The organism is Nonomuraea sp. NPDC059023 (assembly GCF_042740095.1).
Taxonomy (GTDB): Bacteria; Actinomycetota; Actinomycetes; order Streptosporangiales; family Streptosporangiaceae; genus Nonomuraea.
Genome location: NZ_JBHYIO010000007.1, coordinates 218,051 through 273,787, shown reverse-complemented (window position 1 = coordinate 273,787; position 55,737 = coordinate 218,051). Strand labels below are relative to the sequence as shown.

General features: G+C 70.7%; 52 protein-coding genes, 1 tRNA gene and 1 riboswitch (2 of these 54 only partly in view). Of the genes, 25 read left to right on the top strand and 28 right to left on the bottom strand.

Annotation, left to right across the window (positions count from 1 at the left end; genetic code table 11):
- Both ACFWYW_RS15300 and ACFWYW_RS15295 read right to left on the bottom strand, forming a co-directional pair.
- On the bottom strand, nt 1-28 hold part of the coding region annotated (locus ACFWYW_RS15300) for a zinc-binding dehydrogenase (RefSeq protein WP_379640986.1) (this coding region is incomplete at its 3' end). Its footprint begins 693 nt before the window's first position; 28 of 721 annotated nt are visible.
- A 34-nt stretch (nt 29-62) separates the two neighbouring features.
- Complete coding sequence (locus ACFWYW_RS15295) at nt 63-710, bottom strand: TetR/AcrR family transcriptional regulator C-terminal domain-containing protein (RefSeq protein ID WP_379613004.1); 648 nt, start codon at nt 708-710, stop codon at nt 63-65.
- 71 nt (nt 711-781) lie between these two features.
- Here ACFWYW_RS15295 and ACFWYW_RS15290 point away from each other — a divergent pair, with 71 nt between their 5' ends.
- Complete coding sequence (locus ACFWYW_RS15290) at nt 782-1,291, top strand: hypothetical protein (RefSeq protein WP_379613005.1); 510 nt, start codon at nt 782-784, stop codon at nt 1,289-1,291.
- Here ACFWYW_RS15290 and tenA read toward each other — a convergent pair.
- Both tenA and ACFWYW_RS15280 read right to left on the bottom strand, forming a co-directional pair.
- Entirely contained in the window at nt 1,272-1,943 is a 672-nt protein-coding gene (gene tenA, locus ACFWYW_RS15285) for a thiaminase II (RefSeq protein WP_379613006.1), read from the bottom strand. The genes ACFWYW_RS15290 and tenA overlap by 20 nt on opposite strands.
- Nucleotides 1,931-2,025: riboswitch (TPP riboswitch) on the bottom strand. (Overlaps the previous gene by 13 nt.)
- Nucleotides 1,994-3,172 (bottom strand): MFS transporter, encoded by a 1,179-nt coding sequence (locus ACFWYW_RS15280; RefSeq protein WP_379613007.1) that lies wholly within the window; start codon nt 3,170-3,172, stop codon nt 1,994-1,996. Its footprint overlaps the riboswitch before it by 32 nt.
- Before the next feature lie 105 nt (nt 3,173-3,277).
- Between ACFWYW_RS15280 and ACFWYW_RS15275 the strand changes: the two genes are divergently transcribed.
- The 7 genes from ACFWYW_RS15275 (at nt 3,278) to ACFWYW_RS15245 (ending at nt 12,597) form a co-directional block, all read left to right on the top strand.
- A complete protein-coding gene (locus ACFWYW_RS15275) occupies nt 3,278-3,781 on the top strand; it encodes a MarR family winged helix-turn-helix transcriptional regulator (protein WP_379613008.1) in 504 nt (167 codons plus the stop codon).
- 50 nt (nt 3,782-3,831) lie between these two features.
- Nucleotides 3,832-5,727 (top strand): prolyl oligopeptidase family serine peptidase, encoded by a 1,896-nt coding sequence (locus ACFWYW_RS15270; RefSeq protein WP_379613009.1) that lies wholly within the window; start codon nt 3,832-3,834, stop codon nt 5,725-5,727.
- A 72-nt stretch (nt 5,728-5,799) separates the two neighbouring features.
- A complete protein-coding gene (locus ACFWYW_RS15265) occupies nt 5,800-6,291 on the top strand; it encodes a hypothetical protein (RefSeq protein ID WP_379613010.1) in 492 nt (163 codons plus the stop codon).
- Entirely contained in the window at nt 6,291-7,655 is a 1,365-nt protein-coding gene (locus tag ACFWYW_RS15260; protein WP_379613011.1) for a hypothetical protein, read from the top strand. The genes ACFWYW_RS15265 and ACFWYW_RS15260 overlap by 1 nt, the downstream gene beginning before the upstream one ends.
- Nucleotides 7,652-8,878 (top strand): VWA domain-containing protein, encoded by a 1,227-nt coding sequence (locus ACFWYW_RS15255; RefSeq protein ID WP_379613012.1) that lies wholly within the window; start codon nt 7,652-7,654, stop codon nt 8,876-8,878. Before ACFWYW_RS15260 ends, ACFWYW_RS15255 begins: the two co-directional genes overlap by 4 nt.
- Nucleotides 8,879-8,887: 9 nt before the next feature.
- Nucleotides 8,888-9,997: an AAA family ATPase gene (locus ACFWYW_RS15250; RefSeq protein WP_379613013.1), complete on the top strand. Its 1,110-nt coding sequence runs from the start codon at nt 8,888-8,890 to the stop codon at nt 9,995-9,997.
- A complete protein-coding gene (locus ACFWYW_RS15245) occupies nt 9,994-12,597 on the top strand; it encodes a DUF5682 family protein (protein WP_379613014.1) in 2,604 nt (867 codons plus the stop codon). Before ACFWYW_RS15250 ends, ACFWYW_RS15245 begins: the two co-directional genes overlap by 4 nt.
- 44 nt (nt 12,598-12,641) lie before the next feature.
- On the opposite strand, the gene ACFWYW_RS15240 is transcribed toward ACFWYW_RS15245, so the two are convergent.
- The gene (locus ACFWYW_RS15240) at nt 12,642-13,577 is read right to left on the bottom strand and encodes a carbohydrate kinase (RefSeq protein ID WP_379613015.1); all 936 of its coding nucleotides are present in this window, start codon (nt 13,575-13,577) and stop codon (nt 12,642-12,644) included.
- 10 nt (nt 13,578-13,587) lie between these two features.
- Nucleotides 13,588-14,943 carry an MFS transporter gene (locus ACFWYW_RS15235; protein WP_379613016.1) on the bottom strand — a complete coding sequence of 452 codons (1,356 nt, stop codon included), beginning with the start codon at nt 14,941-14,943 and terminating at the stop codon, nt 13,588-13,590.
- Between the two features lie 127 nt (nt 14,944-15,070).
- Here ACFWYW_RS15235 and ACFWYW_RS15230 point away from each other — a divergent pair, with 127 nt between their 5' ends.
- Complete coding sequence (locus tag ACFWYW_RS15230) at nt 15,071-15,757, top strand: hypothetical protein (protein WP_379613017.1); 687 nt, start codon at nt 15,071-15,073, stop codon at nt 15,755-15,757.
- Nucleotide 15,758: 1 nt separating this feature from the next.
- Here the strand turns inward: ACFWYW_RS15230 and ACFWYW_RS15225 are convergent, their stop codons facing one another.
- Nucleotides 15,759-16,481 (bottom strand): siderophore-interacting protein, encoded by a 723-nt coding sequence (locus ACFWYW_RS15225; protein ID WP_379613018.1) that lies wholly within the window; start codon nt 16,479-16,481, stop codon nt 15,759-15,761.
- Between the two features lie 69 nt (nt 16,482-16,550).
- On the opposite strand from ACFWYW_RS15225, the gene ACFWYW_RS15220 reads away from it, so the two are divergent.
- Nucleotides 16,551-17,246: a TetR/AcrR family transcriptional regulator gene (locus ACFWYW_RS15220; protein WP_379613019.1), complete on the top strand. Its 696-nt coding sequence runs from the start codon at nt 16,551-16,553 to the stop codon at nt 17,244-17,246.
- Here the strand turns inward: ACFWYW_RS15220 and ACFWYW_RS15215 are convergent.
- Nucleotides 17,243-18,256 (bottom strand): ROK family transcriptional regulator, encoded by a 1,014-nt coding sequence (locus tag ACFWYW_RS15215; protein ID WP_379613020.1) that lies wholly within the window; start codon nt 18,254-18,256, stop codon nt 17,243-17,245. The genes ACFWYW_RS15220 and ACFWYW_RS15215 overlap by 4 nt on opposite strands.
- Before the next feature lie 59 nt (nt 18,257-18,315).
- On the opposite strand from ACFWYW_RS15215, the gene ACFWYW_RS15210 reads away from it, so the two are divergent.
- Nucleotides 18,316-19,464 (top strand): MFS transporter, encoded by a 1,149-nt coding sequence (locus tag ACFWYW_RS15210; protein ID WP_379613021.1) that lies wholly within the window; start codon nt 18,316-18,318, stop codon nt 19,462-19,464.
- Here ACFWYW_RS15210 and ACFWYW_RS15205 read toward each other — a convergent pair.
- Nucleotides 19,461-20,765, bottom strand: a complete 1,305-nt coding sequence (locus ACFWYW_RS15205) for an FAD-binding oxidoreductase (protein WP_379613022.1) — start codon at nt 20,763-20,765, stop codon at nt 19,461-19,463. The two genes, ACFWYW_RS15210 and ACFWYW_RS15205, sit on opposite strands and share 4 nt — an antisense overlap.
- Before the next feature lie 57 nt (nt 20,766-20,822).
- On the opposite strand from ACFWYW_RS15205, the gene ACFWYW_RS15200 reads away from it, so the two are divergent.
- Nucleotides 20,823-21,638, top strand: a complete 816-nt coding sequence (locus tag ACFWYW_RS15200; protein WP_379613023.1) for an SAM-dependent methyltransferase — start codon at nt 20,823-20,825, stop codon at nt 21,636-21,638.
- On the opposite strand, the gene ACFWYW_RS15195 is transcribed toward ACFWYW_RS15200, so the two are convergent.
- The 4 genes from ACFWYW_RS15195 to alaS form a co-directional block, all read right to left on the bottom strand.
- Nucleotides 21,627-22,265, bottom strand: a complete 639-nt coding sequence (locus ACFWYW_RS15195) for a YoaK family protein (protein WP_379613024.1) — start codon at nt 22,263-22,265, stop codon at nt 21,627-21,629. The genes ACFWYW_RS15200 and ACFWYW_RS15195 overlap by 12 nt on opposite strands.
- Nucleotides 22,266-22,357: 92 nt before the next feature.
- A complete protein-coding gene (locus ACFWYW_RS15190) occupies nt 22,358-23,845 on the bottom strand; it encodes an MFS transporter (protein WP_379613025.1) in 1,488 nt (495 codons plus the stop codon).
- 80 nt (nt 23,846-23,925) lie between these two features.
- Nucleotides 23,926-24,321 carry a DUF1801 domain-containing protein gene (locus tag ACFWYW_RS15185; protein ID WP_379613026.1) on the bottom strand — a complete coding sequence of 132 codons (396 nt, stop codon included), beginning with the start codon at nt 24,319-24,321 and terminating at the stop codon, nt 23,926-23,928.
- 63 nt (nt 24,322-24,384) lie between these two features.
- A complete protein-coding gene (gene alaS / locus ACFWYW_RS15180; protein WP_379613027.1) occupies nt 24,385-26,940 on the bottom strand; it encodes an alanine--tRNA ligase in 2,556 nt (851 codons plus the stop codon).
- Between the two features lie 140 nt (nt 26,941-27,080).
- On the opposite strand from alaS, the gene ACFWYW_RS15175 reads away from it, so the two are divergent.
- Nucleotides 27,081-27,827, top strand: a complete 747-nt coding sequence (locus ACFWYW_RS15175; RefSeq protein ID WP_379613028.1) for a peptidylprolyl isomerase — start codon at nt 27,081-27,083, stop codon at nt 27,825-27,827.
- A 51-nt stretch (nt 27,828-27,878) separates the two neighbouring features.
- Here ACFWYW_RS15175 and ACFWYW_RS15170 read toward each other — a convergent pair whose 3' ends face one another.
- Complete coding sequence (locus ACFWYW_RS15170; RefSeq protein ID WP_379613029.1) at nt 27,879-28,952, bottom strand: PucR family transcriptional regulator; 1,074 nt, start codon at nt 28,950-28,952, stop codon at nt 27,879-27,881.
- 89 nt (nt 28,953-29,041) lie between these two features.
- Here ACFWYW_RS15170 and ACFWYW_RS15165 point away from each other — a divergent pair, with 89 nt between their 5' ends.
- From ACFWYW_RS15165 to ACFWYW_RS15155, 3 genes are all read left to right on the top strand, one after another.
- Nucleotides 29,042-30,193, top strand: coding sequence for a lactate 2-monooxygenase (locus ACFWYW_RS15165; protein ID WP_379613030.1), 1,152 nt, complete (start codon nt 29,042-29,044; stop codon nt 30,191-30,193).
- Complete coding sequence (locus tag ACFWYW_RS15160; RefSeq protein ID WP_379613031.1) at nt 30,190-30,972, top strand: class II aldolase/adducin family protein; 783 nt, start codon at nt 30,190-30,192, stop codon at nt 30,970-30,972. The genes ACFWYW_RS15165 and ACFWYW_RS15160 overlap by 4 nt, the downstream gene beginning before the upstream one ends.
- Before the next feature lie 383 nt (nt 30,973-31,355).
- Nucleotides 31,356-31,481 carry a hypothetical protein gene (locus ACFWYW_RS15155; protein WP_379613032.1) on the top strand — a complete coding sequence of 42 codons (126 nt, stop codon included), beginning with the start codon at nt 31,356-31,358 and terminating at the stop codon, nt 31,479-31,481.
- Here the strand turns inward: ACFWYW_RS15155 and ACFWYW_RS15150 are convergent.
- Genes ACFWYW_RS15150 through ACFWYW_RS15140 form a run of 3 tightly spaced genes read right to left on the bottom strand, consistent with a single transcriptional unit; the run spans nt 31,476 to nt 34,349 of the window.
- A complete protein-coding gene (locus tag ACFWYW_RS15150; protein ID WP_379613033.1) occupies nt 31,476-31,904 on the bottom strand; it encodes a MarR family winged helix-turn-helix transcriptional regulator in 429 nt (142 codons plus the stop codon). The genes ACFWYW_RS15155 and ACFWYW_RS15150 overlap by 6 nt on opposite strands.
- Complete coding sequence (locus ACFWYW_RS15145) at nt 31,901-33,370, bottom strand: MFS transporter (protein ID WP_379613034.1); 1,470 nt, start codon at nt 33,368-33,370, stop codon at nt 31,901-31,903. Before ACFWYW_RS15145 ends, ACFWYW_RS15150 begins: the two co-directional genes overlap by 4 nt.
- Before the next feature lie 34 nt (nt 33,371-33,404).
- The gene (locus ACFWYW_RS15140) at nt 33,405-34,349 is read right to left on the bottom strand and encodes a hypothetical protein (RefSeq protein WP_379613035.1); all 945 of its coding nucleotides are present in this window, start codon (nt 34,347-34,349) and stop codon (nt 33,405-33,407) included.
- Between the two features lie 136 nt (nt 34,350-34,485).
- Here ACFWYW_RS15140 and ACFWYW_RS15135 point away from each other — a divergent pair, with 136 nt between their 5' ends.
- From ACFWYW_RS15135 to ACFWYW_RS15125, 3 genes are read left to right on the top strand one after another with little or no spacing between them, the layout of a single operon-like run.
- The gene (locus ACFWYW_RS15135) at nt 34,486-35,085 is read left to right on the top strand and encodes a TetR family transcriptional regulator (protein ID WP_379613036.1); all 600 of its coding nucleotides are present in this window, start codon (nt 34,486-34,488) and stop codon (nt 35,083-35,085) included.
- Nucleotides 35,082-35,279 (top strand): ferredoxin, encoded by a 198-nt coding sequence (locus ACFWYW_RS15130; RefSeq protein WP_379613037.1) that lies wholly within the window; start codon nt 35,082-35,084, stop codon nt 35,277-35,279. Before ACFWYW_RS15135 ends, ACFWYW_RS15130 begins: the two co-directional genes overlap by 4 nt.
- 1 nt (nt 35,280) lies before the next feature.
- A complete protein-coding gene (locus tag ACFWYW_RS15125) occupies nt 35,281-36,552 on the top strand; it encodes a cytochrome P450 (RefSeq protein ID WP_379613038.1) in 1,272 nt (423 codons plus the stop codon).
- Here ACFWYW_RS15125 and ACFWYW_RS15120 read toward each other — a convergent pair whose 3' ends face one another.
- Nucleotides 36,553-37,536, bottom strand: coding sequence for a TetR family transcriptional regulator (locus ACFWYW_RS15120; RefSeq protein WP_379613039.1), 984 nt, complete (start codon nt 37,534-37,536; stop codon nt 36,553-36,555).
- A gap of 150 nt (nt 37,537-37,686) precedes the next feature.
- Here ACFWYW_RS15120 and ACFWYW_RS15115 point away from each other — a divergent pair, with 150 nt between their 5' ends.
- Genes ACFWYW_RS15115 through ACFWYW_RS15105 form a run of 3 tightly spaced genes read left to right on the top strand, consistent with a single transcriptional unit; the run spans nt 37,687 to nt 41,485 of the window.
- On the top strand, nt 37,687-38,676 hold the full coding sequence (locus ACFWYW_RS15115; RefSeq protein ID WP_379613040.1) for a Gfo/Idh/MocA family protein: 990 nt from the start codon (nt 37,687-37,689) through the stop codon (nt 38,674-38,676).
- Complete coding sequence (locus ACFWYW_RS15110) at nt 38,673-40,121, top strand: aldehyde dehydrogenase family protein (protein ID WP_379613041.1); 1,449 nt, start codon at nt 38,673-38,675, stop codon at nt 40,119-40,121. The genes ACFWYW_RS15115 and ACFWYW_RS15110 overlap by 4 nt, the downstream gene beginning before the upstream one ends.
- The gene (locus ACFWYW_RS15105; protein ID WP_379613042.1) at nt 40,118-41,485 is read left to right on the top strand and encodes a purine-cytosine permease family protein; all 1,368 of its coding nucleotides are present in this window, start codon (nt 40,118-40,120) and stop codon (nt 41,483-41,485) included. Before ACFWYW_RS15110 ends, ACFWYW_RS15105 begins: the two co-directional genes overlap by 4 nt.
- On the opposite strand, the gene ACFWYW_RS15100 is transcribed toward ACFWYW_RS15105, so the two are convergent.
- Nucleotides 41,482-41,970 (bottom strand): RrF2 family transcriptional regulator, encoded by a 489-nt coding sequence (locus tag ACFWYW_RS15100; RefSeq protein WP_379613043.1) that lies wholly within the window; start codon nt 41,968-41,970, stop codon nt 41,482-41,484. The two genes, ACFWYW_RS15105 and ACFWYW_RS15100, sit on opposite strands and share 4 nt — an antisense overlap.
- Nucleotides 41,971-42,053: 83 nt before the next feature.
- Between ACFWYW_RS15100 and ACFWYW_RS15095 the strand changes: the two genes are divergently transcribed.
- Both ACFWYW_RS15095 and ACFWYW_RS15090 read left to right on the top strand, forming a co-directional pair.
- Complete coding sequence (locus ACFWYW_RS15095) at nt 42,054-43,247, top strand: CynX/NimT family MFS transporter (RefSeq protein WP_379613044.1); 1,194 nt, start codon at nt 42,054-42,056, stop codon at nt 43,245-43,247.
- A gap of 21 nt (nt 43,248-43,268) precedes the next feature.
- A complete protein-coding gene (locus ACFWYW_RS15090) occupies nt 43,269-43,553 on the top strand; it encodes a hypothetical protein (protein ID WP_184959110.1) in 285 nt (94 codons plus the stop codon).
- Between the two features lie 77 nt (nt 43,554-43,630).
- Here the strand turns inward: ACFWYW_RS15090 and ACFWYW_RS15085 are convergent.
- From ACFWYW_RS15085 to dnaA, 9 genes are all read right to left on the bottom strand, one after another.
- Nucleotides 43,631-43,704: transfer RNA gene (locus tag ACFWYW_RS15085), tRNA-Ile, on the bottom strand.
- 136 nt (nt 43,705-43,840) lie between these two features.
- Entirely contained in the window at nt 43,841-44,482 is a 642-nt protein-coding gene (locus tag ACFWYW_RS15080) for a DUF3566 domain-containing protein (RefSeq protein WP_379613045.1), read from the bottom strand.
- A 3-nt stretch (nt 44,483-44,485) separates the two neighbouring features.
- The gene (gene gyrA, locus ACFWYW_RS15075) at nt 44,486-46,987 is read right to left on the bottom strand and encodes a DNA gyrase subunit A (RefSeq protein WP_379613046.1); all 2,502 of its coding nucleotides are present in this window, start codon (nt 46,985-46,987) and stop codon (nt 44,486-44,488) included.
- Between the two features lie 21 nt (nt 46,988-47,008).
- Complete coding sequence (gyrB, locus tag ACFWYW_RS15070) at nt 47,009-48,931, bottom strand: DNA topoisomerase (ATP-hydrolyzing) subunit B (RefSeq protein ID WP_379613250.1); 1,923 nt, start codon at nt 48,929-48,931, stop codon at nt 47,009-47,011.
- 323 nt (nt 48,932-49,254) lie between these two features.
- Entirely contained in the window at nt 49,255-49,755 is a 501-nt protein-coding gene (locus ACFWYW_RS15065; RefSeq protein ID WP_379613047.1) for a DUF721 domain-containing protein, read from the bottom strand.
- A complete protein-coding gene (gene recF / locus ACFWYW_RS15060) occupies nt 49,745-50,977 on the bottom strand; it encodes a DNA replication/repair protein RecF (RefSeq protein ID WP_379613048.1) in 1,233 nt (410 codons plus the stop codon). Before recF ends, ACFWYW_RS15065 begins: the two co-directional genes overlap by 11 nt.
- Nucleotides 50,978-51,039: 62 nt before the next feature.
- Nucleotides 51,040-51,981: a phosphogluconate dehydrogenase (NAD(+)-dependent, decarboxylating) gene (gene gnd / locus ACFWYW_RS15055; RefSeq protein ID WP_379613049.1), complete on the bottom strand. Its 942-nt coding sequence runs from the start codon at nt 51,979-51,981 to the stop codon at nt 51,040-51,042.
- A 33-nt stretch (nt 51,982-52,014) separates the two neighbouring features.
- Nucleotides 52,015-53,154: a DNA polymerase III subunit beta gene (dnaN, locus tag ACFWYW_RS15050; RefSeq protein ID WP_379613050.1), complete on the bottom strand. Its 1,140-nt coding sequence runs from the start codon at nt 53,152-53,154 to the stop codon at nt 52,015-52,017.
- A 522-nt stretch (nt 53,155-53,676) separates the two neighbouring features.
- Complete coding sequence (gene dnaA / locus ACFWYW_RS15045; RefSeq protein ID WP_379613051.1) at nt 53,677-55,215, bottom strand: chromosomal replication initiator protein DnaA; 1,539 nt, start codon at nt 55,213-55,215, stop codon at nt 53,677-53,679.
- A gap of 441 nt (nt 55,216-55,656) precedes the next feature.
- On the opposite strand from dnaA, the gene rpmH reads away from it, so the two are divergent.
- A protein-coding gene (gene rpmH / locus ACFWYW_RS15040; protein ID WP_043614899.1) for a 50S ribosomal protein L34 crosses the window boundary here: on the top strand, nt 55,657-55,737 show its 5' portion. The gene runs 57 nt beyond the window's last position; 81 of the gene's 138 nt are visible here — the first part of the coding sequence; it begins with the start codon at nt 55,657-55,659; its stop codon lies beyond the right edge, outside the window.

Genomic DNA, 55,737 nt, shown 5'->3' with positions numbered 1-55,737 from the left:
CGAACTCGCGCACATGAATGGCTCTCATGCCCCCTACCCTTCAACCTCCAGCATGGTTGAGGTCAAGCCAGGCGGGCGAAGAGGCCGTCGAGCAGCGACGAGAGGCCGAACTCGAAGGCGTCGCCGCCGGTGGGGTAGTCCGGCTCCAGGCGGGCCCGCAGGCGGGGGAAGCGCTGGGCGGTCTCGACCATCTCCGCCATCGCCTCGTCCATCCGCTTCTCCTCGTCGGCGCCCGCGCGGCGTACCTTCGCGCGCAGGGCGGACTCGGCCGCCTCCCCCTGCGCGGCGCCGATCACGAACATCAGGATCGACGCGGCGACCCGGTCGGCGTCGGCGGCGCCGAAGCCGGCCGTCTCGTGGACGGCCAGGCAGTGCTCGTCGTAGCGGGCCTTGTTGGGGCCGTAGATGACATGGGTGCTCATGGCCGGGATCAGCCAGAAGTGGCGGACGATCATCTCGTGGGCGCCGCGGGCGAGTTCGGCGGCGGCCTCGCGCCAGCCCATGGCGGCTGAGTCGGGCAGCCGGATCTCGCCGAAGACGTGGTCGGCGGCCAGCTCGACGAGCCGGTCCTTGCTCTTGACGTGGTAGTACATGGCGGTCGCGGCCGAGTCGAGCTGGGCGCCGAGCCGCCGCATGTTCAGGCCGGCCACGCCCTCGGCGTCCAGGACCTCGACGGCGGCCAGGACGATCTGCTCCTTGGTCAGCGACATGCCGCCATCGTATTGCACTTAGTTCAACTACGTCCTACAGTTTTACTAAGTTCAAAAACGAGGAGACATCCATGAACGCCCGCATCGCCGCAGCGGTGATCCAGCTACTGACCGTGGTCCCGTTCCTGCTGGGGATCTACTCCGTGACCTTCTACGGCGCCGCCGCCCAGCGGGCCGCCGAGGCCGAGATGGCCCGCCAGAACCAGCCCCTGGAACTGCTGACCGGGAACGGCATCAGCTTCGCCGGCAGCGAGGGCCTGGCGATCGTGATCATCGTCATCCTGGTGGTCCTGGCGCTGCTCAACCTGACCGGCAGGCGGATCGGCCGGATCCTCTCCTGGATCTTCCAGCCGATCCTGCTCGTGCTCGGCGTCGTCATCATTCCCGGCCAGGTGTTCACGGCCCGCTTCCTGGAGCCGGTGCTGCCCGGCGTGGACACGCACACGCTGGTCGCCGCGGCCCTGGGCGCCATGCCCGCCTGGGCGACGACCGTCAGCTGGGCCAAGCTCGTGCTCACCACCGCCGGCTCGGTCGCCGTCGTGGTGCTGCTGATCCGGGCGGCTAAAGCCACTTCGCGGTAGGCCAGGACTCCAGTTGCCAGGCGCTGTCCCAGAACATCCACTCGAACTCCGCCGCCTTCACGAAGGCGGCCCGCATCTCCTCCAGGAGCGCCGGGTCGGCCTCGGCGGCGAGGCGGTCGGTGATCTGCTTGGCCCGCGTGACCGACGCGGCGTACTCGGGGTCGGCGTAGGTGGCGATCCAGGCGCGGTACGGATGGGTCTCGGAGCTGCGGCCCACCAGCGCGGTGCCGACGTCCTCGTAGATCCAGAAGCAGGGCAGCACCGCCGCCGCCAGCACCGGGTACGGCGCCGACAGCGCGGTGGCCTGCAGCCAGGAGGAGTAGCCGAGGGCCGTGGGCGAGGTGGGCACGCCGGTCAGGTCGGCGGCCGTCAGGCCGTACTGCTCGATGTAGCCCTCGTGGAGGGTGCGCTCGGCGGCGATGGCGTCGTGGGCGGCCTGCGACCAGAAGGCCATCTCGTCCGGGTCCGCCGCCCTGACGGCCGCGGTGGCCAGGGCCTTGGCGAACGCCTCCAGGTAGCGGGCGTCCTGGACGATGTAGAAGGCGAAGCGCTCGCGGGAGAGCGTGCCGTCGCCCAGGGCGGTGTTGAACGGATGCTCGTGGATGGCCCGCAGCAGGCCGGCGGTTTGGGTCCAGGCGTCGTCGGTGAACACGACAGTCCCTTCGCTAGTCCGAACTAGATCAGGTTCGACGGGTTTGGATCTCAGCCCTTGTCGGGCACCCCGCGTCGCGCGCTCACAGTAACAGCCGCCAATGTGGTGAGTCCCATCAGGAGGGCGCCGAACCAGAGGGCGCCGGTGATGGCCAGGTTGTCGGCCACGATCCCGCCGAACGCGGCGCCGAAGGCGATGGCCAGGTTGAAGACGGTGGTGTTCAGCGCGGTCGCCGCCTCGGCCGAGGCTCCGGCGCCCTTCAGGATCCAGGTCTGCACGGCCACGGGGGCGCCGCCGTAGGCCAGGCCCCAGATCAGCAGCAGGATCGAACCGGTCACCGGCGTGGTGCCGGCCAGCGGGAAGATCACCATGATCACGGCCAGGGTCGCGCTCAGCGTGACGACCCGGCGCCTGACGTCCCAGGACGAGCCGACGAAGGTGCCGACGACTCCGGCGACGCCGAAGCCGAGCAGGACCGGGCCGATCAGGTCGGCGGGCACGCCGGAGACGTTCTGCAGGATCGGGCTGATGAAGGTGAAGGCCGCGTACTGGCCGCTGACCACGAGGAACGTGGAGATGACGGCGGCGCGGACGACCGGATTGCGGAACTGGCGCGGCAGTTCGCGCAGGCGGACGGGGGCGGTGGCGGGAATCCTCGGCAGCAGCCACAGCAGCGCGCCGACCACCAGCAGGGCCAGCACGCCGACGGCGGCGAAGGCGACCCGCCAGTCGGTGAGCCCGCCGATGAGCGTCCCGGCCGGGACGCCGAGCACGTTCGCCGCGGTCGCACCGCCGAAGGCCAGCGAGGTGGCCCGCGCGACGTGACGTTCCGGCACCAGCCGTACGGCGATGCCCGCCGCGAGCGCCCAGAACCCGCCGATCCCGATGCCGACCAGGAACCGGGAGGCCAGCATGACGCCGAAGTTGGGCGCGACCACGGAGACCGCGTTGGCCACCACCATCAGGCTGAGCAACCCGATCAGCACGGTACGCCGGTCCAGCCGCCCGATCGCCACGGGCAGCAGGGGCGCGGTGGCGGAGGCGACCAGGCCGGGCACGGTCACCATGAGCCCGGCGGCGCCCTCGGAGATGTCCAAGGAGCCGCCGATGGCGGTGAGCAGGCCGACGGGCAACTGCTCCACGGTGACCATGGCGAACGTGCCCACGGCCACGGCCGCCACGGCCAGCCATTCCTTCAGTGAGACCTCTTCTCGCGTGACGATGGACACGCCGATCACCTCTCATTGATAATCTTAACGTTGAGATATCATCACTTTATTGTGTGAACGTCAAGTCTGTTAACGCTAAATCTGTGAACGTTAAGAGGTTTCGCCATGAGCGACGCGGTGGACATGCTGCTGGCCCAGTGGAAGAGGGAACGCCCCGACATCGACCCCTCCCCGATGGGGATCATCGGCCGGGTCTCCCGGCTCAGCCTGCTGTTCGGGGGCGAGCTCAAGACGTTCTTCCAGGAGCACGGGCTGGAGCGGTGGGAGTTCGACGTGCTGGCCACACTGCGCAGGTCCGGCGCGCCGTACGAGCTGAGCGCGGGGGAACTGCTCAAGGCGGCCATGGTCACCTCGGGCGCGATCACCAACCGGATCGACCGCATGGAGGCCAAGGACCTCGTCGAACGCGTCAGGGCCAGCGGCGACCGCAGGTCGGTGCGGATCCGGCTCACGCCGCAGGGGCTGGAGCTGGTCGACCGGCTCGTCGGGGCGCACGTGGACAACGAGGAACGCCTGCTGGCCGCCCTCGGTCCCGCCGAGCGCGATCAGCTGGCCGGGCTGCTGCGCACCTTGCTGGAGTCGCTGGGAGACACGAGCCTGGTAGAATGAAGATGGAGAGGGCCGCTTCCCGTGATCACGGGGGCGGCCATGCTGCGTTCATGACCTTTCTCAGCCAGCTCGCGCGCACCGAGCGGTTCACGCTCGGCCGGCCGTCCTCCTTCACCGTCTCCGCCGACGGGCGTACCGTTTTCTTCCTTCGTGACAGCAGCTTGTGGGCTCATGCCCAGGGTGAGGAACGCCTGGTCGCGGGGCCCGGCATCACCGCGTACGCGGCCGACGACGACGGCCGGGTCCTGGCCTTCGAGCGCGACGGGCAGCTGTGCACGGCCGGCGGAGCGCTGCCCACGGCCGAGCCGGTGCGCGCCCCCCGCCCCGACCCCACGGGCGAGCGCATCGCCTACGTCAGCGCGGGAGCGCTCCGGGTCATCGGCGTGGACGGCGACGGCGACCGGGCCGTGGCCGAGCCCGACGGGCCGGAGGTGACCTGGGGGCTGCCCGAGTACGTCGCGCCCGATTCGATCGGGCGGCGCGAAGGCTTCTGGTGGGCGCCCGACGGGCAGCGGTTGCTGGTGGCGCGGGTGGACACCGCGCCCGTCCAGCGCTGGCATCTCGCCGATCCGTCCGATCCGTCGCGGCCGTCGCGCTCCTTCCCGTATCCGGCCGTGGGGACCGCCAACGCCGACGTGACGTTGTGGATCGTCGATCTCGACGGGACGAGGATCCGGGTCGAGGCCGACGACGAGTACCTGACCGCCGCGGGCTGGGACACCCACGGGCCCTACGCCGGCGTGCAGAGCCGCGACCAGCGCCGGGTCCGGCTTCTCGCCGTCGATCCCGCCACCGGGCGGACGGAACTCCTGGACGAGCGGCGTGACGCCGCCTGGGTGACGCTGGTGCCGGGGCTGCCGCGCCGTACCGGGAAGGGGGTGTGGCTCACGAGCGACGACCGCGACGACACCCGCACCCTCCTGTACGGCGGGCGGCCCGTCACCCCGCCCCGCCTGAACCTGCTGGAGGTGCGGTCGGTGGACGGCGAGAGCGTGCTGTTCACCGCCACCGACGAGCCCACCGAGACCCAGCTGTGGTCCTACCACCCGGACGCCGGCCTGGAGAAGCTCGGCCGGGCCGGACTCGACGACACCGCGCGCGGCGGCACCACGGTGATCGGCGCCAGGATCCGCCCGAGCGGCGAGGAGATCGTCTCCCACGCCGAGAAGCCGGTGCTCGACCTCAGGATGCGCCTGCTCAGGCTGGGCCCGCGCGAGCTGCGGGCGGCGCTGTTCCTGCCGTCGTGGCACCGGGAGGAGGACGGGCCGCTGCCGGTCCTGGTGGACCCGTACGGGGGGCCGGCCATGCGCAAGGTGACCGCCGAGCCGTTCTGGGCCAGCTACGTCTCGCAGTGGTTCGCCGAGCAGGGCTACGCGGTGCTCGCGGTGGACGGCAGGGGCACGCCGGGCCGCGGCCCCGCCTGGGAGCGCGCGATCCACCTCGACATCGCCCAGCCGGTGCTCGACGACCAGGTCGAGGGCCTGCACGAGGCGGCGAAGCTGGAGCCGGCGCTCGACCTGAGCCGGGTGGCGATCCGCGGCTGGTCGTTCGGCGGCTTCCTGTCGCTGGTCGCGGTGCTGCGCCGGCCGGACGTCTTCCACGCGGCGATCGCCGGCGCGCCCGTCACCGACCAGCGCATGTACGACACCCACTGGCGCGAGCGTCACCTCGGCCAGCTGGACGAGCACCCGGAGGCCTACGACCGGTGCTCGCCGCTGCTGGAGGCCGAGCGGCTGACCAGGCCGCTGCTGCTGATCCACGGGCTGGCCGACGACAACGTGGTGGCCGCGCACACGCTGCGCCTGTCGGCCGCGCTGCTGGAGGCCGGGCGCCCGCACGAGGTGCTGCCACTGACCCGCGCGGGGCACCGGCCGACGGCCGAGTTCCTCCTCGCGCACCAGCTCGGCTTCCTGCGCCGAGCGCTGCCCGCCGAACGTTTTCGTTGATCGGAAATTGTCGGACTGGTCGGGTAAATTCCCGTTCACTGATCGACCGATACCAATCTTGGAGGTCGTCCTTTGAACGCGGACAGACCCGCGTGGGAGCAGCTCAGCGCGTTGCGGGTGGTCTCACCGCTCCAGCCGCGCAAGCTGGCTAAAGTGCCCTTCGTCGAGATGGCGGAGGGCCGGCTGCAAGGTGTGGTGTCCAGCGGTTCCGACATCGAGCGGGTGTACGTCTCCTCGATCACCGCCGGAACCCACGGCTACAACTGCAGCACCAACAACAACCGGCCGTGCGGCGGGCTGCGCGGCGCGCCGTGCAAGCACCTGCACTCGCTGGTCGACGAGGCCGTCCTGCAGTACGGCCTCGACCAGGTGGCCCGCTACCTGCGCGTCGAGGGCGAGCGCGCGGGCGACCTGGTGCGCAACCTGGACGGCGGGCACGAGTCCATCCCCGCCGCCGTGGTCTTCAGCCGCTTCCTGCGGCACCTGGCCTACCTCGAACTGCCCGCCACCAGCGAACCGGTCGCCGAGATGCACTGGTTCCCCTCGCTCGGGGCGGTGAGCTGATGCTCGCCACGCAGCTCGCGGCCCTGCGCGAAGGCCCGCAGCCCGGACTCGACGAGGCGCTCGGCCTGGTGGCCGGCTTCGACGACGCGCTGGCCAACGGCTTCGCCCGGCTGGGCGAGGAGCGCGCGGAGGCGCTGACCGCGCTCGCCGCCGCCGTCGCCGCCACCCCCCTCGGCCCCCTGGCCGCGGACGCCGCCGGGAAGCTCACCGCGGGCTCGATCGCGGAGGAGCACCTGACGGCGCTGGCCGGAGCGCGCACGACGCTGCTCGGCGCGGTGCACGACGCGCTGCTCGCCCGGCTCGACGCCGCGCTCGGCCGTACCCGCGCCCCGTGGAACGGCGCCCAGCCCCCGGCCGCCGACCCGCTCACCAGCGCCTGCCGCTCCTGGCTGGCCGAGCTGGCCATCACCGGCTGGCGCGGCGTCGACCACGAACTCGCCTCCTCCGCCGACCAGGCGATCCAGGGCATGCTGGCCGAGCCGCGGCTGCGCCGGGCGGGCGTCCTGCTCGACGGCCTCGCCGCCGAGCTGCGCGCCTCCTCCCCGGTCGGCGCGATGGAGCACCTGCCCGTGCGCCGCTGGGCCGACCTGTGGGCGCGCGCCCTGCTGCTCACCCAGACGGGCGCGGTGGAGGGCGCCGAGGAGGTCTCCGGCCGGCTGCTGCCACTCGGCGTCGACATCCATGAGCACGGTACGGCCGCGCAGATCCAGCTCCACGCGATCCTGGAGCCGCACGGCCGCCTGGTGCGCACCAGCGTGTCCGCGGCCAAGGTCGACACGATCGCCGGGCCGTTCGTGTGGCAGCTGTTCCAGGACTACCCCGTGCTGACCGGCGCGCTGGCCAAGCACCTCAGCCTGGAGATCACCGGCATGACGCTGCTGCCCGGCGGCGACCTGCTCTGGCAGGAGGCCAAGGCCGGGGTGGGCGCCTACAGCGACCCGTTCGCCACCGCCCGGGTCCAGCTCGGCGGGGCGAGCGCGCCGGCGGTGCCGCCGCTGGACCGCCACCCGGTCCGCGTCGCCGAGCCGGTGTTCGTCGAGGGCTACAAGAGCGACGGGGCCGTGATCCGGCTCGACGGCGCCGAGCTGCCCTTCGACCTCGACCGGCTGCCGCAGTCGGGGCCGCTGACGCCCCAGCTGCTCAAGGCGTCCACCGCGTGCATCGGGCTGATGCGCTGGGACGGCGGGGGATGGCGGCTGCAACCGCTGGCCGTACAGGCGAGTGTGAAGAAGGAGGCGGTGGCCGCGCACAACGGCGACTGGGCGCAGGGACCCACCGACCAGAAGGTGCTCAAGAGCGGCGCCAAGGCCGGCGATCCCGTCTCGGTGCTCAAGGAGCGAGCGGGACGGTTGCTGCGCAAATGACGGAAACCCGACGTCAGATCCTTTACTGGCGCCTGCTGGCGCGCGTGTTCGAGGGCGAGGAGCAGCCTTCCCTGGAGAAGGCCAGCGTCGCCATCGTCGACGACCTCGGGCTGCCGCCCGCGCTGCTCGACCCGGGCGTGTCCATCGACAACCTGGTGCAGCGTCATCCCGAGCTGGCCGACAGGCTGCGCAAGCTGGACGGCGACGAGGTGACCAACGCGGCGCTGGTGTCGAAGCTGCTGCTCAACACGTTCGCCACCGGCAACGGCACGGTCAGCGCCACCCAGCTGGCCGGGTGGAAGCAGGACGCCGGATGGCTGCAGGAGGCGTTCGGCGGCGAGGCCGCGGGCGAGCTGGGCAAGGTCGAGGCCGACCTGGTCAAGCGCATGCACCTGCGCGAGGTGCTGGCCGACCCGCAGCTCGCCAAGCAGCTCACGCCCAGCATGTCGCTGATCGAACAACTGCTGCGCGACAAGGCGAACCTTTCCGGCGTGGCGCTGGCCAACGCCAAGGCGCTGATCCGCCGGTTCGTCGACGAGGTCGCCCAGGTGCTGCGTACGCAGGTGGAGAAGACCAGCGCGGGCACGATCGACCGGTCGGTACCGCCGAAGCGCGTCTACCGCAACCTCGACCTTGAGCGCACGATCTGGAAGAACCTCACCAACTGGAGCCCCGAGGACGAGCGGCTCTACGTCGACAAGCTCTTCTACAAGCAGACCGCCAAGCGCACCACCCCGGCCAAGATGATCGTGGTCGTCGACCAGTCCGGCTCGATGGTCGACGCGATGGTCAACTGTACGATCCTGGCCTCGATCTTCTCCGGGCTGCCGAAGGTGGACGTGCACCTGGTCGCGTACGACACCCGGGCGCTCGATCTGACCCCGTGGGTGAACGACCCGTTCGAGGTGCTGCTGCGCACCACGCTCGGCGGCGGCACCAACGGCACGGTCGCGATGGCGCTGGCCCGCCCGAAGATCACCGATCCGCGCAACACCGTCATGGTGTGGATCTCCGACTTCTACGACAACCGGTCGCTGATCACGGACTTCGAGGCGCTGCACAAGTCGGGCGTCAAGTTCATCCCGGTGGGCTCGGTGAACAGCTCGGGCCACGCCAGCGTGGACCCGTGGTACCGCCAGAAGCTCAAAGCCCTCGGCACACCGGTCATCTCCGGACACATCCGCAAGCTCGTCAACGAGCTCAAGACTTTCCTGAACACCTAGGAGCCTCCGTTGCTGCGTGCCCCCGCAGAGATCAAGTTCGCCGAAGAGCTCGACTACCTCGAGTCGATCGACACCTCCCCGAAGCCGTTCTCCTGGCGGCTCAGCCCGCGCATGGTGCGCATCTTCGTGCTCGGCTCCGACCGCGCCGACGGCCTCGACCGCGAGATCCCGCAGAAGTGGTTCGGCGACCGCAGCTTCGTCGAGCGCAGCATCGTCACGCTCGCCTCCGACCGCGGCCTGCTGCTCATCGGCGACCCCGGCACGGGCAAGAGCTGGCTCGCCGAGCTCCTGGCCGCGGCGATCTCGCGCAACTCCACCCTGGTCGTCCAGGGTACGGCCGGCACCACGGAAGACCACATCAAGTACTCCTGGAACGTCTCCATGGTCATCGCCAAGGGCCAGTCCAAGGAATCGATGATCCCCTCGCCCATCATGACCGCGATGGAACGCGGCGTGATCGGCCGCTTCGAGGAGCTGACCCGCTCCACCAGCGACGTGCAGGACGCGCTGATCTCGATCCTGTCGGAGAAGTACGTCTCCATCCCCGAGCTGCCCGACGACGACAACATCGTCTTCGCCCAGCCCGGCTTCTCCATCATCGCCACCGCCAACAGCCGTGACCGGGGCGTCAACGACCTGTCCTCGGCCCTGAAGCGCCGGTTCAACTTCGTGCGCATCCCCGTGGTGACGAACAAGAAGAGCGAGGCGGAGATCGTCCGCTTCCGTACCGAGGAGCTGCTGCGCAGGCACCAGATCGAGCTGGAGCTGCCGCCGACGCTGCTGGACATCCTGCTGCAGAGCTTCGCCGACCTGCGCGCCGCCGCGGCCTCGGCCACCAGTGACGACGAGAAGCTGGAGTCGGCGCTGTCCACCGCCGAGCAGATCGGCGTGCTGGAGGACGCCATCCTGCACAGCCAGTTCTTCGGCGACAACACGCTGAAGGCGGCGACCCTGGCCAGTTCGCTGGTCGGCTCGCTGGCCCGGCGCAGCCCGGAGGATCTGGCGATCCTCAACAAGTACCTGCACGGCGTCATCGAACCGCGCAGCAAGAAGGACGAGGGCGGGCCGTGGAAGGAATTCCTCGACGGCGGCCGTGAGGCGATCTCCACCCTGTCATGAGCCCCTTCGACCCCCTGCGCGAGCAGCTCGCGAGCGCCGCGGAGACGTTCGGCGCCGGTCTGATCGACGACGTCGAGCAGGCGCTGCGGACCGACGTGGAGATCTTCCCGGTCTGCCACCACTCGCCGGCCTCCGGGCTGGCGATGGTCCGGCGGCTGCGGGAGAAACAGCCCAAGGTCATCTACCTGGAGTTGTGCGAGGACCTGCGACCCGTCCTGGACGAACTGCACAACTGCAAGCTCCCGGTCGCGCTGCAGGCCTTCGCCACCGACATCGACGGCTTCCCGAAGGAGTGGGCGCCGCTGAGCGTGGTCGCGCCCATCACCGAGTCGTCCGCGGAGTACCAGGCCATCGCCTACGCCCTGGACACCCCCGGGGTGGAGATCGTCCTGGTGGACCGATCGGTCGACCACGTGTTCCAGTGGGAGCCGCGGGCGGAGTCGGCCGACGTCGGCATCGAGATCGGCGACCTGCGGCCCGGCTTCGCCGCCCTGGAGGAGCACCTGCTCCACCACGGCAAGGTGCGCCACTGGTCGGAGTGGTGGGACCAGTACGTCGAGCAGCCGCTGTCCGGCGCGGACTACGAGACCTACCGCCAGGTCATGGTGCTCATCGGCAGCCTGTTCCGCCGCATCAAGCCCGGCGGCAACGAGGTGGACGAGGACCGCGAGCGCTACATGTGGACCAGGATGCGCGAGCACCTGGCCGCGACCGGCGCCGACCCCGCCGACTGCCTGTACGTGTGCGGCGCCTTCCACGCCGCCAGCCCGGTCATGGACGAAACCCTCGACATCAGCCCGCGCACCAAGACGAGCTGGCTCTACGGGCTCATCCCCTCCAGCCACTCGGCCATCGAGAACCAGTTCGGCCTCGCGCCGGGCTCGGTCTCGATCGCGGCCGCGACCTGGGACAAGTCACTCAAACGGCACGGCCTGGCCTCATACCAGCTCGGCTCCAAGCGCAAGGGTAAGACGCCCGCCCCGGTCGAGTCGCAAGGGCTGCACGCCTTCCTCACCCAGCCGCCCGTCCTCGACGGCTTCGACGAGGCGGAACTGCTCGGGTGGTGCGTCGAGATCGTCCGGCTGGCCAGGCGCAACGGCTACCTGGCCAGCACCGCCGACGCCATCGCGGTGTTCGAGACGTCGATCCTGCTCGCGGGCATGCGCAACAGGAAGCGGCCCACGCCGTACGACTTCCAGGACGCCGCGGTCACCTGCATCGAGAAGGACGTCGTACCCGGCCGCAGGGACGTACGGCGGCTGGTCGAGATCATGCTCGGCGGCGACAAGGTCGGTCAGGTCGGCTACGACTCGCTGCCGCCCCTGGCCAGAGACGTGCTCGACCGGCTCAAGCCGCTCGGGCTCGACCTGGAGAAGCGGACCATCCAGCGGGCCCTGATCGACCTCGACGCCCACCCCGAGCTCGAACCCTGCTCCCACCTGCTGTGGATCCTGCGCAGGCTGCTGCCCGACGACGCCGTCCGGCCCATCATGGGCTCGCGCCGGCTCGGCGAGCGCTCCCACCAGGAGAGCTGGGACCTGTCGATCGGCCGCAACCAGCGCTCGATCATCGAGCTGGGCTACGAGGGCGTCACCATCGAACAGGTCCTTGAGCAGCGGCTACGGCGCGCGGTCTGGGACCCGAAGGCGACCGCCTCGGTGGCGCTGGACGCGGTCGAGGACTCCATCCTCTACCTGGGCAGCAGGCGGTTCACCGACGAGCTCGGGGCCCGCGCCATCCAGTTGCTGTCCGGCGAACGCACCGTCGACGACGCCCCCGACGTGCTCCGGCGCATCCGCCGCCTGCTGGCCCACTACCGGGCCACGGAGCCGGAGCTGCCGGAGTGGGCCAAGGCGTTCGTGACCACCGGGTACGCGCACTACTGCACGTTGCTGCCCACGGCCTTCGTCGAGGAGGAGACCGGGGTGCGCCAGGTGGGCGCGATGCTCGGGTTCCTGTTCACGATGGAGAGCCTGGCGTTGTCGCTGGGCTGCGACCGGGCTCAGCTTGAGCTGGCCGTACAGCAGTCGCACCCGACGGTGCCGGCGAAGGTGGCGCTGCTGTGGACGGCGCGCTACCAGCTCGGGCTGCTCAGCATGGCGGAGCTGCGGGAGCTGGTCGGTGGGCTGCTCGGCAGCCCGCTGGTGGTGCCGTCGGTGCCGCAGTACGTGAGCGGGTTCGTGCAGGCGCTGGAGTCGGCGCCCGCGCTGGCTCCGTTCGTGGTGGAGGTGTTGTCCAGGGCGTTCGGGCAGTTGCCCGACGACGTGCTGCTGCCCTGGCTGCCCAAGCTGATCACCGCCCTGCGGGAGCAGGCGCCCGAGCTGGTGCCGGTGCTGGTCCGTGAGGCCGAGCGGACGTTCCCCGCCCGGCTGGGCGAGGTGGACTCGTTCACGCCGCCGTGGCTGGCCAAGCCTTCTTCGCGCAGAGCCGTGGCGGTTTCCGGTCCGGTCAGCGAGTTGCTGGCCGCGCATCCGGCGACCGGGGCCGCGGTCGGGGAGCTGCTGGGCTGCGAGCCGGTCGCCGGCCTGGACGCCGAGATCGGTGCGCTGCTGGCGGCGTATCCGGCGACCGGGGTGGCTGTCGCGGGCCTTCTGACCTGAGTTCCGCGTGGAAGCGGCCGGCCGGGTTCCGCCGGCCGCTTCCTTCAGTCCTCCGCCCGCGTCCGGCCGGGCCAGGGGAGGTCGGCGCCCGCGACCGTGCAGGTCAGCGCGGCCACCTCGGCGGCGAACGCGGCGGCCGCGCGGGCGCTCTCCAGGTCGAGCCGGTCCAGGCGGCCGCCGAGATGTCCGTGCAGGCGGTGCAGAAGCCCGGCGGTGAACGCGTCCCCCGCGCCCACCGTGTCCACCACCTCGACCGGCACCCCGGGCACCACGACCCGTTCGCCGTCCAGCGACACCATCGCCCCGGCGGCGCCCCGGGTCACCACGACCAGGCGGACGCCCTGCTCGTGCCATCGGTCGCAGGCGGCCTCCTGGGAGGTTTCCGGCAGCAGGAAGGCCAGGTCCTCCTCGCTGAGCCGCAGGATGTCGGCGCCGCCGGGCAGACGCTTCAGGTACGCCTCTCGCCCGGCGAGGCCGGGCCGTACATTGGGATCGACGGAGATCGTCGCGTACGGCGCCGCGGCCGCCACGAAATGGGCCACCTCCTCGGCCCCAGGCTCCTTGACCAGCGCCAGCGACCCCGTGTGCAGACACGATGCTCCGCCGAGCCGATCGAGCCCGAGCTCGGCCCGGCTCCACTGAAAGTCCGCCGCCCCGTCGGCGTGGAACGAGTAGACGGCCCGGCCGGCCGCATCGAGCGCGGCGACGGCCAGCGTGCTCGGCTCGGCGGCGTCCACCACGCCGGAAACATCGACCCCGGCCCCGGCCAGCCGCTCCCTGAACAGCCGCCCGAACACGTCACCGGAAACCCGCCCCAGGAACCGCGTGGGCGTCCCGAGCCTGCCCAGCGCCACAGCCGTGTTGGCCGGACCGCCCCCCGGCAGCACCCGGAGCGCCAGCTCCCCGCGGACCGCCCCGTCCGAGAACGCGTCCGCCACGCACTCCCCCAGCACCGCGATCACCGAACCTCCCAGGGCCATCAGAGCGAAACTACTGCCTGTTGGCGAAAACCAGCACGACCACGATCGCCGCGAACACCACGAGCAGCACCAGTGCGCTCTGAGCCGCCGCCGTCCAGCCCCGGTCGGCGGCGGCCAGGAAGACGGCGCCGGTCAGTGTTCCGCCCAGGACGCCGCCGGTCTCCTGGGCGGTGCCCAGCACTCCGGCCGCGGCGCCGGCTCGTTCCCCGCGTACCCTCGCCAGGACGGTCGAGATCAGCGGGGACATCAGCAGGCCCATCCCCGCCCCGACCACTCCGAGCGCCACCGCGATCAGGTACGGCTCGCCCGCGCCGACCGCACCGTGCACCAGCACCAGCCCGGCCACGATGGCCAGCGCCCCGGCCACCGGGCGGCCCCGGCGTAGCGAGGCCACGAAGAAGCCCGCGTTGAGCGCGGTGAACACCATTCCGGCGGACAGCGGCCCGAGACCCAGGCCGTCCTGCAGATACACGGCCAGGACGAACGACAATCCCGCCGACCCGCCGAACAGCAGCGCCACGGCCACCAGCCCGCGCGCGAAGCCCTGCTCTCCGAACACGCGCAGGTCCAGCAGGGGTTCGGGACGTGTACGCTGGCGGGCCACGAACGCCGTGAGCAGCGGTGCGGAAAGGGCGAGCAGCAACCAGGTCCACAGCGGCCAGCCCAGCTCGGGCCCCTGCACCAGCGGCAGCACGATCGCCGCCAGCCCGCCCGCCACCAGCAGCGCCCCCGGCACGTCCAGCGTCCGCCCCGCGCCCGCCGGGGCGGAGGCCGGGAGTTCGGGGAGGACGATCCTGGCCACCAGCAAGGCGGCGACGCCGATGGGCAGGTTGATGAGGAAGACCGCGCGCCAGCCCAGCCCGCCGAGGTCGGCCGCCATCAGCAGACCGCCGACCACCTGCCCGCTGACCCCGGCCACGCCGGTGGCGGTGCCGTACCAGCCGAAGGCCCGGGCGCGGTCGGCGCCGGGGTAGAGGGCGCCGATCAGCGTGAGGACCTGCGGTGCCAGGAGGGCGGCCGCGCTCCCCTGCACCACCCGGGCCACGATCAGCACCAGGATGCCCGGCGCCGTACCGGCGGCAACGGAGGCCAGCGTGAACAGCGCGAGCCCGGCCATGAAGATCCTGCGCGCCCCGTAGAGGTCCCCGAGGCGGCCGGAGATGATCAGCCCGGCGGCGTAGGCCAGGCCGTACCCGCCGAACACGAGTTGTGTCGCGGCGGGACCGGCGGCGAAGTCGGTGCGGATGGAGGGGATGGCGACGTTGGCGATGAAGAAGTCGAGCGTGGTCACGAACACCGCGACCAGCACGACGGGCAGGGGCAGCCAGCGGCTGGGGCTGCGCACGGCTGGACTGGCGAGGACCACGACGGCTCCTGGGGCGAGAGGGATGAGCGGTGGTTGAACACCAGCCCGGTCGAACCGGTTTCACCCTGCTCCAGGCCGATTCCGATCCCCTGCGGATCGGCTACGGATGGCGCATAATCTCCCCGTAATGCCGAACTCTCCCCGCTTCGCCGCACGTATCGCACCGGTCATCAACGCCGCCCACGTCAGCCTCCACGCCGCCGCCCGCCCCGGCTTCGAGCACCCTGCGTTCACCCCGGGCTTCCTGGTCGACCTGCGCTACACGCTCCCCCTCCGCCCCCTGACCCGCGCCGGCCTGTCCACGATCTACCGCTACACCAAGCCCGCGGACCTGGCGGAAGAAGTGGCCCTCCACCTGGCCCAAGGCACCCTGAAGGAGACGGACGCCCTCCACCCGACCCCCAGGACCACCACGTTCATCAGGGCCCTGTACGCCCACCACGAAGCCACCGCCGCCAGGATCTGGCCCGACGTGACGCACCTGGCCGCCCAGGTGGCCCGCGTGCTGGCCGCCGCCCCCAGGCAGCCGGGCGGCGCGCTGGAACTGATGGCCCCGCCCTACGAACCCCCCGGCGCCGCTCCGGGCCTCCTGCTGTTCAACCGCCTGGCCGCCCTCCGCTACAGCCGGGCCGACGCCCACGCCGCCGCCTGGCGGGCAGCGGGCCTCACGGCCGAAGAGGTGGTGAACCTGCGGGACGGCCCTCTGCACGCCGAGATCGAACACGCCACCAACGTGGCGGCGGCCGAGCCGTACGAGATCCTCACCGACAGGGAGCGCACCGACCTCCACACCGGCCTGAGCGCGCTGATCTGACTCAGTGCAGCCCCTTCTTCCCGAGGGCCCAGAAAGGCTTGACCTTGATCGAGGTACGCGCCCAGTTCCGCTCGCGCACCAGAAAGTCGCGGACCATCTGGCAGGTCTTGGCCTCACCCGCCACGTAGGCGGCACCGGTGTTGCCGGGCAGTTCCAGCTCGGCCAGCCCGGCCAGCAGCACGGTCGAGGACACGGCGGGGACACCGCGCCGGTGCACGCGCCGCAGCGGGTGCTCGCCGGGCATCGGCAGGTCGTGCTCGGCGCTCTCGCTCTCCAGCACGCCGTACACCTGCGCCGCCGGCCCGAGCTCGCGGATCATCGGCCCGAACGCGGCGCTCGCCGTCTCCTCGCCGACGAACACGTGGAACGGCGCCTCGCGGGTGAAGAAGTCGCCCTGCGGCCACCACAGCGTGACGGCCGAGCCGGGCTTGGTCTCGCGGGCCCAGACCAGGCCGATGCCGTCTCCGGGATAGTCGTGCACGCGCAGTTCGATGGCGAGCCCGTCGAGCTCCCAGATGGTGTACGTGCGCAGCGTCTCACCGGGCCGCAGGAGTCCGGGCACCGACAGCGGGTCGGTGATCTGGACCCTGACGTGCTGGCCCGCCCGGTACGGCAGGCCGATCGGCGCGCTCGCCACCAGCCGGATCCGCCGCATCGTGGGCGTGACCAGTTCGTTGTCGGTGACGGTCGCCTCGACCGTGTAGCGGGCGAAGTATTTCCGCATCACGCCTCCTTAATAGAGATAAGCTACCTTAGAGCCATTAAGCAAACATAGATACTCTAGGATGTCAACGTGGCAACGACAAGGCGGGACAGACTCCGGCAGGCGACGCTGGCCGAGATTCACGCGGCGGCGCGGCGGCTGCTGGTCGAACAGGGATCGGGCGCGGTCACGATCAACGCCGTCGCCAGGGAGGTGGGGATGAGCGGCCCCGCGCTCTACCACTACTACTCCGGACACGACGAGCTGGTCGGCGCCGTGACCGCGGGCTTCTTCCGCGAGATGGCCGAGGTGATGGAGGCCGCCCGCGACCGGAACTCGGGCGAGCCCTTGGAGACGCGCATCCTGGAGACGTGCCGCGCCATGCGCACGTGGGCGATCACGCACCCGGCCGAGTTCGGCTGGATCTTCGCCAGCCCGGCGAGCCCGCCCAACAAGCTCCCGGAATCGCCCCGATACCAGGCCGCCCACCACTTCGAACAGATCTTCAGCGGCCTGGTCACAGAGTTGTGGCAGACCAGGCCCTTCCCCGTGCCCGACCTGGCCGACCTGCCGCCCTCCCTGCAGGAGCAGCTACGCGCCTACTCGGCCGCCATCGGCGGCGCGCTGCCGCCCGCGGCCGCGCACGTCTTCCTGTCCTGCTGGATCCGCCTGTACGGCCTGCTGTGCATGGAAGTCCTGCACCAGCTCGACTTCGCCTTCACCGACCTGTCCCCGGTCTACGAGGAGTGCCTGCGCGAGCTGGGCGAAAGACTCGGCTTCCGCTAGCCGAACACCTCGTCGCGGGCCAGGTCCAGCGCGGTCAGCACGGCGCCCTGCAGGACGGCGTTGCCCTCGACCGTGCTCGGCCGCACCCGTGTGGGCGCCGGTGAGCGCAGCGCGACCTGCTCCTCGACCAGCGCGGCCAGTTCCTCGCCGCCCTCCCGGCCGATGCGTCCGCCGAGCACGACCAGCCCGGGGTCGAGCACGGCGACGACCGCGAACACGCCCCGCGCGACGCGCTCGGCCAGGCCCGTGCCGTCCTCCAGCGCGGCCTCGACCGCGCGGCAGAGGGTCGGATCGTGCATGCCCAGGTCGAGCGTGCCGATCTCGCCGGCGCCGCCGGACATGCCCCTGCGCAGCTTGCCGCCCAGGACGATCGCGCCGCCGACGCCGTCGTCCAGCCACATGAGCACGAAGTCGGCGACGCCGCGGGCCGCGCCCTGCCGGTGCTCGGCGATGGCGGCCAGGTTGGTCTCGTTCTCCAGGACGACCTGGACGCCCAGGCTCCGCCGTAGCTCGCCGAGCAGGCCGGGATGCCAGCCGCGCACGCGGTAGTCGCTGGTCAGCGCGCTGGTCTCCGGGTGGACGAGGCCGGGCGAGCCGATCACGACCGCCTGCAGCCGCCGCCCGCCCGCGGCCTGCGCGACCGCTCCGGCGATCGCCTCGTACAGGTCTTCAGAAGGCTCCCGTACGGCGGTGCCGACCTCGCGCCCGGTCAGGTCGGCCACGGTCACGCGCAGGCCGGTCCAGCGGATGTCCACCCCGGCGACGTGCGCGCGATCGGCCACCAGCCCGTAGACCCGGGCGTTCGGCCCGCGCCGGTCCTCGCCCGACTCGCCGGTGACCTCGATCAGTCCGGCCGAGCGCAGCCGTTCGACCAGGTCGGAGACCGTGGGCCGGGACAGGCCGGTGATCTCGCGCAGTTGTGGAGCGGTCAGCGGGCCGCGTTCGAGCAGCAGGTCGAGGGCGAGCCGATCGTTGATGGCGCGCGCCATGGCCGGGGTCGCGGTCTTCACGGGCCCATGATAGCCACGCGCTCTTTTCATCAGGAAGGCTAACTGTTAATTTCTCGTCTGTGACCAACCATCGCGCCATCGCTCTCGTGTTCGCCACCCACGGAGCCGTCGCGGGCAGCCTGTCCACGCGGATCCCCTGGCTGCAGGACCACTTCGCGCTCACTCCCGGCATGCTCGGGCTGGTGCTGCTCTGCCAGCCCATCGGCGCCTTCATCGGGATGCCGATGGCCGGCCGGCTGGCGTACCGGATCGGTGGGCGGCGGGCCACGCGCATCCTCATCGCGCTGTGGTGCGTGCTGGTCCTGGCGCCTGTCCTGGCGCCGGGGCCCGGGTGGTTGTTCGGGGCGTTCCTGCTGCTCGGCGCCGCCGCGGGCACCAGCGACGTGGTCATGAACGCGCACGCCGTCGTCCTGGAGCGCAGGCTCGGCCGCTCCATCATCGCCGGGCTGCACGGCCTGTGGAGCGTCGGCAGCCTCGCCGCGGGCGGGCTCGGCGTGCTCGCCGCCCACCTGGGCATCGACGCCCGGCTGCATCTGGCGGCGGTCGCCGTGCTGCTGCTCGGGCTGAGCGCGGTCGCCGGGCGCGGGCTCCTGGCCGACGAACCCGCCGCGGCCGGCGAGCCGGCGCCGCGCAGGTTCGCGCTGCCGACGCGGGCCATCGCGGCGATCGGGCTGGTCGGCTTCTGCGGCACCTTCGCCGAAGGCGCCTCCGCCAACTGGGCCGCCGTCTACGTCACCCAGGTCGCCGCCGCCGCACCCGCAGCGGCGGCCGCCACCTACACGGTCTTCATGCTGTTCATGGCCGGAACCCGGCTGCTCGGCGACCGGATCGTCGGCCGGTTCGGCGCGGTCGGCGTCGTCCGCGCAGGCGGGGTCGTCGCCGCCGTGGGCGGGGTCCTGGTCGTCGCCGGTCGCACGACGTGGGTGTGCGCCGCGGGCTTCGCGCTGATCGGGATCGGGGTCGCGGTCAGCGCGCCCCTGGCCTATGCGGCGGCCGGCCGTACCGGAAGCTCGCCCGGCGAGGGCGTGGCGGGCGTGACCACGATCACCTACCTGTCCAGCCTGATCGCGCCCGCCGTGATCGGCGGGGCCGCGGATGTCCTGTCCTATCCCGCGGCCTTCGCCCTGATCATCGTGGCCGTGCTCCTCATGGGCGCCCTGGCCGGCGCGCTGCGCCCCGCCCCCGCGCGGGAGCCGTGCCCGTCCTAGCCGAGCACGGGGAAGTTGGAGCGGAAGACGCCCTCGGGGTCGCGGGCGCGCTTGATCGCCCGCAGCTTCGCGAGCGTCTCGGCGGAGAACGCCGCGGCCGCGCTCTCCCCCGCCGCCAGGAAGGTGAACGGCTTGCGCCCCGACACCCGCTCGCCCAGCGCCGCCACGACCCGCTCCTGCTTGTCCCGCGACGCCGCGGAGAGCTGCGGGTTGATCGCCAGACCGAGCAGATACAGCAGGTACGGCTCCGCCACCCCGCCACTCGCGCCTTCCCCGCCCTTGGCCAGCGCCCCGCCGAGCTGCCTCACCTGGACGTTGATCAGCGGATCGATCGGCTCGGCGAGCAGGGCCGCCACGGCCTCGTCGTCGAGCCCGGTCAGCAGCTCACCCCGGGAGACGCCGGGCGACGGGTTCGTCGGCTCGTTGGTGATCGCGCCCAGCTCCGCGGTCGGCAGCGGCCCCCGGCTGTCGGACAGCAGCCCGCCGATCTCCTCGAACCTGCGCAGAAGCCGCCGCCCCTCCTCCGCCGAGCCCAGGAAGGCGGTGCTGATCCCGGCCATGGGCGGCGCGGAGGGGAACTGCACCCGGTTCAGCCAGATCGACAGCTCGTCCGGCGCGTAGGTCACGACCTCGCGCAGGGCCGCGAACACCTCGGGCGCGCGGTCGTCCGGCCACATCATGCTGCCGCCGTAGAGCTCCCGCTCCGGGTAGAGCGCGAACTCGACCGCCGTGACCAGCGCGAAGTCCCCGCCGCCGCCGCGCAGCGCCCAGAACAGGTCCTGGTCGGATTCGGCGGTGACCCGGGCGGGCGCGCCGTCGGCGGTCACCACGTCGAAGGCCAGGACGGCGTCGGCGGCCAGGCCGTACTTCCTGCTGAACCAGCTCAGGCCGCCGCCGAGCGTGTAGCCGGTGACGCTGACCAGCGGCATGCTGCCCGCGAGGCCGGTCAGGCCGTACTCGCCCGCCGCCCCCTGCACCTGGCCCCATCGCGCGCCGGCGCCCACGCGGGCCAGGCGGCGCTCCGGGTCGATCTCCACCCGGTCGAGCGCGGCGGTGCGCAGGAGGATCACGCCGTCGGTGTTGCCGGAGGCGCCGTGGCCGCTCGGCTGGGTGGAGATGGTCAGGCCGGTCTGGGCGGCATGCCGTACCAGGGAGGCGACGTCTTCGGCGTCGGCGGCGTGCGCCACCGCGGCGACCGGCTGGTCCACTGCGGAGTTCCAGGGCTTGCGGGCCTCGTCGAAGTCCTCGTCGCCGGGGAGCAGCATCCGGCCCTTGATCACGTCACGCAGATTGCTCTTCATAGTCTCTATGACGTAACCAGCGGGGTAATAGTGACCGTCTGGACCTAAGATTTACCCATGTCGGCTGGCGAGCACGTCCCGGGCATCGATCCACACACGCCGAGCGTCGCGCGAATGTACGACTATTTCCTCGGCGGGAAGGACAACTTCGCCGCCGACCGCCAGGCCGCCGAGAAGATCGTGCGACTGGTCCCCGAGATCACCGAGATCGCCCGCGCCAACCGCGACTTCCTCATCCGGGTGGTCCGCGTGCTGGTCGAGGCGGGGGTGCGGCAGTTCGTCGACATCGGCGCCGGTCTGCCCACGCAGCAGAACGTGCACGAGGTCGCGCTCGGCGCCGCCCCCGAGTGCCGCATCGCCTACGTGGACAACGACCCCATCGTCCTCACCCACGCGCGCGCCCTGCTGGCCGACAACACGCGGACCATCGTCATCGACGCCGACCTCAGGCGGCCCGAGACGATCACCGGCCACCCGGAGATCCGCGCCCACCTCGACTTCGACCGGCCGGTCGCGGTGCTGCTGTTCGCGATCCTGCACTTCGTCCCCTCCGACCTCGAGGCGGCCTCGATCGTCGCCCACCTGCGCGCGTCGATGGCGGCCGGCAGCTATCTCGCCATGTCGCACGGCTACGCCGGCGACCTGGCCGCCGAGACCGTCCGCGCCGGGCAGGCCGTCTACCGGGCGTCCTCGACGGGCTCCGTGGTCCCGCGCGGCGCCGACACGTTCGGCTCCTACTTCGACGGCCTCGATCTGCTGGATCCCGGTGTGGTCCCGGTCGAGGCCTGGCGTCCGGAGTGGGAGGAGCACAAACCCGACTTCGGCAAGCCGGGCCTGCTCGGCGCCGTGGCCCGCCTGCCATCAGCCGGATAGCCGCACCAGCACCGCGCTCACGGCGGCGAGCAGGACGGCGGCGACCGCGAGCGCGGCGGCGTCACCCACGCGCAGGTGCAGGAATCCGCCGATCAGCGCGCCGGTGAACATGGCCAGGATCGAGACCGCCCGCCGCCGGTTGGCGGTTCCGGGGGAGTCGGCGACCAGGCCGGTCAGCGTGGTGGTCAGCACCGTGGTGGTCATGTCGGGGATGCCGGTGTGGCGTACGGAGGCGTTCTGGATGCCCATGCCCAGCGCCAGCAGTACGATCACCACCGCGTCCGCCCCGGGCCCGGCCAGCACGAGCACGGCGGCGGCGAGCAGTCCGAGATGCACCAGCGTGAACGCCGTGAAAGACACCCTGCGCGCCACCCGCCCCGTCGCCCACGCCCCGAGCGCGAACGAGGCGATGGCCAGCGGCGAGGCCCACAGGCTCGGCTCCGCGACCCCCGCCAGCGCGAACCCGACGAACACCACGTTGCCCGTCATGTTGGCCACGAACACGTTGCCCAGGCCGAGAAAGCTGACCGAGTCCACGATCCCCGTCACCACGGTGAGGACGACGAGCATGGCGGGCAGGACTCCGCGCTCCTCGCCGGGGAGCAGCCAGGCGGCGGCACTCTTCATCGCACCGCAGGCTAACCCCGCGCCGCCGCCCGCCCGCGCCCCGACACGCGCTTGACCCCGGCCTGGTCGAGGCCGGGGTCAGGGGTTCGTTCTCAGTGGGTGACGGTCAGTTCCCGTTCGGGAGCGGGAGGAGCGTCGGAGGCGGCGGGCTTGCGGTCCCGGATGACCAGGACGGCGAGCAGGGCGGCCGCCGCGACACCGATCGCGCTCAGCGTGAACGCGCTGGACATCGCGGTGGTGAAGGCGTCCCGGGCGGCGGTGGCCAGACCGGCGTCGCCGAGGGCCAGGGCGTCGCCGATGGAGCTCTTGGCCGCGGCGGGGGCGCCGCCGGGCAGCGCGGCGGTGTAGCCGGAGGTGAGGATGCTGCCCAGGACGGCGATGCCGAGCGCGGCGCCGGCCTGCTGGATGGTGTCGTTGAGCGCGGAGCCGACGCCGGCCTGCTCCGGCGGGACGGTGCCCATCAGCGCGGCGATCGCGGCCGGCATGGCCAGCCCGCCACCGGCACCTAGGACGAACAGCGCGACCGCCGTCAGCACGAAACCGGAGCCGGAGCCCAGCGAGGCGAGCAGGACGAAGCCGCCCGCCATGACCAGCATGCCCCCCGCGATCAGCGGCCGGTTGCCGATCTTGGCGCCCAGCCCGGCGCCGAGCCCGTTGAACACCAGCGAGGCGATGGCCATCGGGATGAAGGCCATGCCGGCCTCGGTGGGCGTGTAGCCGAGCACGTACTGCAGGAACTGGGTCAGCACGAGCAGCAGCCCGCCGTTGCCGACCTGGACGAGGGTGAGGGAGAAGCTGGCGCCGGAGAAGGTGCGGTTGCGGAAGAGCGCGAGCGGGACCATCGGGTACGGCGTGCGCAGCTCCCACACCACGAAGGCGGCGAGCGAGACGACGGAGGTCACGAGGCTGACCCAGTTGAGGCCGTGCGGGAGGTCGATGATGGTCCAGACGAGGGTGACCATGCCGAGGGCCGACAGGATCGCGCCGAGCGGGTCGGCCTTGGTGGCCGGGCCGCGGGATTCGGGCATGAGGACGAGCGCGGCGACGATGGCGATGGCGGCGATGGGGACGTTGATGAGGAAGACCGCGCCCCACCAGAACCAGGCGATCAGCGCGCCGCCCAGGACGGGGCCGCCGACCAGGCCGAGCATGGCCACGGCCGACCAGGCGCCCATGGCCTTGCGCCGCTCCTCCTCGTCGAAGACGACGATCAGGATGGACAGCGTGCTCGGCATGATGAGCGCGCCGCCGATGCCCATGACGGCGCGGGCGGCGATCAGCGTGCCCGGGTCGGTCGCGAAGGTGGCGGCCAGGGAGGACAACCCGAACAGGGCCAGTCCGATGATCATCACCCGGCGGCGGCCGAACCGGTCGGACAGGCTGCCCGCGGTGAGCAGCAGGCCGGCGAAGACCAGGATGTAGGAGTCCAGGATCCACTGGGCGTCCTGCGCGGTGGCGCCGAGGTCGACGGCCAGCGGCGGGATGGCCACCGTGAGGACCATGTTGTCGATGACCAGCACGAGTGTGCTCAGGCACAACACGATGAGGATGAGCCACCTGCGGGGGTTGCGGGCGTCCATTGGGGTTGCCTCCAGCTGCGAAGTACGTCGTTCCCGTATGCGAACACTGTACCCAGTGAGAACGGTGTGCGCAACAGGCGTCAGCCTTGGGCTTTGATCCGGCGCCAGCCTCCCGCCCGGTTGTTGGCGATGATCTGCCGGAGCATGGCCAGCAGGGCGGGCCTGTTGATCGGCTCGCCCTGCCGTATCGAGATCATCCTGGCGGTCTTGTTGCCGTGGCCCGCGGTGATGATGCCTTCGGGGTCGGGCACGATCGCGCCGTCGTACAGGAACACGTTGACGTGGTTCTTCGCCGCCAGCAGGGCGCAGACGTTGCCCCGCAGCACGAAGTACGGCAGGACGGTGCGCTTGACCGTCTCGCTCAGCTCGGGGTCGGCGGCGTGGGCGAGGTCGCGCACCTCCTGGCAGATGGCCTGCTGCCACTCGGGCAGGGCGTCGATGTAGGCGTCGACTCGCGGGTCACGGGTGTAGGACATCGTTCCTCCTCAGGTACGTCTTCACCCGGGACGTAGAAGCCGACGCCCTGTTCTCGACATGCTTCAGGCAAGCTCTTCGCGCAGGATCGCCAGCGCCCGCTCGACACCGGAGACGTCACGGCCACCGGCCACCGCGCGGCGCGGGTCCTTGCCGCCCGCGCCGCCGCCCACCGCCCCGGCCGCCCGCCGGGCGATCTCCGGCGCGCCGGAGCCGCCCTCGGCCAGGTCGACCGAGAGCGCGACCGTCCTGCCGTCGGGCGAGCCCACCAGGCCGACCGCGCGGACGCCGGCCGCCAGCACCTCGCCTGCCAGGTGCCGCAGCGCCGCCTGGTCGCGCCCGTCACACCGGCGCACCACGACGCCGCCCTCGGCCCCGCGCGCCATCGCCGTCGCCAGCTCCCTGTCCAGCTCGGCCGCCAGCCTGCGGCGCTCGCGCTCGGCGCCGCGCACGGACTCCCGCAGCCGCTCGATGCCGTCCGGCACCTCGCCCGGCTCGCTCTTGAGCAGCCGCGCGGCCGTACGCAGCAGCGCGCGCTGCCCGCGGACCTCCTCGAACGCCGCAAGGCCCACCCGCGCCTCCACCCGCCGCAGGTTGGCGCCGATGGACGACTCGGCGGTGATGAGCACCTGGCCGATGTCGCCCAGCCGGGAGACGTGGGTGCCGCCGCACAGCTCCAAGGAGTGCTCGCCGGCCCTGACCACGCGCACCACGTCGCCGTACTTCTCGCCGAAGAAGGAGATCGCGCCCGCCCGCCTGGCCTCGTCGTAGCCGGTCAGGATGACCTCGACCGGCTGGTTGCCGAGGACCTCGGCCGCGACCAGCGCCTCGACCTCGTGGATCTGGTCGTCGGTGAGCGGCGCGTGATGGTTGAAGTCGAAGCGCAGGTAGTCGGGGGCGACCAGCGAGCCCTGCTGCCGCACGTGGCCGCCGACGACCTTGTTGAGCGCCCAGTGCAGCAGATGGGTACCCGTGTGGCTGCGCCGCAGCGCCGCGCGCCGGTCCCGGTCGACCTCCAGGCGTACGCGCTGGCCCGGCTCGAACGTACCCTCCGCGACCTCGACCAGGTGGCGGATGACGCCGGGGACGGGCGCGTCGGTGCCGAGCACCCGGCCCCGCCCGGTCGGTCCGTGGACCTGGCCGGTGTCGCCGATCTGGCCGCCGCCCTCCGGGTAGAAGGGGGTGGCGTCGGCGTACAGCTCGGCCCGGCCCGGTTCGATCGCGGTGACGCGGAGCAGGGTGGCGTCGGCCTCGGTGACCTCGTAGCCCAGGAAGTCCGTGGTGCCGGACGCGTCCAGGACCTCCCGGCCGGTGCCGCTCGTGGTCGCGGCCTTCACGACCTTCGCGCCGGCCCGCTGGCGTTCCATGGCCGCGGCGAAGCCGTCCTCGTCCAGGGCCAGCCCGCGCTCGGTCGCGACCTCCCTGGTGAGCTCGATCGGGAAGCCGTGGGTGTCGTGCAGCAGGAAGGCGACCTCGCCCGAGATGCCCTCCCGCCCGGCCAGGCCGTCGAGCAGTCCGAGCCCCTGGGTGAGCGTCTCGTGGAAGCGGTGCTCCTCACGCTCCAGCGTCTCCCGCACCCGGTCGATCGCGCCGGCGAGCTCCGGATACCCCGGGCCCATGACCCGCGCGACCGCTCCGGCCATCCGCGGCAGCACGCCGGAGCGCGCCCCGGCCCGGCGCGCGTGCAGGGCCGCCCGCCTGATGATGCGGCGCAGCACGTACCCGCGCTCCCCGTTGCTCGGGACGACGCCGTCGGCCAGCAGAAACGTCATCGACCGCGCGTGGTCGGCGAGGATGCGCAGGCTCACGTCACGCCCCTCATCCATCCCGTACGGCCGGCCGCACACCTCCTCGGCCACCGAGATCAACCGCCGCAGCCCATCGGTCTCGAACACCGACGAGGCGCCCTGCAGGATCGGCAGGATGCGCTCGAGACCCGCGCCGGTGTCGATGTTGACCTGCGGCAAGGGCCGCAGCGAGCCGTCGTCGAGCCGGTTGTAGGTCATGAAGACGAGATTCCAGATCTCCACGAACCGGTCCTCGCCGCCGTGCGCGGGCCCGCCGCCGGGTCCGAGCTCGGCGCCCATGTCGTAGAAGATCTCCGAGGAGGGCCCGCAGGGTCCGGTGGGCCCCATCTCCCAGAAGTTGTCGCCGGTGAGCCGCTGGATCCGCGCGAAGGGCACTCCCGCGATCTCCCGCCACAGCTCGGCCGCCTCGCCGTCGCTCTCGTGCACGGTCACCCACAGCCGGTCGGGATCGATGCCGAGCACCTCGGTGAGGAAATCCCACCCGTATTCGATGGCCGTGCGCTTGAAATAGTCGCCGAAGCTGAAATTGCCGAGCATCTCGAAGAACGTGAGATGGCGCCGGCTGCTGCCGATCACGTCGATGTCGTCGTGCTTGCCGCGGACGCGCACGCATTTCTGCGCGGTGGTCACCCTGGTGAAGCCGGGCCGTTCCTCACCCAGGAAATACGGCAGGAAGGGCACCATGCCCGCGTTGACGAAGAGCGGGGCGGCCGCGTGTGCCGGGATGAGACCTGCCGACGACCGACGCTCGTGGGCGCGCGCGGTGAAATAGTCCAGGAACGCTGACCTGAGCCGGTCGGCGGTCATCGGCATTTCCGTTCTCCCTTTTTCGCTCGCTGATTTCCGCCGAAGGTAGCAAGGCGAAGCCCGGGAACTCCTCTGGTTTTCCGCCTGTCGACGCCCTTGCCTTGACGCCCTAGGGTTGATCCGTTGACAACCCCTGTGGAGGACAGATGTCGCTGGCACGACTCGCCTTAACCGCAGCGGCGACGGGCTCGCTGGTCGCGCTCGTAGCCACCCCCGCCTCGGCCACCCCCGCCTCGGCGGCCTCGGCCGACCGGCCGCCGAAGACGACCAAGGGCCCGTGCGCCTACACCCAGACGCCCGACGAGCCGCCGGCCCGCCGGGTGCACCTGCCGCCGGACCCGCGCCGCACCCCCACCCGGCCGGTCTCCGCCGTCCTGGAGACCAACCACGGCGACATCCGCCTCACGCTCGACCCGGTCAAGGCGCCGTGCACCGTGCAGAGTTTCGTGCACCTGGTCAGGCACCGCTTCTACGACCGCACCTCCTGCCACCGCCTGACCGCCTACGACCGGCTGAAGGTGCTGCAGTGCGGCGACCCGAGCTTCACCGGCGAGGGCGGGCCCGGCTACAAGTACAAGGACGAGCTGCCGACCGACCTGCCGCCGTGGCCGGGCGACCCGACGGGGGTGCGCAAGACGTACGCGCGCGGCCTGCTGGCCATGGCCAACGCCGGGCCCAGCACCAACGGCAGCCAGTTCTTCCTCGTCATCGGCGACTCCGGGCTGGCGCCCAACTACACGGTCTTCGGGACCGTCGACGGCCCCGGCCTGGCCGCCCTCGACCGGATCGCGGCCGGCGGCATCCAGCCCACCCCGGGCGGCCCGACACCGCCCGTGGACGGCAAGCCGGTCCTCCCCGCCGACATCAGGGACGCGAGAATCAGCCGCCGCTGACGCCGGTCCCGCAGCGTTGGGGCTGCACGGGTACAGCCCCAACGCCAAGCTCTACCTGCGGACGTAGACGGTCTCCAGGGCCAGGAAGAGCTCGGCCGCCTGCCGCGGATGGTCGACCGAGCGGCCGGTGAGCTCCTTCACCCGGCCCAGCCGGTAGCGGACGGTGTTGCGGTGGCAGAAGAGCGCCTGCGCGGTACGCGCCGTCGAGCCGCCCTCGGCGAACCACGTGTAGGCGGTGGCCAGCAGGGCGTCCCGGTCGTCGGCGGGCAGGTCGAGCAGCCTGCCGAGCACCCTGTGGGCCAGGTCGTCGGCTGTCTCCAGACTGCTGGCCACCAGCGTGGCCACAGGGCGGTCGCCGTAGTGGGAGACGCCTTCCGCGCCCGCCGCCAGCGCCAGCCTGGCCAGCCGCAGCGCCGCCGCGGTCTGCGAGATCTGCTCGTAGGCGGGGCTCACCCCGTAGCGTCCTCCCGTCAGCGCGGGAAACGCCGCGTTCTCCGGCAGCGACAGTACGGCCAGCCGCTCCGTCGGCAGGTGCCGCCACACCGCGGCGACCGGCATCCCCGCGGTGACCTCGGCGGCGATCACGTGGAAGCGCCCCCGGTGCGGCAGCCCGAGCGCGTCGGCGCTCTGCCGGATCCGCACCGGGTCGGTGCCCAGCAGGGCGTCGAAGAGCACGTCCCGATCCCGCCTGGCCCGCTGGTCGCGCTCGGCCTCCACCTCGCGGTAGGCGGTCCTGATGGCCTCCGACATGAGGTCGAGCCCGAGCCACATCTCGCTCGCGCTGGCGATGAGGATGGCGTGCTCGTCGTCGCCCGCCTCGGCGACGAAGCTCTCCCACAGGAACTGGGTGCCCACCCGGTAGCTGTGCAGCAGCGCGGCCAGCGGCACGCCCCGCTCGGCGCGGCGGCGGGCGTTGGCCTCGGTGGAGGCGGTCGAGATCACCGCGCCACCCGACAGGTGCGTGAGCGAGAGCCGCAGTTGCTCGGCGCAGACCGCGGCCAGGTCGTCCGGCGGCACCACGGCCAGCTCGGCCTCCGCGGCGTGCACCCGCCTGGCCAGCTCGCCGCCCAGGTCCTCCACCCGCTCCAGCAACCGCGCGCTCAGCGCCGCGAACCTGGGATCCACCCGCTCATTGTGCCACGACACAATCTGCCGAACCGGATTCGCGACCGGTGAACGTTGCCCGCCGGTGATCCGCGAGACAGGCTGGTCGGGTGGCCTACTCCGACTTCCAGCTCGAGATCTACCTCAACGGCCTGACCGGCGCGCTCCCGCCGTACTCGGTGGACCCGGCCAAGCTCCAGGAGGCCGCCCGCAGCCTGCTGGAGGAGGGCCCCTACTGGTACGTGGCCGGCTCGGCCGGCAGCGGCGAGACCGACGCGGCCAACCGGGCGGCGTTCCTGCGGCGCGCGATCGTGCCCAGGATGCTGCGCGAGACCACCGAGCGGGACCTGAGCACCGAGCTGTTCGGGCGTACCTATCCCGCGCCGCTCGCGCTGGCGCCGATCGGTGTGCAGTCGATTGTGCACCCGCACGGTGAGCTGGCGACCGCTCATGCCGCCGCCTCGCTGGGGCTGCCGGCCATCCTGAGCACGGCCTCCTCGCACACGCTGGAGGAGGTGGCCGAGGCGGGCGGGCCGCGCTGGTACCAGCTGTACTGGCCGCACGACGACGAGGTCACGCTCAGCCTGCTGGAACGGGCCCGCAAGAACGGCTACGACACGCTCGTGGTCACCCTCGACACCTTCACGCTGGCCTGGCGGCCCAACGACCTCGACCGCGCCTACCTGCCGTTCCTGCGCGGGACCGGGCTCGCGATCCCGCTGTCCGACCCGGTCTTCCGCTCCCGGCTGGAGCGGCCGGTCGAGGAGGACCTCAACGCCGCGATCATGACGTGGGCGCCCATGTTCAACGGCCGCGCCCACACCTGGGACCAGCTCCCGCTGCTGCGCGACAACTGGGACGGGCCGATCGTTCTCAAGAGCATCCAGCATCCGGACGACGCCCGGCGCGCCGCCGACGCGGGCATGGACGGCGTCGTCGTCTCCAACCACGGCGGACGCCAGGTGGACGGCGCGCTCGGCTCGCTCGACGCGCTGCCCGCGGTCGTCGCGGCGGCCGGCGACCGGCTGACCGTGTTGTTCGACTCCGGCATCCGGTCCGGGGCGGACGTGGTCAAGGCGCTCGCTCTCGGGGCGCGGGCCGTACTCCTCGGGCGCCCTTACATCTGGGGGCTGGCGTGCGGCGGCGAGGACGGCGTGCGGCACGTCGTGCGCGCCCTGCTCGCCGACCTCGACCTCACCCTCGGCCTGGCGGGCTTCCGCACACCGGCCGAACTCGACCCGTCGATCCTGGAGGAACGATGAACCTGGAGCCCATCCCCACCGACCAGTTGTCCTTCCCCATGCCGGCGAAGTTCGACGACGTGGCCGACGAGCGGCGCCACCGCCAGGAGCGCCTGGTCGCCGCGCTGCGGCTGTTCGGCCGTTTCGGCTTCGAGGAGGGCGTCGCCGGGCACATCACCGCCCGCGACCCCGAGCACACCGACCATTTCTGGGTCAACCCGTTCGCCATGAGCTTCAAGCACATCAAGGTCAGCGACCTCATCCTGGTCAACCACGAGGGCCAGGTCGTGCACGGCCGCCACCACGTCAACCAGGCCGCGTTCGCCATCCACGCGATGGTCCACCAGGCCCGCCCCGACGCCGTGGCCGCCGCGCACTCCCACTCCGTGTACGGCAAGGCCCTGTCCTCACTCGGCGCCATGCTGGAACCGCTCACCCAGGACGCCTGCGCCTTCTACGAGGACCACGGCCTGTTCGACGACTACACGGGCGTCGTCGTGGAGACCGAGGAAGGCCGCAGGATCGCGACCGCGCTCGGCTCCCACAAGGCCGTCATCCTGCGCAACCACGGCCTGCTGACCGTGGGCGACTCGGTGGACGCCGCCGCCTGGTGGTTCATCACGATGGAGCGCTCGTGTCAGGCGCAGCTGCTGGCGAAGGCGGCGGGCCCAACGGTGCAGATCGACCACGACCAGGCCAAGCTCACCCACGGCCAGATCGGCAACGACTTCGTCGGCTGGCTCAACTTCCAGCCGCTTTACGAGCAGATCATCCGCACCGAGCCCGACCTTTTCGACTGATTTTTCGCCTTAAGATCACCACATCGTCACGCGCCTCCGGGCCGCCGTCCGCCGATACCGCTTCGGCCGGGCGGCGGCCGTCATCATCACGCTCTACCTGACCGCCGCGGCGCACGCCGCCGTGTCCGGCGACCTTCGAGTGCTGTCGATGGCCACGTTCTGGGTCAGCCCCTTCGCGGTGGCGGACTGGCTGGGGCTCGTGCTCGCCGGGATCTGCGGACTCAACGCCTGGGCGCTGTGGCAGGTGCTACGCGGTCCTGCGCTGCCCCGCGCGGGGAACCTCCCGCCGAGCGTGGTCTGGCCGCGGCGCCTGATCTATGCGGGCATCGTCGGCAACCTGGGCCTCTGGGAGCTCGTCGAAGAGCTGTCGGACATCGTGGCGGATGCGCGTGTACGCCCGCGACTTCGAATGGGACGAGAAGGACCCCGACGCGCCCGGCGAGGAACACCTCATCGTCGTCTACCCGGGCCGCTCCACCAAGAAGATCGCCCACGTCCCCTGGTCATGACGCGGTACGCAGGCTGGTCATGATGCGGTCGAGGGCGGCCAGGTCGCCGGGGTCCAGGGCGAGCATGGAGCGCGGCGGGCGGGCCAGGATGCGCTCGGCCGCCTCGGCGGCGGCCGTCCCCGCCGGCGTGAGGGTGACGATCTTGCTGCGCCGGTCGTCGGGGGAGACGCTGCGGGTCACGTAGCCGCGCTGCTCCAGGTCGTCCACCATCAGCGTCGTGTACGGCTTGTCCGTCGACAGGTCGGCGGTCAGCTCCCGCATGGTCTTGGGCCCGGCCAGCAGCCGGCGCAGCGCCTTGACCCGGAAGAAGCTCACGCCGAGCGTCTCGGCCACCTCCTTGCGACGGTCCTCCTGCCGCAGGACGAGGTCGTACATGGCGGCCCAGACACGGGCCACCGCCTCCTGGTCGGGGGTGTCGCTCATGGGGCGTCCGCCGTTCTGTCGGGAGCTTGGGCGAGCCTTTCGGCGGTACGGGCGGCGCTGCGGCGGGCCCAGCCGGTCGTGGTCAGGATACCGAGCAGCACGATGGCCACCCCGCAGCCGAAGACGATCCACCAGCCGATACGGCTGGCCGCGGGGAACCCGGTCGCGAACGGTCCGGCCACCGCCGAGGTGACCAGCGAGCCGATGACGGCGACACCGAGCGACTGCCCGATCTGGCGGCTCGTGGAGGCCACGGCCGCGGCCACACCGGCCTGGGTCCGTGGCATGCCGGCCACGGCGGTGTTCGTGATCGGCGCGTTGAGCATGCCGAAACCCACCCCGAACAGCACGTACGCGGCCATGAGCCGCCAGGTGGGCGTGTCCGCCGTCAGCCCCGTCATGATCAGCCCGCTGGCCCCCATGGTGGCCCCCGCCACCAGCAGCGGGATGCGGGTCCCGGCATTGCCGACGATCCGGCCGGACAGCGGCGAGCAGACCAGGGTCAGCCCGGCCATGGGCAGCGTGTAGAGCCCGGCGTGCAGCGCGGACAGGCCCAGCACGTCCTGGAGGTAGAGCGTGTTGACGAACAGGAATCCGGCGAAGGCGGCGAACCCGCACACCGCGATCACCGTGGCCCCCGTGAACGGCGCACTCCGGAAGAAGCGCAGGTCGATCAGGGGTTCGGTACGGCGCAGCTCGTACGGCACCAGACAGGCCAGCGCCAGCGCCGCGACCGCGAACCCGGCGAGCGTCCGCGGCGACCCCCACCCGGCCGCCGGCGCCTCGATGAGGGTGTACGTCAGCACGGCCAGCAACACGATGACCAGCACCTGCCCGACCGGGTCCACCCGGCGCGGGCGCGGCGCCCGCGACTCCGGCACGAACCGCGCGCACAGGAAGTACGCGGCCAGCCCCACCGGGATGTTGATCCAGAAGATCGCCCGCCACCCGGCCGAGTCCACCAGAACACCGCCGACCAGCGGCCCCAGCGCCATGCTGATCCCGACCACACCGCCCCACACGCCGATGGCCCGCGCCCGCTCGCGCGGCTCGGTGAAGGTGTTCGTGATGATCGACATGGCCACCGGGTTGAGCATGGACCCACCGACGGCCTGCAGCGCCCGCGCGGCGATCAGCCAGCCGAGGCCCGGCGCGAGCGAGCACATGAGCGAGCCGAGCGTGAACAGCGCCAGCCCCATCTGGAACGTACGGCGCCGGCCGACCCGGTCACCGGTCGAGCCGGCCAGCATGAGCAGGCTCGCCAGCACCACCGTGTAGGCATCGATGATCCACTGCAGGCCGGAGACGGAGGCGTTCAGGTCGCGGCGGATGGCGGGCAGCGCGACGTTCACGATCGTGTTGTCCAGGCCGACGATGAACAGGCTCATACAGCAGATCGCCAGGACGAGCATCCGCTGACGGGGGCTCAGCGCGAGGGCGACGGGCGTCCTATTGGTTATAGGCATACAACGATTATATTCGCATAACTAAATATCCGGCTCAGCGGACCCGCCAGTCCGCCCTCCGCGGCGGATAGGCGAAGGTCTGGACGTCGGCCCAGTCCTCCCCGGCGACACGGTAGCCGTGGGCGGCCTCGCCGGCGACGTGGCCGCGGCCGACGTCGAGCCTGTCGGCGACCGTCCAGCCCCCGTCGACCTCGTTCTCCACGGTGTAGAAGAACTCGTTGAAGCCCGAGGCGGACACGGACGTGTTGACGATGGTGAGCGAGTCCCGCCCCGCGGTCAGATGCGGCGGGAGGGTGACGACCTGGTCGCGCCACTTGTAGACGGCGTCTTCGAGCAGCGGCCGCCACTCCGCGGCAGGGACGCCGTTGACGGAGATCGTGGCATGTTGCAGGCCGACGCCCACGTCCAGCCGGCGGACCAGCCGTACCCGCGTGCTGGCCGGATCGACACGCACGGTGAACCGGCTCGACCCGCCGCGAGGGAACGAGCGTCCGTCGTCACTGACGATGTGGGAGGCCCCCACGAAGCTGCCGGGCACCCCTGCGGACGGGCCGCGTTGCGGAGTCACCCGCTGAGCCGTGACGCCGAGGCTGATCGCCACCGTCGCCACGGCCATCGCGGCCAGCAGACCGGCGCGCCGCCACCGCCGGACCGTCCATACGCGTCCGGGCAAGACCGGCGGCTCGCCGGAAGTCCCCGGCGGCAACCGACCGACCCGCACCCGGTCCCACGCCCGCTCCCACGCGGGGAGCTGAGCGTCGGGAACCCGGCACCCCCGCAGGAACGCCAGCATCACCGCCTTCTTGGGGAACCGCCGGCCGGCCAGCATGTCGGCGCAGGTGGTGCGCGGCAGCCGCGCACCGCCCGCCCTTTCCGCCCGCGTCTGAAGCTCCCGAAGGGACACGTCGGCCCGCGCGAACTGCTCGGCCAGCAGCTTCACCAGGTCCTCGTGACAGGTCACCGACTCCGGCCCGCTCATCGTTCCCGACCCTCTCCCGACCGCCAGCCACCACAGAAAGTGTACGAGCGATCGCCCAGCGTGTCCGACGTCTCACAGGCGCTGTCCGGGGCCGAAAAGTCTTGACGTATCAAATGAACGGTCTTTTAATTCGGACATGGGCCGCATCGCCGGCGTCACCGCCGCCGAGACACGTCAACGGCTGCTGCACGCCGCCGCCGAGGCGTTCGCCGAGCGCGGGTACGACGGGACCCGGGTGGCCGACATCGCCGCCGCCGCCGGGGTCAGCAACGGGGCGCTCTACGCGCACTTCGGTTCCAAGGCCGACCTGCTCGTGGCCGCCCTGCGCGCGCACGGCCCGCGGCTGCTGGCCGAACTGCTCACCGCCGAGCCCGACCGGTCGATCACCGATCTGCTCCTCATCGTCGGCGACCGCCTGCCCGAGCGGCGCGAGGCCGCGGGCTACCTGATCGTCGAGGCCCTGGTGGCCGCCCGCCGGGACGAGGAACTGGCCAGGCCCATGCGCGGGTACGTCGGCGAGCGCGCCGACTGGCTGGCCGGGCTGGTGGAGGCCGCCCAGCACGCCGGGGAGATCGAGTCCGACCTGTCGCCGGACGCCCTCGCCCACTTCTGCCTCCTGCTCGCGATGGGCAGCGCCCTGATCACCCCCGACCTGCACGCCGTCGACGCCAGGGAGTGGGCCAAGCTGCTCTCCCGTGTCGTGACCGCGCTAGGAGCACAGGAGCACAAGCAGTGAAAGTCCACATCAACGCCGAACGATGTCAGGGTCACGGGCGCTGCTACGACCTGTCGCCCGAGCTGTTCACCGAGGACGACGAGGGTTATGGGCAGGTCGCCGGCGACGGCCTCGTGCGGGACGCCGCCGTGCCCGCCGCCCGGCTGGCCGCGGCCAACTGCCCGGAACGCGCGATAGCCGTACAGGAGGCGTGAGATGACCGTCGACGACCGCTTCACCCCAGCCGCGGACGACCGGCAGGACGCCCCGCTCGAAGGCACCCGCAACGAGATCATCACCGGCCCCGTCGCCGACTGGGCGACCGATTTCTCCCACACCGAGGGGGAATGGGCGGCTGATCCGTACCCCATCCAGGATGATCTGCGGCAGCGGTGTCCCATCGCGCACACCGAGCGGTTCGGCGGCGGATGGCTGCCCACCCGCTACGAGGACGTCGCCGCGATCGCCTACGACACCGAGAGCTTCTCCTCGCGCTCGATCATCATGAGCAACTTCCGCCCGCCCAAGGAGATCGCGCCCGTGGGCGGCGTGCCGCCGATCTCCTCCGACCCGCCCTTCCACCACGACGCGCGCAAGCTGCTGCTGCCCGCCTTCACCAAGACCGAGGTGGGCAAGAGGGAGGCGGCGACCAGGGCGTTCTGTCATTCGCTGATCGACGCCATGGAGGGCAGGGAGGTCGTGGACGCAGCCCGCGACTACGCCCAGCACATCCCGGTACGCGTCATCGCCGACATGCTCGGTTTCCCGCAGGAGGACGGGCCCAGGTTCCGCGAGTTCATCGAAAGCGCGCTGGAAGGCGTCAACCTGCCGCCGGACCAGCGCATCGCCAACATGGGCCGGCTCTTCGACTATCTGCTGGTCCAGATCCGCGACCACCTCGACCGCCCGCGCGAGGACCTGACCACGTTCCTCATCGACGCCGAGCTGTACGGCCAGAAGCTCTCCCCCGACCACGTCGCCGGCACGATGGCCCTGCTGCTCATCGCCGGCATCGACACCACGTGGAGCGCGATCGGCGCCTCCCTGTGGCACCTGGCCAAGACCCCCGCCGACCGCGAACGCCTGGTCGCCGAGCCGGAGCTGCTGCCGACCGCCATGGAGGAGTTCCTGCGCGCGTACGCGCCGGTGACCATGGCGCGGCTGGTGAAGGAGGACCTGAGCTGGAACGGCGTGGAGATGAAGGCGGAGGACTGGATCCTGCTGTCGTTCCCCGCCGCCAACCGTGACCCCGCCTACTTCGAGCGCGCCGACGAGGTCGTGATCGACCGCGAGGTCAACCGGCACGTCGCGTTCGGTCTCGGCATCCACCGTTGCGTCGGCTCGCACCTGGCCCGCATGGAGCTGCGGGTCGCGCTGGAGGTGTGGCTGGAACGCGTCCCGTCCTTCACGCTGTCCGACCCGGACGCGGTCACCTGGGCCACTGGCCAGGTCCGCGGCCCCAGAACCCTCCCGATCCGGCGCCTCTGATCACGGTCGCCGCGGCCGGAGCGTGCTCTCGACGAAGTCGTGGACCAGGTGCGCCATGCGCTCGTAGGACATCCACTGCCGGTCCAGGACGGCGGCCTGCCCGAGCCCGTCGAGCAGCCCGATCAGCTGCTCGGCGATGGCGTTCACGTCGCGGGCGGGCCTGAACTCGCCTGACCGGACGCCCTCCTCGATCACGTCGAAGAAGTACTGCCGGAACCGGGTGGCCATCGGCAGGTCAGCGCCGGGCAGCCGGCCGCGCATGGCCACGTGGAAGTACTCCAGCCACAGGATGAACTCGTCCCGTTCGGCCCCGTGGGTGGGGATGGCCAGGGCGATCAGGCCGGCGAGCTTCTCGGCGCAGCTCGCCGGCTCCGCCATGATCGCGTCGCGCCGTCCCGACGCCTTCTCGTGGGCCTGCCGCAACGCCTTCAGCAGGATCTGGTCCTTGTTCTCGAAGTAGTAGTGGACGACGCCGGTGGAGACGCCCGCCCGCGCCGCCACGGCCCGCACGGTCGTGGCCTCAAGCCCTTCCTCCACCACCACGTCGCGCGCCGCCGCCAGCAGCTGCTGCTCCCGCGACGGCGCGGCCGTCTCCGCCCTGGGCTCGGGCGGCTCCTCGCCGGTGTTCCAGACCTCGCCGAGCGCGTCCAGCCCCGCGCGCTCCTGCCGCACCTTCTTCAACAACCTCCAGGCCGTGGCGTACGGCAGGCCGAGCTCGCGGGCCAGCTCGGCGGCCCCGGCACCCCGCCCGGCCCGTTCGCGCCTGATGACCGCGAACCAGGTGGCGAGGGGTGTGGACGAGCCGTGAAAGACCGTGCCCGCGGTCGGGCTGATCTGGTGCCCGCAGGTGGCGCAGCTGTAGGTCCGGCGCCCGTGGAGCCGGTGGAATCCCCGTGGTTCACCGCAGACCGGGCACTCGGCGTGCTTGCCGTCCGGGCTGAAGCGGGCCCGCCAGAGCCGGTCGAGGATCTCGTCCTCGGACATCCGTCACTCCCTGAAGGTATGAATCCGCGCTGACTACTTGTCCAAGATATTCCTTGACAAGCACGGCGGGCGTATTTACATTCCTGGACACGTAGTCAAGCAGGTTATTCATTTATACACGTATACCTGCTCAGGTGAAGGAAGCCAACCATGCAAAAGGTGAACTGCGCGGTCGTCGGACTGGGCTGGATGGGCAGGATCAGGGTCGCCGCCCTGCATGCCGGCGGAGCCGCACGGATCGTCGCCTGTTGCGACCTCGACCCCGAGACGGCCGCGGGGCTGCCGGAGGGCGTGCGCTTCTCGACCGACGCCATCGAGACCGTCACCTCCGGCGACGTCGACGCGGTCTTCGTCAGCACGCCCGACGGGCTGCACCGGGAGCCGGTGATCGCGGCGCTGCGCGCGGGCAAGCACGTGTTCTGCGAAAAGCCGGTGGCGACCACGCTGGCCGACGCCGACGCGATGGTGGCCGCCGACCCCGGAGGGCGCCTGGTCGTCGGTCACTCCCTGCGGGCCGACAGCCGGTATCTGGCCGTGCGGGCGGCGACGGAGGCGCTCGGGCCCGCCGTACACACCGTGACCAGGCGGAACTGGCCCGCCTCAGAAGGGCGGCGGCAGCAGGGACAGACGTCGCTCGCCCTCTACCTCGCGGTGCACGACTTCGACGTGCTGCAGTGGATCGTGGGATCGCCGATCGTCGAGGTCAGCGGGGTCGCCTCGCGCACGCCCGTCCCCGGGCTGGACGAGGGCGGCGCGCACTCCATCGTCGCCACGCTGCGCTTCGCCAACGGCTGCGTCGGCGCCCACGAGACGTCATGGGCGCTGCCCGACCAGGCCGGCCTGGACCAGGGTGACCACGCCCTGTCCTACGTGGGCGTGAACGGCAACGCGTACCTGACGGAACGAGACCACGGCGTCGTGGTCCACGGCGACGCCGCCCAGTTCCCCGACGCGCTCAACGGCGAGGTCTTCGGCGTCCAGACCGGGATGTACGTCAACGAGGTCGAGCGATTCCTCGCCACCGTCCGTGAGGGCCGCCCGCCCCTGGTCACCGGGGAGGAAGCGCGCGGCGCCCTGGCCGCGGCGCTCGCCCTGGAGGAGTCCCTGCGCACGGGCCGTCCGGCCGGGGTCGCGGCATGAGCGCCGACGTCCCGCACCTGATCGGCGGGCGGAGCGTGGCCTCCGCCGGCGGGGCCACGTTCGAGACCGTCGATCCGGCCACCGGGTCCGGGCTGGCCACGGTGGCGCTCGGCGGCGTACCGGAGGTGGACGCCGCCGTGCGCGCGGCCGGCGCGGCGGGCGAACGGGACGACTGGCGGCGCCTGCCGCCCGCCGAGCGGGCGCGGCTGCTGCGCAGCCTGGCGGAGGTCGTGCGGAGCGAGGCGGAGTCCATCGCCGTCACCGAGTCCCGCGACAGCGGCCACCCCATCGAGGACGCCCGCGCGGACGTCGCGGTCTGCGCCGAGATCCTCGAGTACTACGCGACGCTGCCGGAGAACGTCCGCGGGACCAGCTACGCCGAGCAGCCCGGCTTCCTCACCACCTCACGCCGGGAACCCTACGGAGTCGTCGCGGCGATCGCGCCCTGGAACTTCCCCTTCTTCTTCGCGGTCACCAAGACCGGTCCCGCCCTGGCCACCGGCAACACCGTCGTGCTGAAGATGGCCGAGCAGACGCCGCTGACCGCCGCGATGTTCGGCGAGCTGTGCGCGCGCGCCGGGTTCCCGCCCGGCGTCGTCAACGTCGTCAACGGCGACGCATCGACCGGCGCGGCGCTGGTCGCGCACCCCGGCGTCAGCAAGATCACGTTCACCGGATCGACCGAGGTCGGCGCGCTGATCCAGCGGTCCGGGGTGAGCTGCCACCTGGAGCTCGGCGGCAAGACGGCCAACATCGTCACCGCCCACGCCGACCTGGAGACCGCCGCCGCGGCCTCGGTGTTCCACGCCTTCTTCAACGCCGGGCAGGTGTGCACGGCCGGGTCCCGGCTGCTGCTCGCCGAGGAGATCGCGGAGGAGTTCCTGGAGCTGTTCCTGCGCGCCACCGCGAACGTCGTGGTCGGCGACCCGATGGACCCCGCCACCCAGATGGGCCCGCTGGTCAGCCGCGAGCACCGCGAAGGAGTGGAGCGGGCCATCGACGCCGCGCTCGCCGAGGGCGCCACGATCGCCCACGGCGGCGGCCGTCCCCGCCAGGAGGGCGCCTTCCTCCAGCCCACCGTGCTCGACGGCGTGACCCCGTCCATGGCGGCGGCGCGGGAGGAGATCTTCGGCCCCGTCGTGTCGGTCCTCAGGTACCGCGGCCTGGACGAGGCGGTACGCCTCGCCAACGACACCTCGTACGGCCTGGCCGCCACCGTCTGGACCGACCGCCTCGACGAGGCCGTCGAGCTCACCGACCGGCTCCAGGCCGGCATCGTCTGGACCAACGCCCCCTTCCGCGACCACGCCCACGTCCCCTACGAAGGCCACAAGGCCTCCGGCCGCGGCGAGGAGGGCGGACTGGAGACCATCCGCGAGTTCACCAAGCTCAAGGTCAACTACCTGGCCCACCGGGCCCAGCCCTCGCCCTGGGAAGCGCCATGACGCTGGAACGACGCAGCATCGACATCATCCCCGCCGACGAACGGACCGGCCGGCCACGCGACCTGTTCAGCATCTGGTTCGCCGCCAACATCGGCCCGCTGACCTTCGTCACCGGCGGCATCGCGCCCCTGGTCTACGGGCTCGACTTCTGGTGGAGCCTGATCGCGCTACTCGCCGGCCTGCTGCTGGGCGGGCTGGCCATGTCGCTGCACAGCGCCCAGGGGCCGCAGCTCGGGGTCCCCCAGATGATCCAGAGCCGCGGCCAGTTCGGGGTCCGCGGGTCGCTCGTCGTCCTGGTCGTCGTCCTGATCATGTACGTCGGCATCTACGCGGCCAACATCGTCTCCGGCGCCCAGTCCGTCAACGCGGCCCTGCCCGCGGTGCCGATCTGGCTGCTCTCCGCGCTGTTCGCGGTCGTCGGCCTGGTCGTGTGCGTGGTCGGCTACCAGCTGATCCACCTCATCGGCCGCGTGATCACCGCGGTGTCGGTCGCGACCGTGGGCGTCCTGGTCGTCGGCATGGCCGTGATGGGCAACGTCCCGGCGGCGGTCTTCCAGATCGGCCAGCCGACCCTGCGCGGCTTCCTCGGCACGATGGCCGTCGGCGCGCTGTGGCTGATCGCGTTCGCGCCCTACGTATCGGACTACTCCCGCTACATGCCCGCGCGGACCGCCAGCCTCCGCTCGACCTTCTGGTGGACGTACGCCGGCGCCGTCCTGGGCGGCATCGTCCCGATGGCCGTCGGCGTCATCGTCTCCATCGCGGTCCGCGGCGACGTCCTGACCGGGATGCCCCAGGTGCTCGGCGGCCCGTTGAGCACGATCGCGCTGCTGAGCTTCGCCGCGGTGATCATGCACTTCAACGCGATGAACCTGTACGGCGCCGTGCTAGCGGTCGTCACCATCGTGCAGACCTTCCGCTCCCGCTGGCTGCCCGGCACCCGCGAGCGGGCGGCGATCGGCGCGGCGATGGTCGCCGTGGCCTCGTTCGTCGCCCTGCTCATGTCGGACGACTTCGTCACCGGCTTCACCAACCTGATCATCCTGCTGCAGTACGTGTTCATCCCCTGGACCGCGGTCAACCTGGTCGACTTCTACCTGGTCCGCAAGGGACGGTACGCCGTCGAGGACTTCTTCCTGCCCGACGGCGGCCGGTACGGCAGGTACGACAAGCCCGCCCTGATCGCCTACACGGTCGGGATTCTGGTGGAGATCCCGTTCATGAGCACCGTCCTCTACACCGGCCCGGTCGCCACGGCCCTGTCCGGCGCCGACATCAGCTGGATCGTCAGCCTCGCCGTCACCGTCCCGCTCTATCTCCTGCTGGCCCGCACCCGATCAGCCGACCTCGCGCCGGTGGTCTAACGACCGGCGGTATCGCTCGTGAGCCAGCTGCCGACGGCGGCCATCGCCGTACCTCCGCTGTCGGCGTCGATGCGCGCGGCGAGGTCCGCGACCGTGACCTCGCCGAGCGCCCGCGCCCAGGCCTCCTCGGCGGCCGCCATCGCGCGGGCTATCGCGCAGGGCCGCTCGCACCGCTCGGCCGGAAGGGCCAGCGGCCCGCGCTGACGGATCTCGGTACACCGGTAGGCGGGCTCGGTGCCGTCGATGGCCCGCACCACCTCCAGCGCCGAGATCTCCGCCGCCGGCCTGGTCAGGGAGTACCCGCCGACCTGGCCAGCCGTTGAGCGCACGATGCCCGCCCGCGACAGCGCCTGCAGATGCTTGGCGAGGTAGGCGGGCGGGGTGCCGTGCAGCTCCGCGAGCCGGGCCGCGGGCACGGGCGCGCGGCTCTGGCTGAGCGTGACGCAGCTGTGCAGCGCCCACTCCACCCCGTTGGACAACTTCATGGGCCCATCTTACGGACATTTTCTGTCCGAATTGTGTGATAGAACTCGGATAGAAAATATCCGAGATCAATGGAGGCTGGACGATGGGTAAACAGACGCTCGGCATGGCCGGGCTGGCGATGTTCGTGGCGGCGGCGAACCTGCGGCCGGCGATCGCCGCCGTCTCCCCGCTCGTGGACCGCATCCGCGCCGACCTGGACCTGACCGCGACCGCCGTCGCGCTCCTGACGACCATCCCGACCCTGGCCATGGGCCTGTGCGCGCCGCTCGCCGCCGTGGCCGGCCGGCGTCTCGGGCTTCAGCGCGGTGTACTGCTCGGCCTGGGCGTCATCACCCTGGCCACGGCCGCCCGCGCCGCGGGCGCGTCCACCTGGCTGCAGCTGAGCTGCGCGGCGGCGGTCGGAGCCGGAATCGCCATCGCCCAGACCCTGCTCCCCGCCGTCGTGAAGACCCGCTTCGCCGACCGCGCCGGCCTCGCCACCGGCGTGTACACCGCCGGGCTCGGCGCGGGCGGCGCCGTCGCGGCCGGGGTCAGCGCTCCCCTGGCCGGCTTCCTGGGCTCCTGGCCCGGCGCGCTGGCGTCCTGGTCCCTGCTCGCCCTCGCCGGCACGGCCGTCTGGACGGCGTCGCGGCGCTCGCTGGCCCTGTCCGACGTGACCGCCCCCGCCGGCCCCGCCACCAGAGGCCTGCCCTGGCGCAGCGCCGTGGCCTGGCGGGTGACGATCCTGTCGGCCGCCAGCTCCGCCCTGTACTACTGCGAGCTGGCCTGGATCGTGCCCCTCCTGCGGGAGAGCGGCGCCGGCGGCGGGGGCCTGCTGACCGTGATGATCGGCATCCAGGTGGCGGCGATGCTGGCCGTACCCGCTCTGCTGGGTGAGCACCGGGACCGGCGCGTAGGACTGGCACTGACGACCACCCTCACCGCCATGGGTTTCGCCGGCCTGTCCCTCGCCCCCGCCACGGCGACCTGGCTGTGGATAGCCGCCCTGGGCGTCGGCCACGGCGGTCTGTTCACGCTGGTTCTCACGCTCCCCGTGGTCCTCAGCCGCGACGCCGCCCAGGCGGGCCGCATCAGCGCGATGGCCTTCTTCATCGGGTACGGCTGCGCCGCCCTCGCCCCCGTCCTCGTCGGCGCCCTGCGCGACACCATGGGCGACTTCCGCCTGGCCTTCGGCGCCCTGGCGGTGGTGACGGCGCTGACCCTCGTCCCCGTGAGCAGGTTGAGTAGGGGGATGCTCATGCCGGTAGGAGCCCCGCGCCCACACGATGAGTCCTAGAAACCACGAAAGGGACACATCATGACGAGCACCACAGAACAGACCCGCGTTCCCCTGAGCACGGACGACCGCGCGCGGGTCAAAAGGCTCACCGAAGAGGTCAAGAGCCGCCTCTACGAGGTGAGCCTCATCATGGGCCGCACCCTGGACCGCGACTTCCCCGCCGACTCGCTGGTCAAGTACGAGCCCAAGCAGAGCACCCAGGCCGACGACGGCCAGACCATCGAGGTCGTCGTCATCGCCCTGCCCGACGGCACCTTCGCCTGCCTGCAGGACCCGCCCGGCATCTCCGTCTACCCCTGCTGAGCCGCCGCGCCTTCCCAGAACATGAAAAGAGCCGCCTCGTAATCGAGAGCGGCTCTGCTTGTGCTGGTGGGACTGGGTGGGGCTACCAGGACTTGAACCTGGGACCTCTTCCTTATCAGGGAAGCGCTCTAACCGTCTGAGCTATAGCCCCGCGCACACCGAACGTTATCGCATCCGCCGAACGGGTGCGAACCGGTTGTTCGGACGAGGAAAAGCTTACCGTGCCCGGCCCACTGCTCGCGCCGCCCCCATCGACGAATCACGGGGGCGGCGAAGACAAGCGGTGGCTACTCGGCCTCGCTGAAGGTCACCTCGACGCCGCCCACCAGATCGGAGGCGATGTTGTAGATGACCGCACCCAGCGTGGCCAAAGCCGTGATCAGCACGACGTTCACCGCGCCGATCAGCGCCGTGTAGCCCAGGATGCGCACCGGCTCGAACCAGGAGGCGATGTTGATCGGGATGGAGTTCTGGCCCTGCTCGCCCTTGCCGAGCTGGTTGACCAGGTCGACCAGCGAGTCGAACACGCCCAGGGCCGACAGCACGCCGTACAGCACGGCGACCGCCACGAACAGCACCACGAAGCAGACCAGGGACACCACGAAGCTGAACTTCATGGCCGACCAGGGCTCGATCCGGCGCAGGACCAGGTGGGCCTTGCGCGGCAGCCTGGCCCCGGCGGCGCCCCCCGCGGACTTCTTCTTGGTGGGTAGCTCGATCTTGGGCGGCGGAGGGGGAGCCTCGGTGGCGAGGGACGGCCGGATGCGGACCGTGTCGTTACCCTCCGCGGGAGCCGGGGCCTCCGGTGCCCTCTGCTCTTCCTTGATCGAGTCAGCGGTCTCCGCCGGCGTGTTCTTCTGAGGCTGCTGCTGGCCGTTCTCGCGAACGACCGGCTTGGTCTTGGCGGGACCACCCTGGGCGGCGCTCATCCGTTACTCTCCTCCCCCGTCTTCCTCTGCCTCGACCGAAGCCTCCAACGACTCGGCGTTTCGGGCGAGAGCCACCACGCTGTCGCCTTCGGCGAGATTCATCAAGCGCACTCCCATGGTCTGACGGCCGGACTGCTTGATCTGCCCGGCACTCGTCCGGATCACCCCGCCCGCTGACGTGATCGCGAAGACCTCGTCCTCCGGGTTGACCATGACGGCTCCAACCAGCTTGCCACGTGCGCTGACAATTTTCGCCGTCAGCACGCCCTTACCGCCACGGCCCTGAACTGGATACTGGTCCACGGGCGTCCGCTTCGCGTACCCAGCCTTAGTGGCAATAAGCACATCTTGACCGTCTGCGATGCGATTCATGGCGAGAAGTTCGTCGCCTTCGAGGAACCTCATCCCGATGACGCCGCTGGTCGCGCGGCCCATCGGGCGTAGCGCGTCGTCCGAGGCGGTGAACCTGATCGACTGCGCCCCCTTGGACACGAGCAGCAGGTCATCCTCCTCCGACACCAGCCGGGCGGCGATGACCTCGTCGTCGTCGCGAAGGTTGATCGCGATGAGGCCGCCGGTCCTGGGGGAGTCGTACTCCTCCAGGCGGGTCTTCTTGACCAGGCCGCTGCGTGTTGCCAGCACCAGGTACTGCGCGACGTCGTAGTCACGCAAATCCAGAACTTCCATGACTGTTTCGTCGGGCTGCATGGCAAGAAGGTTCGCAAGATGCATGCCCCGCGCGTCCCGTGCCACGTCAGGCAGCTCGTACGCCTTGACCCGGTACACGCGCCCCTTGTTCGTGAAGAACAGCAGCCAGTGGTGCGTCGTGGTGACGAAGAAGTGGTCGACGATGTCGTCCTGGCGCAACTGCGCGCCGCGTACACCCTTGCCGCCGCGCTTCTGCTGGCGGTACAGGTCGGTCTTGGTGCGCTTGGCGTAGCCGTCGCGCGTGATCGAGACGACCACGCCCTCCTCGGCGATGAGGTCCTCGATCGACATGTCGCCGTCATAGGCGATGATCTCGGTACGCCGCTCGTCGCCGAACTTGTTGACGATCTCCGTCAGCTCTTCGTTGACGATCTCCCGCTGCCGTGCCTCGCTGGCCAGGATCGCGTTGTACTCGGCGATCAGGGCCATCAGCTGGTCGTACTCGTCCTGGATCGACCGGCGCTCCAGGGCGGCGAGCTTGCGCAGCTGCATGTCGAGGATGGCCTGCGCCTGCACCTCGTCGATGTCCAGCAGCGACATCAGGCCCTGCTGGGCGTGCGAGGCCGACTCGGACGCGCGGATGAGGGCGATGACCTCGTCCAGCCGGTCGAGCGCCTTCAGCAGCGCGCGCAGGATGTGCGCCCGCTCCTCGGCCTTGCGCAGCAGGTAGCGCGTCCGGCGGACGATGACCTCGATCTGGTGGGCCACGTAGTGCCGGACGAACTGGTCGAGCCGCAGCGTACGCGGCACCCCGTCGACCAGGGCCAGCATGTTGGCCCCGAACGTGTCCTGCAGCTGGGTGTGCTTGTAGAGGTTGTTCAGCACGACCTTGGCGACCGCGTCGCGCTTGAGCACGATCACCAGACGCTGCCCGACCCGCGAAGAGCTCTCATCGCGTACGTCGGCGATCCCCGTCAGCTTGCCTTCCCGGACCAGCTCGGCGATCTTCAGCGCCAGGTTGTCCGGGTTGACCTGATAGGGCAGCTCGGTGACGACCAGCGCCTGGCGGCCCTTGCCGTCCTCCTCGACCTCGACCACCGCGCGCATGGTGATCGAACCGCGGCCGGTGCGGTAGGCGTCCTCGATGCCCCGCCGGCCCACGATGAGCGCGCGGGTCGGGAAGTCGGGCCCCTTGACCAGCCCGATCGCAGCTTCGAGCAGCTCCTCGTCGGGGGCCTCTGGGTTCTCCAGGTACCACTTGACCGCGGCCGCCACCTCGCGCAGGTTGTGCGGCGGGATGTTGGTGGCCATGCCGACGGCGATGCCGCCCGAGCCGTTGACCAGCAGCTGCGGGAACCGCGCCGGCAGGACGTCCGGCTCCTGCGACTTGCCGTCGTAGTTGGGGCGGAAGTCGACGGTGTCCTTGTCGATGTCGCGCAGCATCTCCATGGCGATGGGCGCGAGCTTGCACTCGGTGTAGCGCATCGCCGCCGCCGGGTCGTTGCCCGGCGAGCCGAAGTTGCCCTGGCCGTCGACCAGCGGGTAGCGCAGCGACCAGGGCTGCGCCAGCCGTACCAGCGCGTCGTAGATCGACGTGTCGCCGTGGGGATGGTAGGTGCCCATCACGTCACCGACGACGCGCGCGCACTTGAAGTAGCCGCGATCGGGACGGTAGCCGCCGTCGTACATCGCGTAGAGGACCCGGCGGTGCACCGGCTTGAGGCCGTCGCGGACGTCAGGCAGCGCACGGGACACGATGACGGACATCGCGTAGTCCATGTAGCTGCGCTGCATCTCGGACTGGATGTCCACCGGCTCGATGCGCTCAGCCGGGAAACTGGTGTTCACTTCCGTCACAGGTGGTGATCCTTATTCTGGCTAAACGTCGAGGAAGCGGACGTCGCGGGCGTTACGGATGATGAAGTCGCGCCTTGCTTCGACGTCCTCGCCCATCAGCACGCTGAACAGGTCGTCGGCCTGCGCGGCGTCATCGAGCGTGACCAGGCGAAGCAGCCGGGTCTCCGGGTTCATCGTGGTCTCCCAGAGCTGGCCGGCGTTCATCTCGCCGAGACCCTTGAAGCGCTGGACGTTGTCGCGCGGCCGCGGGTCGGGCTTGCCCGCCTCGATGCCGGCCTGGATGACCGCGTCGCGCTCGGTGTCGGAGTAGGCGTACGAGGCGTCGTCACCGCTGCGGTTCCACTTGATCTTGTAGAGCGGCGGGCAGGACAGGTAGACGTGCCCGGCCTCGATCAGCGGCCGCATGAAGCGGAACAGCAACGTCAGCAGCAGCGTGTTGATGTGCTGGCCGTCGACGTCGGCGTCGGCCATCAGGATCACCTTGTGGTAGCGCAGCTTCGAGATGTCGAACTCGTCGTGCACACCCGTGCCGAGGGCGGTGATGAGCGCCTGGACCTCGTTGTTCTTGAGCACCTTGTCGATCCGGGCCTTCTCCACGTTGAGGATCTTGCCGCGAATCGGGAGGATCGCCTGGTAGCGCGAGTCGCGCCCGCCCTTGGCGGAACCGCCGGCCGAGTCGCCCTCGACGATGTAGAGCTCGCACTTCTCGGGGTCGTTCCACTGGCAGTCGGCCAGCTTGCCCGGCAGGCCGCTGCCGGACTCCAGCAGCGACTTGCGCCGGGTCAGGTCGCGGGCCTGGCGGGCGGCGACGCGGGCGCGGGCGGCCTGCAGCGACTTGTTGATGACGTCCTTGGCCTCGCCCGGGTTGCGCTCGAACCAGTCGCGCAGGTGGTCGTTGCAGGCCTTCTGCACGAACGACTTGGCCTCGGTGTTGCCCAGCTTGGTCTTGGTCTGGCCCTCGAACTGCGGGTCGGCCAGCTTCACCGAGATGATCGCGGTCAGGCCCTCGCGGACGTCCTCGCCGGAGAGGTTCTCGTCCTTGCCCTCCTTGAGGAACTTCTGCTCGCGCGCGTAGCGGTTGACGATCGACGTCAGCGCCGCGCGGAAGCCCTCCTCGTGGGTGCCGCCCTCGGCGGTGTTGATGACGTTGGCGAAGGAGTAGACCGACTCCGAGTAGGAGTTGTTCCACTGCATCGCGATCTCGACCGAGATGCCGTCGCCCTCTTCCTCGAACGCGATGATCGAGGCGTGGGCCGGCTCCTTCTTGCCGTTGAGGTGCTTGACGAAGTCGGACAGGCCGCCCTCGTAGAGGTACTCGACCTTGTGCACGTCACCGTTGATGTGGTCGGGCCGCTCGTCGGTGAGCGTGATCGTCAGGCCCTTGTTGAGGAAGGCCATCTCCTGGAAGCGGCGCGAGAGCAGCTCGAAGTTCCACGTGGTGGTCTCGAAGATCGTGCCGTCGGCCCAGAAGGTGATCTCGGTGCCGGTCTCCTCGGTCGGCTCGCCCTGCTGCAGCGGCGCCAGCGGCTTGGAGTTCTCCAGGCGCAGGTGGTGGTAGTGGCCGTTCTGCTTGACCACCACGTCCATGGCTGTGGACAACGCGTTGACCACGGCCGAACCCACGCCGTGCAGGCCGCCGGAGACGGCGTACGAGCTGCCGTCGAACTTGCCGCCGGCGTGCAGCGTGGTCAGGACGACCTCGACCGCGGAACGCTTCTCGACGGGGTGGATGCCCGTCGGGATGCCGCGGCCGTCGTCCACGACGCGCACGCCGTTGTCGGGAAGTAGGGTGACGTCGATGTGTTTGGCAAAACCCGCGAGGGCCTCGTCCACAGCGTTGTCCACGATCTCCTGGACAAGGTGGTGCAGGCCGCGCTCGCCGGTGGAGCCGATATACATACCCGGGCGCTTGCGGACCGCCTCAAGCCCTTCGAGTACGGTGATTGAGCTAGCGTCGTAGGACAAGTGCGAAATCCTCCTGCCGCGGACACGCGGCTGGGTAAGCAGTCAACTGCGAGCTGCCCCTGCCGTGCCCGTCACCGTCGTGAGTGCCCCGATGCGCGGTCACCCGGGGGAGTCGGCTTGCTGCCGGGGTGACACGCAAGCGGACGTGTCCGGAATCCGCTTTCATTCTACCGGCTCGGAGCGCCGAAGGTGGCATTGAACGCGCCTGTGATGCTCTCTAGCTCGTTTTCCCCCCGCTTAAGCATCCCCCCTTTGCGTGGGGGGCTCATCGCGTCAGTGGCTCTCTGATCGCCCGGAGCGGGCTAGCCATAGGTGTCTCCGGGGCCCCGGCTGCCGGTCACGCGCAGGCCGCCGCTGGGGCGTGGCGCGTTCTGCGGACCCCTGACCTTCACTTTTGTGACCGTGTTGTCACCGAGCTCCTCGTTCAGCCTGCGTACGAGGGTGCGCGCGAGCAGCCTGACCTGCGTCGCCCATGCCGTGGAGTCGGCCACGACGAGCACCTCGCCGTCCTCGAAGGACTCCGGTTTGGTGTGCGCGGCGAGATCGGTGCCGACGATGTCGGCCCAGCGACCGAAAACCCCGCCGACCGCGGCGGAGCGCTCCCAGCCGCGATCGGACAGCAGATCCATGATGGCGCGGCCGAAAAGCTGGGGATCGCCCGCTCCACGCGACGGCCCCGCGGCCCTGCGGCGCGGCTCGCGCCGGGGGAGCTGGCCGCGCTTGGCCGCGTCCGCCTTGGCCTGGGCCAGCTTCTCCCTGGCCATCGCGGCGCCACGCGCCGCCGGGTTCTCCTCATCGGACACGGTTCACACTCCCCTCGGCGACGTCGTAACGGGCTCCGACCAGCTCGCCGGGCACGTCGTCATCCACAGCCGCCGTGATCAGGACCTGCTCGGCCGGCGCCACGATCTCGGCCAGCCGGCGCCTGCGCTGGGTGTCGAGCTCGGCGAAGACGTCGTCCAGGATCAGCACCGGATCGCCGCCGTCGGCCTTCAGCAGGTCGTAGGCGGCCAGACGCAGCGCCAGCGCGAACGACCACGACTCGCCGTGGCTGGCGTAGCCGCGCGCGGGCAGCTCGCCGAGCCCTAGAACAAGATCATCGCGGTGCGGGCCGACGAGTGTGACCCCCCGCTCCAGCTCCGCGGAGCGCACCTCTTGTAGCCGCTCGCGCAGCCGCTCTTCAAGGGTTTTCCCCAAGTCTGTGGATAACGTCTGTGTATCAGAAGATCCACGTCCGCCGGGCTCTTCGCCCTCAGGATCATCCCCACCTGTGGACAACGTGCTGCGGTACGACAGGGTCGCCGCACCGCTCGCCGGGGCCAGCGCGGCATAGGCTCCGGCCACCAGCGGCCGCAGCGCCTCCACGAGATCGAGCCGCGCCTGAAGCAACTCGGCGCCGTGCCGCGCGAGATGCGCGTCCCAGACCTCCAGAGTGCTCAGGACGTCCCCGGCGCCCGCCGATGCGAACGCGGTGTCACTCTCCGCCCGCCGGGCGCTCCTGGAGCCTCTGCGGGCCTGCGCGGCCGTGCGCAGCAACGCGCCGCGTTGCTTGAGCACCCGATCGTAGTCGGCCCGCACCGCCGCGAACCGCGGCGCCCTGGACACCAGCAGGTCGTCGAGGAAGCGCCGCCGCTCCGACGGGTCGCCCTTGACCAGCGCCAGGTCCTCCGGCGCGAACAGCACCGTGCGCAGCAGCCCGATCACGTCCCTGGGCCGGGAGACGGCGGAGCGGTTCAGCCTGGCCCGGTTGGCCTTGCCCGGGTTGATCTCCAGCTCGACCAGTGCCCGCCGGTCATCCCTGTGTACGGCGCAGCGGACGATGGCCCGCGCGGCGCCCTGCCGTACCAGGGGAGCGTCGTTGGCGACGCGGTGGCTGGAGTGCGTCGCCACGTAGCCCAGGGCCTCGACCAGGTTGGTCTTGCCCTGGCCGTTCGGCCCCACGAGGGCGGTGATGCCCGGCTCCAGGCCGAGCTCCACCGACGCGTAGGACCGGAAGTCGGTCAGCGAGAGATGGGCGACATGCACCCAAGGAAGGTTAGTGGGCCACACCGGTCCCTGGGGTCACCGCCGTGCCGCCTGTGGAAAACCTAACCGGCTTCCTTGGGCGGCTTGACGTCGGCGCCGGGGGAGTCCGCTCCCTTTTCGTCCGAGCCCGCCGTACCGGTGACCGCGTGGCCGCCGAACTGGTTGCGGAGGGCGGCCACGACCTTCATCGCCGGCGAGTCGTCCTGGCGGGAGGCGAAGCGGGCGTACAGCGCGGCGGTGATCACCGGCAGCGGCACGGCGTGGTCCACAGCCGCCTGCACCGTCCACCGGCCCTCGCCGGAGTCCTGTGCATAACCCTTGAGCTCGTCCAGGTGCTCGTCGTCGTCGAGCGCGCGGACCATCAGGTCGAGCAGCCACGAGCGGATGACGGTGCCGGTGCGCCAGCTGCTGAAGCTGCCGCGCACGTCCTTGACGACGTCGGAGGCCTCCAGCAGCTCCCAGCCCTCGGCGAAGGCCTGCATCATGCCGTACTCGATGCCGTTGTGGACCATTTTGGCGAAATGACCCGCGCCCACCTCGCCGGCGTGGACGAAGCCGTCCTCGCCCTCCGGCTTGAGCGTCTCGAAGATCGGCATGACCTTGTCCACGTTGGACTTCTCGCCGCCGCACATGAGGGCGTAGCCGTTCTGCAGCCCCCAGACGCCGCCGCTCACGCCGCAGTCGACGAAGCCGACGCCGCGCTTGGCCAGCTCCTCGGCGTGCTTCTGGTCATCCACATAGTGTGAATTCCCGCCGTCGACGACGATGTCGCCCTCGGCCAGCAGTTCGCCCAGCTCGTCGACGGTCTGCTGGGTGGGCGCGCCCGCGGGCACCATGACCCACACCACGCGCGGCGCCTGCAGCCGCCCGACGAGCTCCTTGAGGCTCCCCACATCGCTGACGGACGGGTCGCGGTCGTAGCCGACCACGTCGTGGCCACCGCGGCGGAGCCGCTCGGCCATGTTGCCGCCCATCTTGCCGAGTCCGACCATGCCGATCTGCATTGGTTACAACCCCCTTGTCAGGCTTCCATCATTTCAGCTCGACAAGCGGATGGGCATGATCAGGTATCGGTAGTCGGGCGCCGCGTCGCCATCCACAGGCTTGCCGCCGGTGAGGATAGCGGGCTTGGTGGACGTGGTCATCTGGAGCCTGGCCACGTCGGAGTCGATGGCGCCGAGGCCTTCGAGCAGGAACTGGTGGTTGAAGGCGATGTTCATCTCCTCGCCCTCGTAGTCCACGGGAAGGACCTCCACGGCCTGCGCCTCGTCGCCACTGCCCGCCTCCAGCACGACCTCGCCCTCCCTGAACGCCATGCGCACCGGGGTGTTGCGCTCGGCCACCAGGGCCACACGCTTGACCGCCTCGACGAACGGGGCTGTGGACAACTCGGCCTTGGCCGCGAACTCCGTCGGTAGCAGGGAGCGGTACTTGGGGAACTCGGGGTCGAGCAGCCGCGTCGTGGTCCTGCGCCCGGCGCTGGAGAACCCGATCATGCCCTCGCCGGTGCCGCCGGCCGAGCTTAGCGCGATCTCCACCTCGGCGCCCGTGGAACCGAGAGCCTTGGCCGTGTCGGCGAGCGTCTTGCCGGGGATCATCGCGATCGCCGCGAAGTCCGGCTGCCCCGGCTGCCACCTCAGCTCGCGTACGGCGAGGCGGTAGCGGTCGGTGGCCGCGAGGGTCACGGTGTCGCCCTCGATCTCCATGCGCACGCCCGTGAGCATGGGCAGCGTGTCGTCGCGCCCGGCGGCGACGGCGACCTGGCCGACGGCCGAGGCGAACACGTCGCTGCCCACCCGGCCCGCGGCCGGCGGCATCGTCGGCAGGGACGGGTAGTCCTCCACCGGCATGGTCAACAGGGTGAAGCGCGCGCTGCCGCACGTGACCACGGCCTTCGCGCCATCCACCACGAAGTCCACAGGCTGTGCGGGAAGGGCGCGGGTGATCTCGGCGAGCAGCTTGCCGCTCACCAGGACGACGCCCGCTTCACCGGTCTGTAGTTCGAGCGTCACCTCCGCGGAGACCTCGTAGTCGAAGCCGGACAGCTTGAGCTTCTGCTCCCCGGTGACCTCCAGGCGCATGCCGGCCAGGACGGGCACCGACGGTCGCGCCGGGAGGCTGCGTGCCGTCCATGCCACCGCCTCAGCGAGGACGTCTCGCTCGATTCGGAACATCACGGTGATCAACCTCCTGGTTTCGTCGCTGATTCAAGTGTTCACTCTCCCGCACCTCTGGACGGGCGGAACCCCTCTATGGGTCTTGAGTTTCTTTGTAAGAGAGATAAGAGGTCATCACACTAGGGGCGGTGGATACTGTGGACAACCTGAGTTCTCGCAGCTCAGCGGCCCGATTTTCATCCACTGCCCGTGTGGGTGACGCCTGGGGGTAACTCGCGAGCCTGGGGATGAACGGTCGTTCCCCACAGGCCGTCCCCAGATCACAGGGTGTTCATCCACGGGTTATCCACTGGGTTTCCACCGGTTATCCACGGGGTAAACGGAGCTCCAGGTGACCCCTGAAACCACTGTGCACAGGCTGTCCCCAAGTCGTCCACCGGTAGTCCCCAAGTTGTCCGCAGGATGTCCCCAGATTTATCCCCAGGCATCGTGCGGACTTTTCGGGCTCATTCCGGCGGCGAACCCCGGTTCTCCGGGAGTTTCCGCTGATCCACAGTGTTATCCACAGGGTGTGCATGACGACTAGGACCCGTGCGACGTCTGCTTTATACGCATTGTCAGCTCGTTGACCTGGTTGTACATCGACCGGCGCTCCGCGATGAGCGAGCGGATCTTGCGCTCCGCGTGCATGACCGTGGTGTGGTCGCGGCCGCCGAACTGCTGCCCGATCTTCGGCAGGCTCAGGTCCGTCAGCTCGCGGGCGAGGTACATCGCGATCTGCCGGGCGTTGACGAGCGCGCGGCTGCGCGAGCTTCCGCAGAGGTCGTCGATGCTGATGCCGAAGTACTCGGCGGTCTTGGCCATGATGTTGGCGATCGTGATCTCGGGGCCGGACTCCGAGGTGATGAGGTCCTTGAGCACGACCTCGGCCAGCTGGAGATCCACACCCTGCCGGTTGAGGCTGGCGAACGCCGTGACCCGGATCAGCGCGCCCTCAAGCTCGCGGATGTTGGTGGAGATCCGGCTGGCGATGTACTCGAGCACCTCGGGCGGCGCGGCCAGGCCCTCCTGGATGGCCTTCTTCCTGAGGATCGCGATGCGGGTCTCCAGCTCTGGCGGCTGGACGTCGGTGATCAGGCCCCACTCGAACCGGTTGCGCAGCCGGTCCTCCAGGGTGATCAGCTGCTTGGGCGCCCGGTCGCTGGAGATGACGATCTGCTTGTTGGCGTTGTGGAGCGTGTTGAAGGTGTGGAAGAACTCCTCCTGCGTCTGCTCCTTGCCCTCCAGGAACTGGATGTCGTCCACGAGCAGGATGTCGATCGCGCGGTAGCGGCTGCGGAACCCGTCGGCCTTGTGGTCGCGGATGCTGTTGATGAAGTCGTTGGTGAACTCCTCGGAGCTCACGTATCTGACTCGCGCGCCGTCGTACAGGGATTGCGCGTAATGCCCGATGGCGTGGAGAAGGTGGGTTTTCCCCAGGCCCGAGTCGCCGTAGATGAACAGCGGGTTGTACGCCTTGGCCGGAGACTCGGCCACCGCCACGGCGGCCGCGTGGGCGAACCGGTTGCTGGCGCCGATAACAAATGTCTCAAAGGTGTACTTCTGATTGAGTCTGGCCGGTTCGCTGGGTTTGCTGCTTTTCGCTTCCCAACGGGGCTGGGCGGGCTCCGGCGCCTTCTCCTGTTCATAACCGAACTGGCGCTGTGGATAGTCGGTGGATACCGGCTGTGCCTCAGGCTGTGGGGAATAGAACTGGGGCGGCTCCGAGACCTGGTAACTCGGGGTTTGCGGAGGCTGTGGAAAGTGATCCACACTCTGGGGATAACTCTGAGTCACAGGCTGGGGATGAACCTCGGGCAACGGCCGCGCCGGCGCCGTGGTGTCGATCATCACCGCCAGCCGCATCGCCCGGCCGAGCTCCTGCGACAGCGCGTGCGCCACCAGCGTCCGCAACTTGCCCTCGATGAGGTCTTTCAGGAAGTCATTGGGCACACCGAGCACGATCGTGTCGTCCGCCAGGGCGATCGGCCGGACCATGGACAGCCAGGTTCGCTGCTGGACCGGCACGCTCTCGTTGAGGAAGTTGTCCAGTGCCTTCGCCCATACGCCGCCGAGGTCCATAGTCCGGCTGCTCCTCCCTGTCGCGGCCCCCCGCGATCGTTTATCCACACACGATGGCCGCTCGCTCGGTGATCAGCCCTCACCGTCCACAACAGGGTGGCCGTGTGTTGTCCGCACAGTCTCCACAAGTGATCCACAAGCTGTGCACAGGCTCACGGCGGGCCTAGAAGGGCCGACAGTATCGATGTGCACAGCTGTGTTCAAGACGTTGTCCACAGCCTAGTGGTACCTCGGTGCACATACTGTGGACGTGGCCGAGGCGGTGGAAAACCCACTTGTGGATACGTGGATAACCGGTGCTGGTTTGACCTGGGCCATATATGACCCGTAACGTACGACGGTCGGCTTGCCACACGACGGCGCTTCTGCATGCCCGTGGCGGGCCCGTCCATGAGTGTTAGGCGCCCAGCTCGGGCGCATCATCAAGCCTGGAGCCCACCCGTGAGCAAGCGTACTTTCCAGCCGAACAACCGCCGCCGCGCGAAGACCCACGGCTTCCGGCTGCGCATGCGTACGCGCGCC

What these genes read in the sequence shown, in the direction of transcription:
- ACFWYW_RS15295 (WP_379613004.1), bottom strand. Translation starts at nt 710, where the DNA reads ATGTCGCTGACCAAGGAGCAGATCGTCCTGGCCGCCGTCGAGGTCCTG.
- ACFWYW_RS15290 (WP_379613005.1), top strand. Translation starts at nt 782, where the DNA reads ATGAACGCCCGCATCGCCGCAGCGGTGATCCAGCTACTGACCGTGGTC.
- ACFWYW_RS15275 (WP_379613008.1), top strand. Translation starts at nt 3,278, where the DNA reads ATGAGCGACGCGGTGGACATGCTGCTGGCCCAGTGGAAGAGGGAACGC.
- ACFWYW_RS15270 (WP_379613009.1), top strand. Translation starts at nt 3,832, where the DNA reads ATGACCTTTCTCAGCCAGCTCGCGCGCACCGAGCGGTTCACGCTCGGC.
- ACFWYW_RS15260 (WP_379613011.1), top strand. Translation starts at nt 6,291, where the DNA reads ATGCTCGCCACGCAGCTCGCGGCCCTGCGCGAAGGCCCGCAGCCCGGA.
- ACFWYW_RS15255 (WP_379613012.1), top strand. Translation starts at nt 7,652, where the DNA reads ATGACGGAAACCCGACGTCAGATCCTTTACTGGCGCCTGCTGGCGCGC.
- ACFWYW_RS15245 (WP_379613014.1), top strand. Translation starts at nt 9,994, where the DNA reads ATGAGCCCCTTCGACCCCCTGCGCGAGCAGCTCGCGAGCGCCGCGGAG.
- ACFWYW_RS15240 (WP_379613015.1), bottom strand. Translation starts at nt 13,577, where the DNA reads ATGGCCCTGGGAGGTTCGGTGATCGCGGTGCTGGGGGAGTGCGTGGCG.
- ACFWYW_RS15230 (WP_379613017.1), top strand. Translation starts at nt 15,071, where the DNA reads ATGCCGAACTCTCCCCGCTTCGCCGCACGTATCGCACCGGTCATCAAC.
- ACFWYW_RS15225 (WP_379613018.1), bottom strand. Translation starts at nt 16,481, where the DNA reads ATGCGGAAATACTTCGCCCGCTACACGGTCGAGGCGACCGTCACCGAC.
- ACFWYW_RS15205 (WP_379613022.1), bottom strand. Translation starts at nt 20,765, where the DNA reads ATGAAGAGCAATCTGCGTGACGTGATCAAGGGCCGGATGCTGCTCCCC.
- ACFWYW_RS15200 (WP_379613023.1), top strand. Translation starts at nt 20,823, where the DNA reads ATGTCGGCTGGCGAGCACGTCCCGGGCATCGATCCACACACGCCGAGC.
- ACFWYW_RS15195 (WP_379613024.1), bottom strand. Translation starts at nt 22,265, where the DNA reads ATGAAGAGTGCCGCCGCCTGGCTGCTCCCCGGCGAGGAGCGCGGAGTC.
- ACFWYW_RS15190 (WP_379613025.1), bottom strand. Translation starts at nt 23,845, where the DNA reads ATGGACGCCCGCAACCCCCGCAGGTGGCTCATCCTCATCGTGTTGTGC.
- ACFWYW_RS15185 (WP_379613026.1), bottom strand. Translation starts at nt 24,321, where the DNA reads ATGTCCTACACCCGTGACCCGCGAGTCGACGCCTACATCGACGCCCTG.
- alaS (WP_379613027.1), bottom strand. Translation starts at nt 26,940, where the DNA reads ATGCCGATGACCGCCGACCGGCTCAGGTCAGCGTTCCTGGACTATTTC.
- ACFWYW_RS15175 (WP_379613028.1), top strand. Translation starts at nt 27,081, where the DNA reads ATGTCGCTGGCACGACTCGCCTTAACCGCAGCGGCGACGGGCTCGCTG.
- ACFWYW_RS15160 (WP_379613031.1), top strand. Translation starts at nt 30,190, where the DNA reads ATGAACCTGGAGCCCATCCCCACCGACCAGTTGTCCTTCCCCATGCCG.
- ACFWYW_RS15155 (WP_379613032.1), top strand. Translation starts at nt 31,356, where the DNA reads ATGCGCGTGTACGCCCGCGACTTCGAATGGGACGAGAAGGACCCCGAC.
- ACFWYW_RS15150 (WP_379613033.1), bottom strand. Translation starts at nt 31,904, where the DNA reads ATGAGCGACACCCCCGACCAGGAGGCGGTGGCCCGTGTCTGGGCCGCC.
- ACFWYW_RS15145 (WP_379613034.1), bottom strand. Translation starts at nt 33,370, where the DNA reads ATGCCTATAACCAATAGGACGCCCGTCGCCCTCGCGCTGAGCCCCCGT.
- ACFWYW_RS15140 (WP_379613035.1), bottom strand. Translation starts at nt 34,349, where the DNA reads ATGAGCGGGCCGGAGTCGGTGACCTGTCACGAGGACCTGGTGAAGCTG.
- ACFWYW_RS15135 (WP_379613036.1), top strand. Translation starts at nt 34,486, where the DNA reads ATGGGCCGCATCGCCGGCGTCACCGCCGCCGAGACACGTCAACGGCTG.
- ACFWYW_RS15125 (WP_379613038.1), top strand. Translation starts at nt 35,281, where the DNA reads ATGACCGTCGACGACCGCTTCACCCCAGCCGCGGACGACCGGCAGGAC.
- ACFWYW_RS15120 (WP_379613039.1), bottom strand. Translation starts at nt 37,536, where the DNA reads ATGTCCGAGGACGAGATCCTCGACCGGCTCTGGCGGGCCCGCTTCAGC.
- ACFWYW_RS15115 (WP_379613040.1), top strand. Translation starts at nt 37,687, where the DNA reads ATGCAAAAGGTGAACTGCGCGGTCGTCGGACTGGGCTGGATGGGCAGG.
- ACFWYW_RS15110 (WP_379613041.1), top strand. Translation starts at nt 38,673, where the DNA reads ATGAGCGCCGACGTCCCGCACCTGATCGGCGGGCGGAGCGTGGCCTCC.
- ACFWYW_RS15105 (WP_379613042.1), top strand. Translation starts at nt 40,118, where the DNA reads ATGACGCTGGAACGACGCAGCATCGACATCATCCCCGCCGACGAACGG.
- ACFWYW_RS15100 (WP_379613043.1), bottom strand. Translation starts at nt 41,970, where the DNA reads ATGAAGTTGTCCAACGGGGTGGAGTGGGCGCTGCACAGCTGCGTCACG.
- ACFWYW_RS15095 (WP_379613044.1), top strand. Translation starts at nt 42,054, where the DNA reads ATGGGTAAACAGACGCTCGGCATGGCCGGGCTGGCGATGTTCGTGGCG.
- ACFWYW_RS15090 (WP_184959110.1), top strand. Translation starts at nt 43,269, where the DNA reads ATGACGAGCACCACAGAACAGACCCGCGTTCCCCTGAGCACGGACGAC.
- ACFWYW_RS15080 (WP_379613045.1), bottom strand. Translation starts at nt 44,482, where the DNA reads ATGAGCGCCGCCCAGGGTGGTCCCGCCAAGACCAAGCCGGTCGTTCGC.
- gnd (WP_379613049.1), bottom strand. Translation starts at nt 51,981, where the DNA reads ATGCAGATCGGCATGGTCGGACTCGGCAAGATGGGCGGCAACATGGCC.
- dnaA (WP_379613051.1), bottom strand. Translation starts at nt 55,215, where the DNA reads ATGGACCTCGGCGGCGTATGGGCGAAGGCACTGGACAACTTCCTCAAC.